We start from the raw sequence: 57068 nt of genomic DNA on the forward strand, positions 1-57068 counted from the left end.
TGACCAGAAGTTCACTGCTATTTCTTTCAACTTTAGCGGCGGGCGCCTGCAGACGAACATGAAATACCCAGAGTAAATTCCACCTTTAAACGATAACGGTTGTGCAACAGACTCCAGATAGATGGGTTCGCTCTCAGCGAGCCGAAGTTGTGATCAGCGGCTAGCATTCCTTCAATCCGTTTTACCTAACATTTCAAGGACATTTTATGAAGCGCACCTTCGCCGCATTGGTGGTCAGCTCTGCCGCCATGCTACTACTAGCCGGATGCAACCCACTGGACAGTCTGCCCATCCCCGGCAAGGAAAAGAAGACCGAGGAAACCACCGCCGCTGCCGCCCCATCCCCCACCAACCAGCCAAGCACGACAAAGAGTACCCCCACTAGAACCTCCACGCCGAAGACATCATCTTCCAAAGAACCCACGTCCCGAGCGTCCACTCCACAGCCGACGCCAACTACGGAGAAAATGGATGCCAAGCTACGGGGCGCGCTGGAAGCTCTGCTCGAGCCAGACCTCACCAATCCGAAGACCGATCGCACGTCAGGCACTTTACACTTCGATAAAACCACTGGCGAACTTACTTCGATCACCAACTACAAGGTCAATGACGTACCAAAGGACGTTCCGGCAGAACGTCTGGATGAAGTTCGCACCAAGATCAAAGGCTGGAAACCAAAGGGCGTGGACAAGGTCCGCCTACTGGAATTCGATTTCGAAAACAACTTCATTAGCGCCGAGTATTTCGGCTAACCACCCAGCTGTTTCCCAGTCCGCGACGTCTTTTGGGCGTCGCGTTTCTGGGTTAAGTAGCAAAATGTGTGTCCGGTCGGCATTGCTGCTTCACTTCTGGGGGCTCTGATCACGGCCCCTGAAGTTTCTTACTAAAACCCGGGAAGCATTCCCCGGATCTCGGGCCGAAATTAGTGAAATAGCAGGTGTGAAGCCTAAAAGATCACCGAGACCCGGGGAACGCTTCCCGGGTTTTGCGGAGTTAAGCAGCACAAGGGTGCGAACCTGCGGTTCAGACTCCTTCGGGAGATACCTCACGAGCCTGCAGTATCGGTCATTGCGGTTGAGCTGACAACATAAGCATGGAAGGCCCGGAAGGTTGCTGCGTGTGTGTGATCAGCTTTGGTTTTGGTGGCCGAAGCGCCACCTAGTGGCGCCGTTGTTTTTGCTTTTGTCCCAGGCAGACGGGGCATCGGGGTCGGTTTTTGGTCACCGGAGTTAGGTAACCGCACCTGTTAGCACAGGTGCGGTATCACTCGCGGTATTGAACAAGGATTGTGCGTTTATAAGACCTCAAGCAATATAAAACATGCATTTGCATACCTTGACCAGGACCTATCGCGGACAACAGACACACTTTCTGCTACCTAACCCGCATTTCTCATGCATCGAAACCTCAGTCGCATCAGCGATTGAACTCACCTAGCCCTGGAAACTTTTGCAACCAAACCTTAAGCGGACACTTGGACAGCCTGACCACGGGCACCGATGGTTCCACCAGCGGGTCAGGACCTGTTTACCGGAAAAATCACAGTACAGGCCAACTAGCAGTGGATCCTCAGATCGTCTGCTAGTACGTGGCTAATAACTGCTCCCAATTCACCGAGACCGATAAACCAATTGGGATTGATGGTCCAGTTCGTCGATAAGCCACAGCAGACTTCCCTGACACCGACGGTTTCTCCTCACTGGAAATTCCAGTGCGGGAGCAACCTTCGGGAATCCTGCGGCGGACTACCGCAACTCGGTGAGCTTTGGGCTGTTAGCCACCGATCTTGAAGTCGCAGACATCGCCATCCTGCATGACGTAGTCTTTGCCTTCCATGCGCATCTTGCCCTGCGCTTTCGCTTCGGCGAGCGAGCCACACGCGTCCAAGTCATCGAAGGAAACGATCTCAGCCTTGATGAACTTCTTTTCAAAGTCCGTGTGGATAACACCAGCAGCCTGTGGCGCGTGGGAACCTTGTTTGATGGTCCACGCACGGGATTCCTTCGGCCCCGCGGTCAGGTAGGTTTGCAGCCCAAGGGTGGCAAATCCAGCTTTGGCTAAAGTAGCCAGGCCCGGCTCGGTCTGCCCAACGGATTCCAGCAGCTCCAGCGCTTCTTCCTCGTCTAGTTCCAGCAAGTCCGTTTCGGTTTTCGCGTCCAGGAACACGGCTTCCGCTGGCGCAACGAGGGCACGCAGTTCGTCCTTACGCGCTTCATCCGTGAGGACTTCCTCATCAGAGTTGAACACGTAAAGGAACGGCTTCGCGGTCATCAAGTGTAGATCGCGGACAAGAGTGAGGTCAATCTCGCCGTTCTTGGCTGCAGCGAACAGGGTGCGGTCGTCTTCCAGAATCTCCTGCGCGGTCTTCGCAGCAGCGACATTGTCGGCCAGCGACTTGTCCTTCTTCGCTTCCTTCTCCAGGCGTGGCAACGCCTTCTCAATCGTCTGCAAGTCCGCGAGAATAAGCTCTGTATTAATGACGGAAATATCGGTGGAAGGATCGACGCGACCGTCCACGTGAATAACGTTGTCGTCGGAAAATGCCCGCACAACCTGGCAAATCGCATCAGCTTCACGAATGTTCGCCAGGAAAGCATTACCCATGCCTTCTCCCTCGGACGCACCCTTGACGATGCCGGCAATATCTACGAAGGAAACGGTTGCTGGAAGGATTCGTTCCGATCCGAAAATCTCAGCAAGCCGGGTCAGGCGATGATCCGGAAGCTCGACTAGGCCAACATTCGGCTCGATGGTGGCGAATGGGTAGTTCGCTGCCAGCACATCGTTACGAGTAAGGGCATTAAAAAGAGTGGACTTGCCGACGTTGGGCAAACCGACGATTCCAAGAGTAAGGCTCACGGCTACTCATCCTAGCAAGCCTTCACGTGCGCCCCGGCTACCTGCCGACCATAATCCGCTAGAGTTTCGAGTGAGAAGTGCTACGACTTAGCTAAAGGAGAGTCACGTGAGCCCGGATGAGCACCACGATGATTCAGGTTTGCCACCCGTTGAGGACACCTCCTGGACTTTTGACGAACTCTCCTCTAGCGATCACATCGATCGCTCGCTGATCATCGCTGAGGGACTCAAGGAATTCGCTAGTTGGTGCCTGCGACTGCTCATCATCGCAGCAGCCACATACGTGACGTGGTTCATTGGCAAGCAGGTGTGGCAGGGTCTTCTACCGGTCACTTTCGCCATCATCGTCTGTTCCGTCCTCTGGCCCCCGACGCGAAGGTTGCGCCAAATCGGCCTCCCAGCAGGCGTGGCGGCGTTAACGACGATACTGGCCACCCTCGCCATCTTCGGCGCGGTTATCGCGGCGATGGCCCCAAGTATCGGTCGGCAATCCCAGACGCTGTACCTGCAGACCTATGAGTTGTTGCTACGCGCCCAGCTCACGCTTCAAGGACCGCCGTTCAATTTGGAATACGACGACCTGAACGATCTGTTCAACAGCGCCGTCACCTGGCTGCAACAACGCTCCGGCCAGATTGCTACCGAGGTGTTTTCCGGCCTCGGCACTATGTCAGTCGTGCTCGTCACGCTCGGCGTGGTCCTAGTGCTTACCTTCTTCTTCTTGAAAGACGGCGATAAGTTCCTGCCCTGGCTGCGCAACATCTCCGGCGAGCGCGCTGGCCTGCACCTCACAGAGTTACTGTCACGCATGTGGCAGACCTTGTCCGGCTTCATTCGCGCTCAAGCCATTGTCTCGCTTGTCGACGCCATCTGCATCGGAGCCGGGCTGCTCATCATCGGGGTTCCTATGGCCCTGGCTCTGGCAACCCTGACCTTCTTCGCCGGCTTTATCCCTATCGTGGGCGCTTTCGTGGCTGGCGCCTTGGCCGTGCTCATTGCGCTGGTGTCCTTGGGGCTGACCAAGGCGGTCATTGTGCTGGTACTAGTCGTTGCTGTCCAGCAGCTGGAGGGCAACATCTTGTCTCCGATGCTGCAGTCCAAAGCGATGAACCTCCATCCCGTGATCGTCCTGGTGTCAGTCACGCTCGGTGGCAGTTTATTCGGCATCATCGGCGCGTTCTTGGCGGTTCCTGTGGCTGCCATGATCGCGGTTTTCTTCCGCTACTTGAATGACATTATTGCGCTGCGCGCTGGGGAAAAGACCACTTCCGAAATTGAATTTGCCACCCAAGATCACGCTATGCAGGTGAAGTGGAGCGCGGAGTTTGGCCGGTTGTTCCGCGATGGCGGGTTGCCGCGCATGCTCGTGCCACGGCAAGCCGCAGAGCCGAACAAGCCTGCGGGGGCAGAATCGGAGGAGGAATCCACAATCTTAGGGCGAGCTGGAAAAATAACGACATCTATCGCACGTATGTTCCCCAAAATAGGGCGAAAATAGTTCCGTGTCCGGGCGGTGTGCCATGGTGAACACATGACTTCCACCATGGCGCTGTTCATCTTTCTCCTTCTTGGCCTCGGGATCGGCATAGTTTTAGGCTGGGCTCTGCGCAGCTCACGACCATCGGAGCGCGACCAGCAGCTCCTGTCTGCACTCGTCCGGGACGGCAACATAGACAGCATTTCCAAATCACTTACGCCGTTAGAGAAGGCCATGGGAACGCTGAGTGGCCAGGTTCGCGACATGGAGATTGAGCGTGCGGAAACTTTTGCCCAGCTGTCTGCGCAGGTTCAGGCCATGAACCGAACGTCCCTGATGCTTTCGGACCGAACCGATAAACTGGTCACTGCATTGCGCGCCCCACAAGTCAGGGGACGGTGGGGCGAGATGCAACTGGAACGGGTGGTGGAGCTTTCCGGGATGGTTAAGCATTGCGACTTCGACACCCAGGTCAGCACTGCCGACAACGCCGTTCGCCCCGATGTGGTGATCCGGATGTCAGATGGCCGCAACATTGTGGTCGATGCGAAGGTCCCTTTCCTCGCCTACCTAGACGCGCTGGACACCACAGATCCCGAAGAGCACCAGGCCCACCTACGCAGGCATGCCAATCACCTCCGGACGCATATTACGCAGCTGTCGGGGAAAAACTACGTGCGCCATTTTCAACCCACCCCTGAGTTCATCGTGTTGTTCGTCCCCGCCGATCCTTTCCTAGACGCTGCACTCTCGATCGACAACGAGCTACTGGAGTATGCCTTTTCACGAAACGTTGTGCTTGCCACCCCCACCACCTTGGTCGCGTTGCTCAGAACCGTCGGGTTGGGGTGGCAACACAGCGCACTGAGTGATACTGCTGCGGAAATCCAGAAACTAGGCAGTGAACTCTACCGACGGTTGGGCACATCGGCAGAACATCTCCATAAGCTCGGCACTTCCCTAAACAAATCCGTCGAAGTTTTCAACCAAACCGTGGCATCTCTTGACAGTCGCGTTTTCGTCACCGCACGTAAGCTTCACGAACTCGATGCGTTGCCGAACAGCGGGGGGCAGCCTCCCACCCTGCCCTTTGTAGACATGCGAGCGCGTGAACCACGTCAAACGCAAGAGTAAAAAGTGACGTTTTCGCTAGGAGCAGCCCGCGTTGTTTTCGCTATTTGACAGTGCGAGTCGGTAGACTTAACTCCCGTGTCTCACCTTTCCACAGCTACGCCACGCGTTCGCCGCTCCGCCCAGTCGTCAGCGTCCCGTGGGTTGTCGCTATGGACGGCGCTGTCTCTCTCGATCGCATGCCTGCTCACCGGACTACTGCTCAGTTTGAGCGCGGGAGAAATCTCCTGGATACATTTGGCTTGCTTTGGAGTGGGTGCCATCGGCACTACGGCATTTGTGAAGCACAGCGCGCTGTACCTCAACGTGGCTTCTCAGCCTCTGTTGTTCGGAATCATCACTCCCCTCACTTCCTGGCTTATCGCGCGTAGTGACCTGGCCGGTGATTCAGATCAGTTCTCCAAGACGATGCTGCTGTCATCGATTTATCCTCTCGCTGAACAGTTCCCGGCGCTCCTGGCCATCACCGCCGTAACAGTGCTCATGGCACTGTGGCGGCTTCATACAGCAAAGAAGAAATACCAAGCCAGGATGGCGCAGCTGCAGCGACAGCGGAGGATCGCTGCACGCAGCGAACGCCATAATCGGGAGACCACCACGCGTGTCCGCCGGGTGGCTAGTCGCCCGCGGCGCAGCGAGTTGGCCCCTGAGGAGCGAATCCCGTTCTCCGATCTGATCAAGGACGTCGACAAGCGCTCAGAGCGCCGTCGCCCACTACGCCGGGCACCACTTACGGAAACGGCCCGCACTGACCGTCCAACGCGACGCAATAATCCAGCGGCCTCAGGTGTGCCGAAAACAGAACGGCCGGCCCCGCGACGAGGCTCTCGCCCCGAGCAGAAGCCGGCGCATCGGTCGCTCAGTGACGACCTCTACAGCTAGCTAGCGCTTCTCGCGATTAGCTGGCCGCAGATCACGTGGCAGCGAGAAAACGATTTTCTCGGCAGCGGTGACTACTTCTTCCCTATCGTGGAAACCGAACTTCTCCAGGTGCTCCAGTACGTCACGCACCAGGATTTCGGGGACGGAAGCGCCGGACGTAATGCCGACGGTGGTGACCCCGTCCAGCCACTGCTCTTCAATTTGCGAGGCATAGTCGACCAGGTAGGAGGCTTGCGCACCATTTTGCAGGGCGACTTCCACCAGTCGCTTGGAGTTGGAAGAGTTCTGGGAACCCACCACGATGACGAGCTCACACTTCGGAGCGATGGCTTTCACCGCAACTTGGCGGTTTTGGGTGGCGTAGCAAATGTCGTCGCTAGGCGGATCGATGAGGTTCGGGAATTTTTCCTTCAGCTTGGTGACGATCTCCATAGTTTCATCCACGGAAAGCGTGGTCTGGGACAGCCACACCAGTTTTTCGTCTTCTCCGAAGGAAAGCTTGTCCACGCCTTCCACCCCGTCGACTAGGTGAACAACGTCAGGAGCTTCTCCCGCGGTGCCTTCTACTTCCTCGTGCCCTTCATGCCCAATGAGCAGGATTTGGAAGCCGTCGCGCGCAAATCGCTTGACCTCGTTGTGCACCTTGGTCACTAGTGGGCAGGTCGCGTCGAGGGTATTCAGGTTGAGCTGACGGGCCTCTTCGTGGACCGCAGGGCTTACGCCGTGAGCAGAAAATACCAAGTGCGCACCCTCTGGTACTTCGGTGGTCTCATCGACGAAAACCGCGCCTCGCTCGGCCAAGGTATCCACAACATAGCGGTTGTGCACAATTTCTTTGCGGACGTATACCGGTGCGCCGTATTTATCCAGCGCACGCTCCACTGTTTCTACTGCGCGGTCCACTCCCGCGCAGTAGCCGCGAGGAGCCGCCAGCAACACTTTTTTGGTCAAGGTTTGCGTCATGCTGCCTAGCGTACCCAGCTATGGCAGAAAAGGCCTAGAATTGCACTTAATTGTGTATGTTTCGCATAACGTTTGAGGGGGATAATGAGCGCGGCAACGACGCCGGATAGCCCGTGGCCGGTGCGGGAAGTAAACGCCAAGGTGAAGGCGTGGATTGAGAAGCTGGGCCATATTTGGGTGGAGGGTCAGCTCACCCAGGTTAATGTGAAGCCGACGTGGAAGCTTTCCTATTTAACGCTTCGGGATCCGGAGGCTGAGGCGAGCGTGCAGCTGACCTGCCCCACCAGCTTGATCCAGGGCTTCCCTAGTCCGCTGAAGGATGGCGACCGTGTGGTGGTCTATGGCAAGCCCGCGTTTTATGCTGGGCGCGGTTCGTTTTCCCTGTGGGTGACGGATATCCGCGCAGTGGGCGTCGGCGAGCTGCTCGCGCGTATCGAACGGTTGCGGCAGCAGCTCGCGAGCGAGGGGCTTTTCGACGCCGATCGCAAGAAGCCGCTCCCCTTCCTCCCGAATCGGGTGGGCCTCATCACTGGCCGTGGTTCTGCCGCGGAACGCGATGTGCTGGCGGTATCGCAATCTCGTTGGCCCGAGGTGCAGTTTGAGGTCATAAACACGGCGGTGCAAGGGGCCAGTGCAGTTCCGGAGATCATTGAAGCGTTGGAGAAGCTGGATGCCAACCCTGCTGTGGATGTGATCATTATTGCCCGAGGTGGCGGTTCCGTGGAGGACCTGCTTCCGTTTTCCGAGGAAGCACTGCAGCGGGCAGTCGCTCAGGCAACCACTCCGGTGGTATCCGCTATTGGACACGAGCCGGATAACCCGGTGCTCGATAACGTGGCAGATCTGCGCGCGGCAACCCCAACGGATGCTGCGAAGAAAGTGGTTCCTGACGTGGCCGCTGAGCGCCAACTCGTTGCCGAGCTGAGGTCTCGAAGTCGCGCCGCGCTCCGTGGCTGGGTAGAGCGAGAGTCGCGAGGTTTAGCGAATATTCGCAGCCGCCCGGTGCTGGCCAACCCGCACTCCCTTATTGAAGTGCGAGCAGAAGAAATCGCGCGGGCTGTGAAGTATCTGCGACGAGAAATCACCACGGCGCTCAAGTCCGCCAAAAACGAAACTGCCGCACTGCGTGCCCAGATCAGCACGCTCGGCCCAGCGGCTACCTTGGCACGAGGCTATGCCGTAGTGCAGGTGGTGCCGCGTGATGGGTCCCCAGCCGAGGTCGTCACCACGGTGGAGCAGTCTCCCCCGGGCAGCCAACTCCGGATCCGGGTCGGTGATGGTGCCATCGTCGCCGCTGCAATGTCTGCACAGAAATCAAATTAGGAGAAAACTCGCATGAATACTGACGTTATTGGCTCTGGTGCCGCAGGTAACAACGCTTTTCCGCCCGTGGAATCGCTGAGCTATGAAGCTGCTCGTGATGAACTCATTGAGACGGTCAAGATTCTTGAACTCGGACAGATGGGGCTAGATGAGTCTCTCAAGTACTGGGAACGTGGCGAGGCGCTAGCCAAGCGCTGCGAGGAACATCTCGCGGGCGCATCACGACGCGTTGAAGCGGCGCTTGGGAACGTAGAAAACTAGTTGCTGCCTTTGCCAGGCAGTGGCTCTGCTTGCAGGGTATTCCGGGCGATAGTCTCGAATTCAGCGGGGCCTGCTGTTCCCGAAAAAATGAGCCGGACATCGCCTAGGTCAGCAGCCCAAACGTCACGCACGTTCTTTTCCTGGGAGGTATAGATTCGGAACTCCTGGCCGTCGATAAGCTGCGCCTGCTGCTCCGTACGTCCGTGCTCGTCTACGTCCTGCACCGCCTTGTCCAGCGGCTGGTCAGTCTGCATGAGCTGCAGATAAGCCCCCTCCTGGGTAACCCAACCGACCACGGTCGCCGGTTGCTTGTTCACCGTGGTGCGACGTGCGGAGTTCGTAGTCCACCCCTCCGGAGTCTCCGGCAGGCGCAACGGAAAATTCATCGCGCGTGCTTCCATACTGAAAATCTGCGTGGCATCCACCTTCTGAACCGGGCCGTTTTCCGGCGTCCCACGGTCGAAGCTACACATCCCGGTGAAGGCCACCATCGGCACCATCAATCCGACAACCACCAGCAACGACACCACGATGTCGCGAGAATCTTGAAAAATACGAGGTTTCTGATCAGCCACGGAAAACAGTATGGCAGATCGACAACCACGATGGTGAACTGTGTCCACCCACCTAACGTGATGCACGACTCCCCTCATAAGGTGGTGGAAACCAAACACAGACACCGAAAACTTTGGAAGAATAGACACATAGCCGTTTGTTATGACATCTAGCAGCACTGGTGTTTAGCAAAAGACTGCATCTACATCCAAATAAGCCACGTGGAGGCCTTGTCAGTATGAATAACCCGGAAATCCCAGATCGTAACCTAGCAATGGAGCTCGTCCGTGTCACGGAGGCTGCAGCATTGGCCTCTGGCCGCTGGGTCGGTCGCGGTATGAAAAACGAGGGCGATGGCGCGGCTGTCGACGCTATGCGCCAGCTGATTAACTCGGTGAATATGAAGGGTGTCGTCGTCATTGGTGAGGGCGAAAAGGACGAGGCCCCAATGTTGTTCAATGGCGAAGAAGTCGGTACCGGCTTCGGCGCTGAGGTGGACATCGCTGTTGACCCTGTGGACGGCACCACGCTGATGGCAGAAGGTCGCCCAAACGCTATCTCCGTTCTGGCCGCTGCTGAGCGTGGCACGATGTACGACCCATCGGCAGTCTTTTACATGAAGAAGATTGCCGTTGGCCCGGAGGCCGCCGGCAAGATTGATATCACCGCTCCTGCGCTGCACAACATCGAGGTTGTGGCTAAGGCAAAGGGCATTGCAAAGTCCGATGTCACCGTGGTGGTTCTCGACCGTCCCCGTCACGTCGACCTCATCAAGGAAATCCGCGAAGCTGGCGCGAAAGTCCGCCTGATTTCTGACGGTGACGTGGCTGGTGCCGTCGCCGCCGCCCAGAACTCTAACTCTGTGGACATCATGATGGGCACCGGCGGCACCCCAGAGGGCATCATCACCGCCTGCGCCATGAAGTGCATGGGTGGCGAGATCCAAGGCATGCTGGCACCGAAGGACGACGCAGAGCGAGAAAAGGCTATCGCTGCTGGACATGACCTTAATCGAGTCCTGTTCACCAATGACCTCGTCTCTTCCGACAACTGCTACTTCGTCGCTACCGGTGTGACCAACGGCGACATGCTGCGTGGCGTGTCCTACCGCGCTAACGGCGCAACCACCCGTTCTTTGGTCATGCGTTCCAAGTCCGGCACGATTCGCTTCATCGAATCCGTCCACCAGCTCCAGAAGCTGCAGGAATACTCCGTGGTGGATTACACTCGCTAAGCCGAGCTCTTGCTTAAACCCGTCACTTCGATGACGGGCTTTTAAGTTTCTTTGACTATCTGGGGTTAAGGGACAAAATGTGCGTCCGGTCGGGCGTTTTTGTGTTGTTACTTCACCCCTGGGGGCGCTGATCACGGCCCCTGAAGTTTCTTACTAAAACCCGGGAAGCATTCCCCGGATCTCGGGCCAAATATAGTGAAATAGCAGGTGTGCAGCCTTAAAAATCACCGAAACCCGGGGAACGCTTCCCGGGTTTTGCAGGGTTACGTAACACAATTTGCCCCTTAACCCCAGATTGTTCCGCAGTCCCGTAGGGTTCCCCAATCCTGCGACGCTTCATCGGCGCATCAGGTTTGTTGCCACCCGTTACCCCTGTTAGCCGAGGCCATTTCCACTCCAAAAACTGAGACCCCGGTCATAATTGCAAATTAATGCCCCACTCGTCCACACCGGCTGAGGTTTTGAGTCATACTAGAGGAAGTGGCTTGGATACGCACGTGTCCGGCCAGATGTTATATCCATGTGTTATATCCATCGACAAAAGGTGAAATATATGACTGAGCAGGAATTCCGCATCGAACACGACACCATGGGCGAGGTCAAGGTCCCTGTCAACGCTCTGTGGCGCGCCCAGACCCAGCGCGCAGTGGAGAACTTCCCAATCTCCGGCCGTGGCCTGGAGGCACAGCAGATCCGCGCTATGGGTCTGCTGAAGGCCGCTTGTGCGCAGGTAAACAAGGACAAGGGCCTGCTGTCTGATGAGTTCGCGGATGCCATCATCGCCGCTGGTAAGGAAATCGCAGAGGGTAAGCACAACGCTGAGTTCCCGATCGATGTCTTCCAGACCGGTTCCGGCACCTCCTCCAACATGAACACCAACGAGGTCATCGCTTCGATCGCGAAGGCAAACGGCGTGGAGATCCACCCGAACGACCACGTCAACATGGGCCAGTCTTCCAACGACACCTTCCCTACCGCCACCCACGTGGCTGCCACCGAAGCTGCCGTCAATGACCTGATCCCAGGCCTGAAGGTGCTGCACGCTTCCCTGCTGAACAAGGCGAAGGAATGGAAGGACGTCGTTAAGTCCGGCCGCACCCACCTGATGGATGCCGTTCCTGTGACCTTGGGCCAGGAGTTCGCTGGTTACGCACGTCAGATCGAGGCTGGCATCGAGCGCGTTGAGGCCACCCTCCAGCGTCTGGGCGAGCTGCCAATTGGTGGCACCGCAGTGGGCACCGGCCTGAACACCCCTGCTGACTTCGGTGCGCTGGTCACCGAAGAGCTGAAGAAGCTCACGGGTGTGCAAGAGCTGCGTGAGGCCAAGAACCACTTCGAGGCACAGGCTAACCGCGATGCGCTCGTCGAGTTCTCCGGCGCGATGCGTACCATCGCGGTATCCCTGAACAAGATCGCTAACGACATCCGCTGGATGGGTTCCGGCCCGCTGACCGGCCTGGGCGAGATTCACCTCCCAGACCTGCAGCCTGGTTCCTCCATCATGCCGGGTAAGGTCAACCCAGTTCTCTGTGAGACCGCAACCCAGGTCGCAGCTCAGGTTGTTGGTAACGACGCCGCTGTGGTCTTCGGTGGTTCCCAGGGCGCGTTCGAGCTGAACGTTTTCATTCCGCTGATGGCACGTAACGTCCTCGAGTCTGCACGCCTGCTGGCTAACACCTCTCGTGTGTTCGCAGAGCGCCTCGTCGACGGCATCGAGCCAAATGTGGAGCGCATGCGCACCCTGGCTGAGTCTTCCCCATCCATCGTTACCCCGCTGAACTCTGCGATCGGCTACGAGGCTGCTGCGAAGGTCGCCAAGACTGCGCTCAAGGAAGGCAAGACCATCCGCCAGACCGTGATCGATCTCGGTTTCGTTGACGGCGAGAAGCTGACCGAGGAAGAACTGGACAAGCGTCTGGACGTCCTCGCAATGGCAAACACGGACCGCGATAACTTCTAAGTCCCACACAACTAATGTCGGATGCGCTCAGTGCGTATCCGGCATTGTTATTTTTTGTGGTCTGCTGTGACCCCAAAGGTCATTTCAGCCAGGATCTTCGCCTCTGATTCTTTGAGGTAGCGCGTCAGCACCGTGGTTGCCTTGTCCACGTTTCCTTTCACGAGGGCAGAAAGGATCTCCCGATTACGCTCGATGAAGGGACGGTGCATTTCTTCAACGCTGGCAGCTGCCAAGAATGCTAGGCGGGCATGCGCCATGACCAAGGTGAGGTTGTCATTAAGCCGAGGAATGCCCGCGAGCGAGACCAGGTGGTGGTGAAAGCTGTTGTTATGGGTGCCAACCTGCGCCCAGTGCCCGGCGCGAGCTGCTTGTTCCGCCGCAGTGATGGCTTGGTTCATGCCGCGAAGTGCCGCTTCAGTGCGGGACACATCGAGACCGAAATACTGCAAGGCACCGAGTTCGATGAAGCGTCGATAGGCGAAGAGCTCAACGATATCGCGGGCACTAAGAGACCTGACGAATACGCCCCGGTGAGGGATTTGTTCGATGAGGCCGTCGCGCGCAAGGAGGCGGAACGCTTCCCGAAGTGTGTTGCGCGACACGCCAAGCTCGGTGGCGAGTGGGATCTCCAGGATTTTTCCACCCGGAGAGAACTCGCCAGAGAGAATCTTGTCGGTGATACGCTGCGCCAGCTGGATCGGGGTCGCTTTCATGGCTCTATGTTAAACAATTTTGCGACGTTCGTCACACGTGTTGCATTAAATTGTTCGCCCCCGTTTCTTATTGTGCCCTACGCCACACTCGAGCTATAATGGCGCCAATTTGTTCAACAAGAGGAAGGGGATCGGTAGTGATGAGCCCATCTTTAGCACAATCGGCCGCGAGTGCCACCACCCGAAGCGCCATCCTGGGCGCCATCTTCCTCATGGCCACGAGTGCCATCGGCCCGGGTTTCCTCACCCAGACCGCGGTTTTTACCGCTCAGCACGGGGCGGCTTTCGCCTTTGCCATCCTGGTGTCGATCATTATCGACGTTGCGGTGCAGATGAATGTGTGGCGCGTTATCGGCGTCAGTGGTTTGCGCGCCCAAGAGCTGGGTAACCGGGTAGTGCCCGGTTTGGGGTGGGTGCTCGCTGCGTGCATCGCCATTGGTGGCTTGGTCTTTAATATCGGCAATATTGCTGGCGCTGGTCTGGGCACCAACGCCATGTTTGGGGCTAACCCAAAGATCGGTGGCACCATCACCGCGGTCTTGGCCATCACGATCTTCCTGGTCAAACGGCTCGGCGCGGGGCTGGACAAACTGTTGGTCCTCCTCGGGCTCGTCATGATGGCACTGACGCTATACGTCGCGATTGTTTCCCATCCCCCGGTGGGCCAAGCTCTGAAGAATTCGGTGCTTCCGGAAGAGGTCAGCATGCTCACCATCACGACCCTGGTTGGCGGCACGGTGGGAGGGTACATCACTTTTGCAGGAGCGCACCGCATGCTGGATTCCGGCAATTCTGGGGTGGAACATGTGCATGATGTGGCCAAGTCGTCTATCACCGGCATCTTGCTTACCGGCGTGATGCGCGTGCTGCTGTTCCTCGCGGTGTTAGGGGTAGTTGCTGGTGGCGCGGTGCTGGATACGAAGAACAACCCTGCCGGTCAGGCATTTGAGATCGCTGCCGGGGAACTCGGGCTGCGGTTCTTCGGTGTCGTGCTTTGGGCTGCGGCACTATCGTCCATTATCGGCGCAAGCTACACATCTGCCACGTTCCTCGTTAAAGGTGGGGCCGACAGTCGCCGCACACAAAACATCATCACCATCGTGTTCATCTTGCTCAGCTGCACAGCTTTTGTCATTCTGGGCACCGCCCCGGCCACCCTCATGGTCTTCGCGGGCGCTTTCAACGGGTTGGTCCTCCCTGTCGGCTTCAGCGTGGTGTTGTTTGTGGCGTTGTTTCGCAAGCAGGATCTACTCCACGGGTACCGCTACCCCACGTGGCTCATCGTGGTGGGGCTCGCCGGATTGGCTATCGCGTGGTATTTGGCTTGGGTGTCTGCCGACAAGGCCTTTGCCCTGTTGTTTTAGCGGATTGAGGAGCGTTAACAGTGTTTGATCTCAATAGCGATCTGGGAGAAAGTTTCGGTGCTTACACCATTGGCGGTGATGCTCAAGTTCTTGACCTGGTATCGAGCGCCAATGTTGCTACCGGCTTCCACGCCGGGGATCCGTTGGTGATGGCGCAAACGGTGGCAATGGCCGTCGATAAGGGCGTGCGTGTGGGGGCGCATGTGGGTTACCGTGACCTCGCGGGGTTCGGCCGACGCGAGATGGAGTACGATCCTGGGCTGCTCGCCGCAGAGACGACGTACCAAATCGGAGCGCTCCAAGCGATCGCGCGGGCGCAAGGCACTGCGGTGACGTATGTGAAACCTCATGGCGCGTTATATAACCGCATCGCTCATGACAGCGTGCAGGCCAGCGCAGTTATTCAGGGCATTAAGGACGCAGATCCCACGCTGAAGCTGATGGGGCTGGCTGGGTCCAGTGTCCTCCGCTGGGCGCAGGAGGCTGGGCTTGGGGTCATCGCAGAGGCGTTTGCGGACCGAGCTTACACTGCGGGCGGAACGTTGGTCCCGCGCTCGACGCCCGGCGCCGTCCTTCACGACGCCCAAGCTGCCGCGAGCCAGGCCGTCAACCTGGCTCTGGGGGAACCCATCACCGCCATCGATGGCTCGAGGATCCTCGTGGCGGCAGAATCTCTGTGCGTCCATGGGGATAATCCCACGGCGCTGCTCCTGATCAAGGAAATCCGGGCGGCGCTGGCTGCCGAAGGCATTGAGGTTGGCCATGCTGATTAAACCGTGTGGCGATCAGGCCCTGATCGTCGATGTCACCGAAGACGACGCCGAGGCTACCGGGCTCAGCCTGTTGCGCACTGTCCTACGCTTGCACGACATCGTGGCATCGTGGCGCACGCCTGGGGTTGTGGACTTGGTCCCAGCCTCGCAGACACTGCTGATCATGCTCGATACCTCACGGCTGCTCCCGACGGACATGAAGCGCATGCTGCTGGAATGCGACCTCACAGCAGCCCCCGCAGCAACAGCTCGCAGCAGCCAAGACGTGACCGTGCCAGTGCGTTACGACGGCGCAGACCTGCATTCGCTAGCTGAGACTTTGGGCTGGTCCCCGGAAGAGCTGGTGCGCCGCCACACAGAGACGCATTGGACAGCCGCATTCGGCGGCTTTTCCCCTGGTTTCATGTACCTCGTACCCGATGCTGTCTGGCCTACGGTGCCACGTCTTGAGTCGCCTCGTGCGTCGATCCCTGCTGGCGCAGTGGGGCTGGCCGGTGAGTTTTCCGGTGTTTATCCCCAAGCGTCCCCTGGTGGCTGGCAGTTGATTGGCACGACGGACAATGTTATGTGGGATCCCCACAGGAAGGACAGGCCTGCAGCAATTTGCCCTGGCGATACGGTCAAATTCGTGGAGGTCACCCCGTGTTCAAAGTGATTAATCCGGGCGCCCATACAGTGTTTCAAGATGTGGGCAGGCATGGACTTGCGGGCACAGGAGTATGCCCTTCGGGCAGTTTTGATCGAATGAGTGCCGCCCGCGCCAACCACGCTATGGGCAACGACCCACGAGCCACGGTGCTTGAGTGTTTAGTCGGTGGCCTTGTGTTGGAAGCGCTGCAGGCCACTCAATTTATTGTTTGCGGGGTGCGCTGCCCCATTGTTATTTCTGGCGTGGACGGCCGGGTTCGGCAGAGCTACTCCAACACCATCATTGATCTAGAGGCCGGGGAACGGCTCGACATCGGCACTGCGGAGTCGGGCATGCGCGGCTATCTTGCCATTCGCGGAGGCTTTGCTGCCGAATCCGTCCTTGGTTCCCGCGCCACGGATATCATGTCCGGACTCGGTCCTGCACCGGTGAAGGCAGGCGACGTTCTGTTGGCAGATTCACTCATCGCGGAAGCGGCGTGGTGGCCGACGCTGCGCCAGCTCCCCACCCTGTGGCCGTTGGAAGAAGTACAGACCTTATCCGTGATCCTGGGGCCACGCGCTGATTGGTTCACCGAAGATTCGATCACCGATTTTTTCAGCCAGACCTACCAGGTGAGCCCGCAGTCCAATCGGATTGGTATCCGGTTGGAAGGCAGCACGCCATTGACCCGCGCCGTCTCCAGAGAATTGTCCAGCGAGGGCATGGTACGTGGCTCCATCCAGGTTCCTCCGAATGGAATGCCCGTTATTTTTGGGCCTGACCATCCAGTAACCGGGGGTTACCCAGTGATTGGGGTGTTGACCCGACGTTCTTCTGATTACTCCGGTCAAATCGCTCCGGGCGAGTCCGTTCGGTTTCAACGTGCCACATAGCGTGGCCCGCGTCACTAGATCGAGACACACACGTTAAGTTCACCGAATGCAAATCTTTACTCAGTGCAACTAAGCGTCTAGATTTGTAGCTATGACAACTAATCTTCGAGAACAAAAGCGCCGAGCAACCCTCGCCGCAATCGAAGAGCACGCAACTTCCCTGGTATCCGCACGCGGATACCACGACGTCACCATCGAAGATATCTGCGCAGCGGCGAACATCTCTCGTCGCACCTTCTTCAACTATGTCGACTCCAAAGAAGCCGCTGTGCTCGGCAGCTACCCCGTCCCACTCACCGATGCCGAGTCGGAAGAGTTTATCTCACAACGCCATGAGGACCTCACCCGCGCGCTGCTTGATGTCAGCTATCGAATGTTCACCACGCAGGTAACAAATTCCGTGTCGCCGGGTGAGCTACTACGGCGTCGTAAAGCAATATTGCGTACCACTCCCGAACTGTCAGTCAACAGGTTGGCCGCCTTCGGCCTGATCCATGACAGCCTCGTGCGGACCGCAGCCAGCTATCTCGAGCGCTACGACGACGCCCGCCGCCTCCCGCATCTCACGCCTGTTGCAGAGGCCCGCACCATCGTCGGCATCGTCCACGCCGCCCTCCACATTGGGACCAAAGAATGGATGGCTGAACCATCCGCTCAGCTCGTCGACCTCCACCGCCAGTGCCATGCCGCGCTAGACAATTTCCGCCAACTAGCACGCTCGAAAGGAGCACACCATGACTGAAGCACCCCGCATCAAGTTCATCATGGGCGCTCTCATGACAGCCATGCTCATGAGTTCCCTCGGCCAGATGATTTTCGCCACCGCACTGCCCACCATCATTGGTGACCTCGGCGGCGTCAACCATATGTCTTGGGTGATCACGGCGTTTTTGCTGGGGCAGACGATTGCGCTGCCGATTTTCGGTAAGTTAGGCGACCAAATCGGACGAAAAGGGCTCTACCTCTTTGTTGTGGTGTTGTTCATGGTCGGCTCCCTCATTGGTGGCCTCGCTACCTCGATGAGCGTTCTTATCTTGGCCCGCGCCCTCCAGGGTGTCGCTGGTGGTGGCCTCATGATCCTGTCCCAGGCCATCACCGCAGAGATCGTCAGTGCGCGTGATCGCGGTAAGTATATGGGCGTTATGGGCAGCGTTTTTGGGCTTTCCTCCGTACTCGGCCCCGTCCTCGGAGGTTGGTTCACTGATGGGCCGGGGTGGCGCTGGGGCCTCTGGCTCAACATCCCACTGGGCCTGTTCGCACTGCTCGGAGCGATTTTCTACCTTCGGTTGCCTAAACGCCACCCCTCGGGCCGGTTTGATTTCCTCGGCTCGCTGGTGATGATGATCGCCACCACTTGCCTCATTTTGTTTGTCACCTGGGGCGGAAACGAGTACGAGTGGGGATCACCGCTCATCCTGGGACTGATCGCGGGAACCGTCGTTTTTGGCGCCTTGTTTGTTCTCGTCGAGCTGAAGGTAGCCGAGCCGATCGTGCCGATTCAGCTGTTCCGGAACCGCAACTTCGTCCTCACCACCCTCTCGGGTCTGGGCATTGGTGTGTTCATGTTCGGGGCGCTTGGCTACCTACCGACTTACCTGCAAATGGTGCATGAACTCACCCCAACCAATGCTGGTCTGATGATGATTCCGATGATGGTTGGCCTCACGGGCACCTCCATCGCGGTGGGCAACTGGGTCTCCCGCACGGGGAAGTACAAGAATTACCCCATCATCGGGTTGCTGATTGTGGCGCTCGGCCTGTATCTGCTTTCCACGTTGCACGCAGACTCGCCCCTGGTCACCGTGGGCGGTTATTTCTTCGTTTTCGGTGTGGGGCTTGGCTGCGCTATGCAGATCCTGGTGCTGATCGTGCAGAATTCCTTCCCGATTTCCCAGGTCGGTACGGCAACAGGTGCGACGAACTTCTTCCGGCAGATCGGTGGTTCCCTTGGGGCTGCACTCGTCGGCGGTATCTTCACCGGTAAGCTCAGCGATTCCCTGCACACGGCTATCCCTACTGCTTTGCAGAGCATGGGGCCGGCCGGCGCTCCATTCGCCGAGGCGTTTGCGACGGGCACCGAGAACCAGCGCCTCACCCCCGCCGCCGTGACGCAGCTTCCCGACGCCCTGAAGGTCGCCATCCAGGTTGCCTACAACGATGCCCTGACCCCGGTATTCTTCCTCCTCATGCCACTGGCTGTGGTGGCAGCACTGATCGTGGTGTTCGTGCGCGAGGAGAAACTGAGGGAAACGGTGTAAGGCTATTCGTACCGCAGGGCTTCGATGGGGTTCATCTTGGCGGCTTTGGCCGCTGGGTAGTACCCGAAGAACAAGCCGATTCCCATGCAGAATAGCAAGGAAATGATCACGGCTGCTGGTGGCGGGAACACGAACTGACCGAGCATGGTGGCGCCGATCATGCCGAATACCGCACCAAGAACGACGCCGATGAGGCCACCGATGAGGCAGACAATCATCGCCTCAATGATGAATTGGACCTTGATATCACGGCGACGTGCCCCGAGCGCCTTGCGAACACCGATTTCTCGGGTTCGCTCGGTCACGGTGATGAGCATGACGTTCATGACGCCAATACCGCCGACTAGGAGGGAAATTCCGCCAATCGCCGCAACCGCAAGGCTGATGCTGTTGAGAACTTGGTTGATCGATTCCATGTCCTTTTTGTTGTCGACAACCTTAGCCATGTATTGATTGTTGCCTTGGTAGGCACGATCAAAGTAGGTCTGCAGCTCGTCCCTCACGGCTTCCTTGTCCACGCCTTGCGCAACCCGGAAACTTACTTCGGAGTAGGCGTTCTCAACTGACGGCACGCCATCGTCCCGAGGGAAAAGCTGTTGGATCGGGTAAGGTACGTACACCGTCGCCTGCTTTGAACTACCCACCAAAAGGCCACCCTTTTGTTCTCCGGAGACACCGATCACAATGAAGGACGCGGTTCCGGCGTCGTTCCGGAACCGAACTTCAGATCCAAGTGCTCGGTCAACGTCATCTTTAAAAAGGTCAGAGAGCAGCTTCGGGGAAATGATCGCAACGTGTCGCCCCTCGGTCACGTCTTGCTCAGTGAGCCCTCGCCCCGAGGTGATCTGGATGCCAGAAAGTCGCAGGTAGTCCTCATTCACAGGGCTCACGGCAGCTTTCACAGTAGGCGGAGCCAAGGTGTCCATGGAGGTTTCCACATCCCCGAGCCCACCGGCGTAGCCACTGTAGCTCACTCCGGTAATTTTGTCCCCGAAGCGTTCTTTGACCCCCGACACCTGCGAAGCAGTGATGAGTGCATCTGCATCCTTTACTTCTGCACCGCCGAAGAAATAGTCACTTTGCGAGTCTTCAGCCGCTTTGCGGTTTTGTACTTGAACCTGCAGGTTATTGAGGCCCAGCGAATCGAGACTGCCGAGAGTTTGGGTTTTTAGGGCATGTCCAAGCGTCAGAATGGTAATCACGGACATAATGCCGATGATGATACCGAGCAGGGTCAGCATCGACCTCATTTTTCCGGTCTTCATACTGCCCAGTGCGAGCTCAAGCGCTTCTCTCAGTCGCATCACAAGCCTCCTTCCGTGATGAGTCCGTCTCGCATGGTGACAACGCGAGTTGTTTCAGCCGCGAGCTCCGGGTTGTGGGTAATCAACGCGATTGTGGCGCCTTGTTCATTGTTGAGTCGGTGGAACAAGTCCATGACCATTCGTCCAGTCTCGGTGTCCAGGGCGCCGGTGGGCTCGTCGGCAAGGATGAGGTCTGGTTTGTTGGCCAGGGCGCGTGCAATAGCCACGCGCTGCTTCTGGCCGCCTGATAGTTCGTTGGGCTGGTGGTGCAAGCGCTCCCCCATCCCCACCAGGTTCAACAGTTCGATGGCCCGCTCTTTGCGTTCCTTCGCGGGAACTCCGGCGTACATCATCGGCATCTCTACATTGCGGATGGCGTCGATGCGAGCAATCAGATTGAAGTTCTGAAACACGAATCCGATTCGGGTACTGCGGTAGGAAGCAAGTTCATCGTCTGAGCTATCGAGGACGTCCACGCCGTCGAGCAGGTACGTTCCCTGCGTGGGGCGGTCAAGGAGCCCCATGATATTCATCAGGGTTGACTTGCCGGAACCTGAGGCACCGATGACCGAGACAAACTCACCTCGATCAATCGTCATATCTATCCCTTTGAGCACGGTCAATTCGCTCGGCTGGCCTTGGTTAAAGGTTCGTGTAATTCCAGCGAGCTCGATAAGAGCTGTCATGTTAGTGCTCCACTCGCACGCGCTTGTCGACGTCCTCGATGTACTTGCTAGGGTCCGAAGCGATCTTGGTGCCCGGGCTCAGCTCAGGGGAGGCGATAGCAGCATCAAAGTCAGTTTGCGCTTTCACCTGCACTGGAATCTTCTTGACGATGTACTTGCCATTGTCCTCGATCAACGCGATAACCGCGTGATTGTCTCCGTCTTTCAGCACTGCCTCGCGAGGCACAGACAGCGCTCCCTTTTGCTTATTAACCACAATCTCCAACTTGGAGGTGGACCCGATGCGCAGTCCTTCCGTGTTACCCTTCACGGCGATCTCAACCGGGAATTCCACCTTCTTGGAGGCGCCATCCGGATTGGTCTTTGCCGCAGAGGCAACATTGATCACGTTGCCGGTGAACTTTTTGTCTTTCGTCACCGCCGTGGTGAACGTGACCTCGTCGCCGGGCTTAACCTTTCCGATTTCCGATTCCTTCACCAGCGTGGTGATTTTGAGCGCGGAGTCATCAGCAACGGTCATAAGGACCCCTTCGGAAGGGGCACCAACCTTTGCGTTCAGCTCAGTGATAATCCCGCCATGAGGGCTATGCACTTCCGCCTTGGCCACATCGATGGTCAGATGACGCTGCGTCACTTCCGATGCCAGGCTTCCGCTGTTGACGGCAGCCTGCGCTTGTTCCACGGCTGCACGCTGCGCATCAATCTGGTGCAGTGCTGCCAACCGAGCGCTTTCCACACCTACCACTGCTTCACGGTGTGCAGCGCTAGCGTCACGGACCTGAGCTGCGAGCGTAGCAAGTTCACGGTCGATTGCTACCAGGGTTTGCTGGTAGTCCTTTTCCTTCACAGCCAAGTCACGGTCAGCACGGTTCAAGCGATCCTGGGTTTGTACTGAATCAGCCATCATGTCCGGGCTACCGGCTTCCGTGGTGATGACGTTGAAGATGGTGCCGGCATTGACACGCAGCAAGTTAAGGGCCGCATCTCGTTGCTCATCGCGAGCAGCTGTCAACGCCTTTTGTTGTTCGGTGACGGTCGGATCCGTGCCCGCTTTGGTGTCTTTCTTTTTGTTTTCAAATGCCCGTTGCGCAGTTTCCAGTGCGGACGCAGCTTGCCTTTCAGCGGCAGCAGCCGCATTCATCTCCGGGTTCAGTCCGTGGTCATATTTTTCGTGCAGCTGCTGGTACTGCTGCTGTGCCGTCAGAAGTTGGTTGTTGTTCGCGGTGTCCTGCGAAGCGCGATTTGCTCGCTCTGCCTCAAGCTGTCGCTCGATAGCAGTAGTGTCCATCACTGCTAGAAGCTGGTCATCCGCCACCCGATCGCCCAGCTTGACCTGCAAGTCTTTCACGGGACCAGTGAGCGTGGAGGTAATGGAAGTGGTGCGAGTTGCTTCCAACCCACCTTCCGCATGCACTTTTTCCACGACGTCTTGTTCTTGGATCTCACGCACGTCGGATGCCATGATGACAGGCGTGCGTTCCTTAGGACTCAGAAACGCGTAGGAGCCACCACCAATTGCTGCAATACCGAGGAGTGATGCTGCAGTAATTGCAGCCGTGCGTTTCTGAATTTTCATGCTTTGTGTAGCTTCCTGTGGGATCTTGTGAGGTTTTCGCTTCAAACGTACAAAACTTCAATTAATGGCTGCAAGTACCGTTAGAGCAGGGGCCTAATCCAGGGTCAGGGAAAACCCTGACCCACCCCGACAACCCCTGAGCTTCAAATCCCAGCTATTGAGTTTCCAGCAGACTGGTTACCAACTCTGCTATTCGGGAACGCTCGGAGCGTTGCAGAGTAACATGCGCAAACAGGTCATTTCCCTTTAGCTTTTCAATGACCGCCTGCACGCCATCGTGACGCCCTACCCTGAGATTGTCACGCTGCGCAACATCATGGGTAAGGACAACCCGGGAATTCTTCCCCAAGCGCGACAACACAGTAAGCAACACGTTGCGTTCCAGGGACTGCGCTTCGTCCACGATCACAAAGGAGTCGTGCAACGAACGACCACGAATGTGCGTGAGAGGCAACACCTCGATGAGCTCGCGTGCCATGACTTCCTCCATGACATTGTCACTGACCAAGCCCTCCAAGGTGTCATATACCGCTTGCGCCCAGGGATTCATCTTTTCAGATTCCGAGCCTGGCAAATAATCTAGGTCTTGCCCGCCCACGGCGTAAAGCGGACGGAACACTACGATCCGTTTGTGTTCACCACGTTCCAATACTGCCTCCAGGCCTGCACACAGGGCCAGGGCTGATTTGCCAGTCCCGGCGCGCCCGCCGATGGAAACAATACCGACTTCTGGATCCAACAGGAGCTCTAGCGCGATGCGTTGCTCAGCAGATCGTCCTTGCACTCCAAAGGCATTGCGATCCCCCCGCACCAAGGAAACCACGCCGTCGGCCCGCACGCGTGCCAGAGCTGACTGGGATGGCGACGTGAGCGTGAGCCCGCAGTGCACTGGGAGATCTTCGATAGCCACTCCCCGACGAGTGAGTTCACCTGACAGGTCCACTTCTCCATCGCGATACAACTCATCGATGCTGGTGGAATCAATCTCGAGCTGTTCCATACCGGTGTACCCGGTCAGCACCACGTCTTGCGCATGGTATTCGTCCGCCGGCAGTCCCACTGACCCGGCCTTCACCCGTAACGGAATATCTTTCGTGACTAGGACGGTCTCCCGGCCTTCCCGTTGAAAGTTCAGAGCGCAGGCCAGAATGCGGTGATCGCTAATGGAGTCCTGAAAAGCGACGGGGAGCACTGTCATATCAGAATGATTCAGCTCGATCTGGACGGTACCGCCATCAGTGTTAACCGGCACTGGTTTATCCAGGCGACCATACGTCTGGCGCAGGTCCTCGAGGTAACGCAGTGCTTCCCGCGCAAACCACCCAAGTTCCGGGTGGAACCGTTTGCCTTCCAATTCGCTGACTACAACCAGTGGCAGGACGATGTGGTGTTCGGCAAATTTTCTTAATGCCCACGGGTCGGACAGCAAAACAGACGTATCAATCACGTACGTCCGGGTGGGTGTGGGCTGGTGTCCATCGAGGGCTGGATCGATGGCGGATACGGCAACGTTGTTCCGCATAACTGTGAGGGCTCCCTTCACCTCCCGCCGGGTACCCGAGCGGGCTGTGACATGCGATGATGGCACCCCTGCCGGTGTGATGCCGGTACCAGCGACCGGAAGGCGGTGGCCGGCCAGTTTCCCTCCTGACCAGTCCCCCTCAGGCTAACGAGCCAAGGTGTAACTTACATGGTTGTGAGATGAATCCTCGGTAAACGTTCGCATCAACCGCCACTTGCTTATCGACGCCGTCTCACAGGTCGCTTTTTCGCCATCGGTTTCCGTTTCGGTTTGCCAGCCTGCTGGCTTTGCCGTGACGACGTCGCCTTTCGCCCTTTCGTGATCCCCACGAAGTCCTGAACCATGTCGCAGTCATCGGCCTTGCGCCACACCAGCGAAACCTGGGTCGGGGTGCCATCACTAAACTCACGATGTTCCGTCTGTTTTGAACTTATACTGCGCAGCAGGGGACGTGGCGCAATGACCACTCCCACATTGGCAGCCACCACCTGCACCGCATCGCGTACAGCCTGAATATCAACCTGATCCCCTGGCTCATAGTTGACAATTTCATCCGAGATGTCAGCCCGCGAAATCCGCTCCAGCAGCGTGAGCTCGCTGTCTTTCGGCACAGTAATTCCCGGGGTTTCCTCATAAAGGTCCACTTTATGAAAGTCATCGGTGAGCCGGGGTTCCGGGAGGCGGATGAGGGCGAGGGTGGCACGGCCGTCGATAAGCGCAGCAAAAGCGTCATCTGACTCGATCGTGATTAAGTCAGGGTAATCGGTGCGCTCGTTGAAGCGGTCAAACCACTTACCTGGCGCAGTGCCCTTGACAAAGGCAATAGCCAGTGGCTGTGCGTTAATCATGCGCTAAATGCTACCGTGACTCATGTGAATGAGATGAACCGTGCCCCGTCCTCCCGTGCAATGAAACCCGCAACAGCTGCCAAGAAACTTGGAATTTTCCTCCCGGCCACCCCTGAGGAGTTCCAAAACAACGCGCTGACTCACGAAGAATATGTCGAGTTACAAAGCAATCCCCCGGAATGGCTTGCCGAATTGCGCCGCAACGGCCCTCATCCACGCCCAGAAGTCGCCCGCAAGCTCGGAATCACCATTACCGCGCTGAAAAAGAATGGCATGGATAAGCCACTTACCACTGCTGAGATCAAGGCCCTACTCGCCGACCAGCCAGAATGGCTCCGGGCAGCGCGCACCTCGCTGGCCGAGCAGCGCTCCGCGGAGTAGGGAACGCACCACCCAGGAGTTCGCATTGCGACATTCCCGGGAAGCGTTTCCCGGGTATGGGCACTTTTTCGTGCTGCATTTGTGCTATTTTGCTGTTTTTCGCCCGAGATCCGGGAAATGCTTCCCGGGTTTTCCACCACCACCCCCCCTTCAACAACAGCCCCAATGAAAGAGCTCCCCGCCAGTTGAACAGTCCAACTAACGGGGAGCTTCTATTTTGCCAAAGACCTGCGAAGTCAGTTAACCGGCTAGGCGAGCTTCCACTCTTCAAGGCCTTCGTACAGTGGGTAATCTGCCGCAAGCTTGTCTACCCGGGCGCGCAGCGCAGCGACATCCGCAGACTGGCCGGCAGCCAGCGCCGTACCGATGATGTCTGCCACCTCAGTGAAAGCAGCCGTGTCAAAGCCACGGGTTGCCAGTGCTGGGGTGCCAATACGCAGGCCAGAAGTGACCATCGGTGGGCGTGGGTCGTTTGGCACGGCATTGCGGTTGACGGTGATGCCGACCTCATGCAGGAGGTCCTCTGCTTGTTGCCCGTCCATCTGAGAGTTACGCAGATCAGCGAGTACCAGGTGCACGTCGGTGCCACCGGTAAGAACGGACACGCCTGCAGCCTTGCAGTCCTCGGCCATCAGACGCTCCGCGAGGATCGCAGCTCCCTCCAGGGTTCGCTGCTGACGTTCCTTAAACATTTCAGAACCGGCGATCTTCATCGCGGTCGCCTTCGCTGCAATCGCGTGCATCAAAGGACCGCCTTGCTGGCCTGGGAATACGGACGAGTTGATCTTCTTAGCGAACTCCTCCTTGGCCAGGATCATGCCGGAGCGTGGACCACCCAGCGTCTTGTGCACAGTGGTAGAAACGACGTGCGAGTGTGGCACTGGAGATGGGTGGAGACCAGCAGCAACGAGGCCAGCGAAGTGGGCCATATCTACCCACAATTTCGCACCAACTTCGTCAGCGATGGAGCGGAAGGCAGCAAAGTCCAGGTGGCGTGGGTATGCGGACCAGCCGGCGATGATGACCTGTGGTTTCTCTGCAAGCGCCGTCTCACGGACGCGGTCCATATCGATCCGCATGGTGTCGTCTTCAACGCCGTAGGCTGCAACTTCGTAAAGCTTGCCGGAGAAGTTGAGCTTCATTCCATGGGTGAGGTGTCCACCGTGTGCCAGGGAAAGACCCATGATCTTGTCGCCTGGGTTAGCCAGCGACATGAGCACCGCGGCGTTCGCCTGGGCGCCTGCGTGTGGTTGGACGTTGACGAACTCTGCGCCGAACACTTCCTTCGCGCGGTCACGTGCGAGGTCTTCGATAACGTCAACGTGCTCGCAGCCACCGTAGTAGCGGCGACCTGGGTAGCCTTCTGCGTACTTGTTGGTGAGCACGGAGCCTTGTGCCTGCAGTACTGCTCGTGGCACGAAGTTCTCGGAGGCAATCATTTCCAGGGTGCCACGCTGACGGCCGAGTTCAGCGGCGATGGCTGCCGCTACCTCTGGGTCGAGCTGATCGAGTGGCTGGGTCATTACATTGTCTGAAACTTCGGTCATAGCTACGCCGGATAACCTTTCACACGGGGTCGTTCATCGGATGGCACAAGTTTACGTCACAATGTGTAAGGCCGAAAATGACTTAGCTCGCCACCCTACATTGAGCGTGTCAGATTTCACAGCTTGCGGGCGCTGGGTGCACAATGGAACACATGGTTAGGTCGCAGGGCACGATGGATAACAGCCCATATCTTGAGTTCGATCGCACAGAGTGGCGCAACTTGAGAAACAATATGCCCCAGGTCCTCACCGCGGAGGAAGTAGTGAAGCTGCGCGGTTTGGGTGAAAGCGTCGATCTGAAGGAAGTGGAAGAGGTATATCTTCCCCTGTCGCGCCTTATCTATTTGCAGGTTAAAGCCCGTAAGGGGTTGATGGCGGCCACCGAAACCTTCCTTAAGTCTCCGGCGGAAAACGTTCCGTTCATTATTGGCATTGCTGGTTCGGTGGCAGTGGGAAAGTCGACGACCGCGCGCCTGCTGCAGGTGCTCCTCCAGCGTTGGGAATCCAGCCCGACGGTCGATCTGGTCACCACGGATGGGTTTTTGTTCCCCAGTGATGAGCTGAACCGCCGCCGCATCATGAACCGCAAAGGGTTCCCAGAAAGCTACGACCAGCGCGCGTTGATGCGCTTTGTCACCGACGTCAAGTCAGGAAAGCGCGAGGTCAAGGCGCCGGTGTATTCGCACACCTTGTACGACCGTGTCCCTGACGAGTACATCGTGGTAGACAAACCCGACATTCTGATCCTCGAGGGCCTCAACGTGTTGCAGACTGGACCCACCCTGATGGTGTCGGATTTGTTTGATTTTAGCGTGTATGTCCATGCCCGCACCGAGCATATTGAGCAGTGGTATATCGATAGGTTCTTGGCGCTGCGGAAGACGTCGTTTAGCAAGCCCGGCGCGCACTTCTCGCACTACGCGCAGCTTGACGACGACATCGCGAGCGCCGAAGCCAGGGAGATTTGGCAATCTGTGAACTTGCCGAACTTGGTGGAGAATATTCTGCCGACTCGGGTTCGCGCCTCGTTGCAGCTCTTCAAGGACGCCCACCACGAGGTGGAACGGGTGCGGATGCGGAAAATTTAGCCTTCAAGCCACTGGTCGATGGCATCGAGTTCGCTGAAGTCCACTCGGTCAACGTCGGTATTGTAGTCCTGCAGCATCGCTTCCTCGTTTGGGGAGCGGTGTTTCTTTGCTTGGAGCATTTTGTGTAATCCCCACATTGCTGCTTTGTGCACACGGGTGAGTGATGAGTACGCCAGGCGGCCGGGCAGGTAGAACCGCGTTACTTGCGTGGCTTTCTCCCCCAGGGCGTCCGCCATTGGGTCTTTGGTGCGTACTTCTTCGGTGAGAGTCATGCCCACCACAGCGAGAGCAACCTTAGCTCCCGAAAGGTCCTGGTGCTGCAACCATTTCACGCCCTCGCAGGTCCCGGCGTAGTTTGGCGAGAACACCACCATGATCTCCCCTGGGGTCACATCCGATAGTGGTTCCGCCACGACGCCATGCCGCCGGGCGAATTCCTCGGCGTACTGCTGCGTGGAACCGTAGTGGGAATTGTAGGCGACAATCAGGGACATGATGGCCTTTCTTTTCCTGTCATTTGCCGAATCGGCGGGTTCTGGAGGAGTAGTCGCGCAGCGCGCGCAGAAAGTCGATGCGCCTAAAAGCCGGCCAGTAGGTGTCCGTAAACCAGATTTCGGAGTAGGCGGCCTGCCACAGGAGGAATCCGGATAGGCGCTGCTCGCCCGAGGTACGGATCACAAGATCTGGGTCTGGTTGCCCCGAGGTGTACAGGTGCTGGGAGATGGAATCGACGCACACTTGCTCGGCAATGTCTTCCGGCGCTACGCCCTGGGCGATCTGTTCCCGAATGAATTCTTGGACCGCGTCGACAATCTCTTGGCGCCCGCCGTACCCGACTGCCACATTAACTGCCACACCACTGTTGTTCTCTGTTCCTTCGGCGGCTGCTCGAAGGCGCTGCGCTACCTGCTCTGGCAGCAAGTCAAGGTGCCCCACGAGCCGAACTCGGCAATCGAGTTCGGGGGTGGCAAGCTCTTCGACCACATCGCTGATGATGTCAAACAGCAATTGCAGTTCGCTGCTTTCGCGCCCCAGGTTTTCGGTTGATAACAGGTACACCGTCACCAGTTCGACCTCGGTGTCCCGGCACCACCCCACCATTTCGCCAATTTTCTTAGCACCGACGCGATGCCCGTGACTGACATCGGTGAACCCCGCTTCACGAGCCCAGCGACGGTTACCGTCGCACATAATGGCCACGTGGCGGGGTTGTTTACGCCCGCGCAGCTCCCGACGTAGGTGGTACTCGTACATCGGGTACAGCAAACTTGGCAGTATCTTCACACGTCCTAGTGTAGCTATTGCCCTGTGCGTCGGGCACGAACCGCAGCGGCCAACACGGCCAATACATCGATCGTGTCATCAATACCGATACATTTGTCAGTCACGGACTGCCCGTAGACCAGACCTTCGCCACCATTACGGCGCAGCTTTTCCGGATCTAGCTTCTGTGCACCGGCCACGAGGAACGATTCAATCATGATGCCGGAGATGGCGTCGTTGCCAGACGCGATCTGCGCTGCAATTTCTTGGATGACCTCGAGCTGGCGGGCATCGTCCTTGTTGGAGTTGGCGTGGGAGGCATCGATCATGAGCCGTGCCCCCTGATTGCGGGTCAGGGCGTCGGCAATGTGCTCGGCGCTGTAGTTTGGCCCGCTGCTGCCACCGCGGAGAATAATGTGGCAGTTTTCGTTGCCCGCAGTTTCGACGACGGCAGGCTGGCCATCATCGGAGGTGCCGAAGAAGAAGTGCGGGTGGGATGCTGCCTCGACTGCATCGACGGCTACTTGCACGCTGCCGTCCGTGCCGTTTTTGAATCCGATCGGCATGGACAGGCCCGAAGCCAACTGGCGGTGCACCTGGGATTCGGTGGTGCGTGCGCCGATCGCGCCCCAGGCGACAGCGTCAGCGTAGTACTGCGGGCTATTGGGCTCGAGGAATTCGCAACCGACGGGCAGCCCAGTGGCCAGCACCTCCAGCAGGACGTTGCGGGCAACTTCCAAGCCATGGGCAATATCGAAAGAGCCATCGAGGTGTGGGTCATTGATGAGGCCCTTCCAGCCGACGGTGGTGCGGGGCTTTTCGAAGTACACCCGCATCACAACCTTCAGGTCGTCGTTAAGGCGCTCAGCGAGCGGTGCCAAGCGGCAGGCGTAATCGAGCGCGGCCTTCGGGTCATGCACAGAGCACGGGCCGACGACGACGACCAGTCGATCGTCCTCCCCGGAGAAAATGTCAGCGATTTCCTGCCTATCGTGCTCCACTTTCGTCGCTATTTCCGGAGCCAGCGGCAATAAGTCAAGCAGCTGCGCGGGCGTGGGCAGGTCATGGAACGCAACAACACGCCTGTTGCTGGTCGATGCCGCGTTGGTCAAAGATACTGGTGCACTCATGGGTGGGCCTTTCGTAACTAACTTAGGTAACAAAAAAGCAGCCCCGGCGCTTTTCGTCATAAAAAGCGGGACTGCTTCAGGCTTACGGTGATTTCCTTGGGTTCACATAGCGATCACGACATCACAGGTCGTGCGGGAAACCTCCGCAAGCCTTGTCAAAATAAAATCGCCACATGAACATGGTTAGCACCGTACCACACTTTGGGAGGAGTATCCCAAATTTGGGGGTTAGAGGAGATGCTTCTTATCGTTGCCCAAGAGACCTTCCGCTGCCATAGCCTCGTCAATCTTGCTTTCGTCAAAGACATCCAGGCCCCGAGCCTCCGCGAAGGCCTGTCGACGCACCAGGCGTCGTTGCCGTCGCGCGAATGCCCAACCCAGGTAAATGACCGCTACCAGCAGCAACACGATGATGAGCAGGCCAATAGGGGACGCTTTGCCGAACTCCGGCCCAAGCGGGGTGGTCTGCTGCTGCGCCATAATGAGAAGGTCCACAGTGATTACTCCTTAAACAATGCCTGCGAACAGGTCATCTTCTGGAATTGAGGTTTTGACTCGCGTCTGCGCCAATTCAAATTCTTCCGTCGGCCACAGCTTACGCTGCACCTCGATCGGAGTGCCAAAAAATGTGCCGGCAGGATCAATCTGGGTGGCGTGGGCGAGCAGTGCCTGATCCCGTTGCTCGAAGTACTCCTCGCAACGGACCTGCGTCGTCACGCGCAGCATTATATCTCCCTGGTGGGCTTTCAGCCTTTCCAAAAACTTGCCGTAGGGACTCGGCTTGCCCTCTAATATCAGCAAATCATGGAACATTAGCATGCGCTGACGGATGAAACCGTGGGTGTAGTAAAGCTTCAGCGGCTCCCACGGCTCCCCCACCTCTGGATGGAACGAGGGATCGCCCGCTTTCTCCCACGCAGCCATCGACACCTCGTGTACCTTCAGGTGATCGGGGTGAGGATATCCGCCGTTTTCATCGTAAGTAATGATGACGTGAGGTTTGAACTCCCGAATGACGCTCACCACGTCTTTAGTGACGTGATCCGTATTCGCCAGCGCGAAGCTACCTTCCGGCAGCGGTGGCAACGGGTCTCCTTCAGGCAGACCAGAATCAACATAACCGAGCCAGCGGTGCTGGGTGCCTAAAGCTCGCATGGCGGCGGCCATCTCTTCTTTCCGCACCACTGACAGGTTTTCCAGGACTCCTGGTTTTTCCATCGCGGGATTCAAGATGCTGCCCCGCTCCCCGCCGGTGCAAGTGAGCACCATGACGTCGTGCCCCTCAGCTACATAGCGCGCCATCGTGGCAGCGCCTTTGCTTGCCTCGTCATCGGGGTGAGCGTGAATTGCCAGCAGCCTCAGTCCACTCATGTTTGATCTTCCTCAGTTGGTTTGTGGTCTTGTCCTCGTTTAATCGTAGTCCCCTAGATTCGAAAAGGGTGCAGCTGCCCGGGTAGTCTAGTGATGTGACTTCATCTGCTACTCCTACCGCGTCCTACGGCCCTAAAGAAACTGAAAAGCGTGGGGTTGTCGGCCCTATCATCGCCATCGGCGCAGTCCTGTTCGTTATTGCCCTTGGCGTGGTGGTGTTCCAGTATTTCCAGAAGATCAACGCGGTGACAGTGTCCGCGACCACCGCTGGCTTCGAGCAAGTGGATGACAAAACCCTACGCGTCAACGTGGATGTCTCCCGTGATGACGTGTCTGTGCCTTCCTACTGCATTGTTACCTCGATGAATTACGACAAGGCCGAGGTCGGTCGTCGCGAGTTCATTATCAGCCCTGGCGGCGAAAAAACGCAGCGTATGCAGGTGGATATTCCATCTCGCGACATCCCAGTGGCCGCCAAAGTGTACGGCTGCTCCGATAAGCTACCTGCTCACCTGGCGCAATAGTCCGCTGTGCTAGAATTCGGGCACTAATATCTGTTAAGCCACTGGAAAGGGCTATCTCACTATGGCTGAAAACAAGCAGTACATCACTCCGGAGACGAAGGCGAAGCTTGAGGAAGAGCTCAATGCACTGATCGCTCACCGCCCAGTGGTTGCCGCTGAAATTAACGAGCGTCGTGAGGAAGGCGACCTTAAGGAAAACGCTGGCTACGACGCAGCCCGCGAAATGCAGGACCAGGAAGAAGCCCGCATTAAGCAGATCTCCGAGATCCTGGCAAATTCCACCACCGAGCGCGCAGGCATCGAAGAAGGCGTCGCCCACGTCGGTTCGGTTGTGCACGTTTACTACAACGGCGACCAGAACGAAAAGGAAACCTTCCTGATCGGTACTCGCGCCGCTGCCTCTGAGAACCCTGACTTAGAGACCTACTCCGAGCAGTCTCCGCTTGGCGCCACCATTCTGGGGGCCCATGAGGGCGAGACCCGCGAGTACCAGGCTCCGAACGGCGCTACCATTTCCGTCACGCTGGTTTCCGCTGAGCCTTACAATTCCGAAAAGGCTGCCCGACTCCGCGAAGTTAAGGCCGACAGCTAGGGTGAAGCGTTTTCTCAGTGCCATCGCGGTTTGTTCCGCGGTGGCGCTTTCTGCTTGTACACCTGCTTTGCAGCAGGATTCCGCAATTAAGGTCAATACGCCAAGTGGCGCGATTTCCCGGAACGTCATCCCCGGTTACATCGACTGTTTCGGCATCCCCTCTAAGCAGCCCTCTTCCCTGTCCTTAGATTGTGTAAACAGTATCCCCCGGTTAGAAGACATTTCCTGGGAGTATTGGTCTGAAAGCCGCGCAGTTGGGACGGGCACGCTTATCGACGCCTTCACCACGACCCCAAACGTCTCCGTGGAGCTATCCTCCCCCATCGAAGGCGTCTTCACTGATCTGACGGTGGCAGGGCAGCCAGTATTGCCCTAATTGATAGCGATTTGTTCGTTCCGAGAAATCCCTTCGCTTTCCCGCGCTAAACCTGCTGTTCATCAGCAACGGAAGGCGTAGGTTTTTGTTTCACGAACCTCATCGCTATCGCGAACCCAAAAGACGCCCTCCCGATGGGGAAGGGCGTCGTGAAGCTGCAGGGTGCTAGTCGCGCAGGATGCTGAGCAGGCGGAGGATTTCGGTGTACAGCCACACCAGGGTAACTGCCAGGCCGAGGGCCACGCCCCACGCCATCTTCGCTGGTGCACCAGCGCGGACGAGCTGGTCGGCGGAGTCGAAGTCCTGGAGGAAGCTCAGGGATGCCAGGATGATGCAGACGATGGAAAATCCGATGGCCATGGGGCCGTCACCACGCAGCGGGTTGAAGCCGAACACGAGAGCGCTGATCAGGTTGCCCACGGCAAGGAACAGCACGCCAACGATCGCGGCAGTGATGAAACGGGTGAACTTCGGGGTCACCCGGATAACGCCGGCCTTGTAGACCCAGAGCATACCGACGAACACACCAATGGTGGCGATCACAGCCTGGCCGATGATGCCACTATTAAATCCCGCGAAAGCAAAGGAGACACCACCGACGAACAGGCCCTCAAACACCGCATAAACGATCGTGACCGGCGCGGAACCATACTTCTTGCCAAAGGTGGCGATGAGAACGGTGATCAGACCACCGATCGCGCCGACGATCAATGCCAAACCGCCGATAGCTGGGTTGACCAGCAAGCTAGCGGCATACACCAATGCGCCAAGGCCCATAATGATGCCGAGGACAATGCCGGTCTTGGAGACCACATCGTCAACCGTCATTGCTCGTTCAGCAGTAGCTGGGGCGCCGTATCCACCGTACGGTGCACCATAGCCGGGCTGGCCAAAGCCAGCCTGATCATACCCAGCCTGAGCGTACCCACGGCCAGCTGAGTTCTTGGTCTTGGTCAGGGAACTAAAAACTGGATTACTGCTACGCACTCTCCCAGCCCTTTCACATCTTTTCTAGCTTCGTTGCCCCGTGTTGTTGGAGCACTCGAAATGTTCAACGCACACCTTGCATGAAAAGTTCCCATCGCCACGGGAAATTTAGCCACTGGGTACGCTGAAGTTAAGACAGCTTTTCCGTTTTCGAGGACACCATGCATATCTATCAGGTCAATCAGTCAGACCGCTTTGAAGTAATCATCGTCGGTGACGAGTTTTGCGCTGAAACCGTGAGCCTGATCCAGTCCGATCAGTTCTGGGTAGCTCTGATCCCAGAACCTGACCATCCGGAGGATTCACACGCGGTCAGCGTCAGGTTCCGCGGTCAATGCATCGGTTACTTGTCCGCCTACCGCGCGCATCAGTATCTCCCCGAGATTCTTGCCATTATCGCTAGTGGGCGCGTCCCGTTCGTCAGAGCTGCAATGACTAAGCTGTCCCCCACTTCCCAGGACATCTACCTGGCTCTCCCCCAACCTGGCTTACTGCTTCGTGGCGATATTCCCCCAGCTCACCCAGGCTTTCGCCCACCACCAATGTTCGGGCGCCCCCTCATGGCATAACTGGTGCCCCCAGTCGGACTCGAACCGACACTGAATGGATTTTAAGTCCACTGCCTCTGCCAATTGGGCTATAGGGGCTTGCTGTGCACCTCCCGGTTACCCGGGGCTACTCAATTAGCGTAGTGCACGAGAGAACCATCATGAAAACAGGGTCACACTAACCCTGCGACGATGCCGTCGAGGATGTCTTTTTCGGAGATGATGAGGGTCCGTACCGGGGTTGCGGCCTCGATCATGTCCATGATCCCTTCCACGACCACTGAACCACTGCCGATAACGTCAGCGCGGCCAGGGTGCATCACTGGGTGCGCTGCGCGTTCGGCGGAGGTGTTGCCGATTAGTGAGGAGGTCAGCACGCGGGACGCGTCGAAGCGCAGTTTAGAGCCATGGATGAGGGCAGGATCGTATTCTTCCAGGCCTTGCGCCAGGGCTGAGATGGTGGTGAAGGTGCCTGCGACGCCGACGAAGGTGTCAGCTTGGGCAATGGGAACGTGAGTGGGGACGTCGGCAAGCTGCCTTGCCACGTAGTCCCGGGCCTGCACCACTTCCTCGTCGGTGGCGGGGTCGGAGGTCATGATGCGTTCGGTGAGGCGGACGCAGCCCATCTGCGCGGAGTGTGCGCCGAGGATTGTGCCATCGCGCTTACCGACGACAAATTCCGTGCTTCCTCCTCCCAAGTCAACGACGCATACCGTCCTCGCTTCTGGACCGAGATCCGCGACGGCCCCCTGAAACGACAGCCTCGCTTCCTCTTCCCCACTGATCTCTTCAGCGATGCTGCCGGGAATAACCTGTCCTAGAAGCTCAGCGGTCATGTCAAGGAATTCTTGGCGGTTCTCGGCGTCCCGGGTGGCAGAGGTGGCGACCATACGCAGGGCCGTAACCTGCTCGTGTTTCATGATCTCCACAAACTCGCTGAGCGCGATCCGCGCCCGAACGATCGAGTCCTCAGCGATTTTTCCGGTCGCGTCAACGCCCTGGCCGAGGCGCACAATTTTCATGCCCCGGTAGACGTCCGTAAAGGTTTTTCCGTCGAAGTCCGAGATCAGCAGTCGGATAGAGTTAGTGCCGCAGTCCACGGCCGCAATGCGCGTCATTTATTTGACCTCAGCGTGCGTAAAATCGAACAGGTCCAGGGAGATCCCCAGGTCCTCGAGGGTTGGCCAGTTGGCGGGGATCGCCGTTCCACGTAGCTGGGCGTGCTCGGCAGCGAGCGCAACCGCTTCCGTCCCAAACCGAACCCGTCCTGGCCCTTCTGCCAGCGCGTACGCCATGAGCACATGAAGGCACTTGACCCGGTCTGGCATACCGCCGCCAGAGAAATCGGTGCCCAGATCCTCGATAGCGTTTCGCTCAGCAAGAAAGTGTTCATGAGCTTTCCGGTAGTCTTCCTGCAGCTCCTCACTCTCAGCCAGCCGCGCCTGCATCCACTTCATCACGTGCGCTACTTCCAGGCGCGAGGCTTCCGCGGTAAGGCGTGGCTCCGTCAGGTAGTAGAGGGTTGGGAACGGGGTGCCGTCGTCAAGGCGAGGTGCAGTTTTCACCACGCCCGGGACGCCATCTGGTGTGGTGTAAGAAATCTCAAGAACACCGCGGGGCTCCCGGCCCAGCTGCTCAGCAACCGCTGCAAGTTCAACTTCAGAAACAGTCATGCACACATTGTGTCATGGCAGGGGCTCTTGTGGCGGAACAGGTGGCTCCGGAGGTTCAATCGGCAGCTTCAACTCCGTAGTAGGTTCTATCGAATCATCGGGGGCAGACTGCGGAGGAACCGCAACCGATCCCCACAACGTGTCATACCACGGGCTAACCTTTTCTGGGGTTTTGTGATCTGTAGAAGTAAGCGCATCGTCTTTGGTCATCGACGGATCCATGATACGAAAAGCCACTTCACCAGGGGCAATAACCCCAAGACGATTCCTGGCTTGCTCATCCAGGTACGCCTTACTCTTGTAGCGTTCCAGCTCACCCAACAGCTCTTCCTTGTGGCGCTGTTTCTGGGCAATCGCCGCGTTCACCGCCCGAATTTCATTGCGCTGCTCGAAATAGTTGCGAAGTGGCACAGTGATGGTGACAAGGAAAACGATCAAGACAAAGGCCACGACCATCAGTTCTAGCGTTCCCACTTTAAACCGACCACGCTTCTTTTTCACAGCCTGATTTTTCACATCTGACCTGCGATGTTGCACAGGGATGCGTTTGCTGGAGCGTTTCGATGTCAAAGCCATTGTGTTGCCCACTTTACTTCTCTCATCTTTAGCCTGACACCTGGCGCGCCGTGAATAGCCCAGATGAGAAGCGAAATCGAGCGTACGGATGGGATGATCCGCGCCTGAAAAACCCCATCGGTACGCTAAATCTCCGCTGTCTCAAAACAAACCAAAACCCGGCCGCCAGGGGCCGGGTTTGTGGGTGCTTCTAGTTCTTACTTGAAGCGAGGGAATGCGGAGCGACCTGCGTAGACAGCAGCATCACCCAGGAGCTGCTCGATGCGCAGGAGCTGGTTGTACTTGGCAACGCGCTCGGAACGTGCTGGTGCACCGGTCTTGATCTGGCCACAGTTGAGGGCAACTGCGAGGTCCGCGATGGTGGTGTCCTCAGTCTCGCCGGAGCGGTGGGACATCATGGTGCGGTAGCCGTTACGGTGTGCCAGCTCGACAGCGTCGAAGGTTTCGGTCAGGGTACCGATCTGGTTGACCTTCACCAGCAGCGCGTTGGCGGCCTTCATTTCGATGCCCTTGGCCAGGCGCTCTGGGTTGGTGACGAAGAAGTCGTCGCCCACGATCTGCACCTTGTCACCGATGGTCTCGGTGAGGGTGACGTAGCCCTCCCAGTCGTCTTCTTGCAGTGGGTCCTCGATGGAGACGATTGGGTACTCGGAGATGAGCTCCTCGTAGACCTTAGCCATCTCTTCAGCGGTGTGCTCGCCACCTTCGAAGTGGTACTTGCCGTCCTTGAAGAACTCGGAGGATGCTACGTCGAGAGCCAGTGCGACATCGTCGCCCAGCTTGTAGCCAGCCTTCTCGATCGCCTCAACGATCAGGTCCAGAGCAGCCTTGGTGGACTCGACGGAAGGCGCGAAGCCACCCTCGTCACCAAGGCCGGTGGACAGGCCCTTGCTCTTGATGACGGACTTGAGGGTGTGGTACACCTCAGCGCCCATGCGCAGTGCCTCAGCGAAGGTCTCGGCGCCGACTGGGGCGATCATGAACTCCTGGACGTCGACGCCGGAGTCAGCGTGTGCGCCACCGTTGAGGATGTTCATCATTGGAACCGGCAGGACGTGAGCGTTTGGCCCACCGATGTAGCGGAACAGTGGCAGGCCGGCGGATTCCGCAGCTGCCTTGGCCACTGCCATGGAAACGCCGAGGATGGCGTTTGCGCCGAGGCGGGACTTGTTTGGGGTGCCGTCCAGGTCGATCATTGCCTGGTCGATGGCGCGCTGATCGTCGGCTTCGAAACCAGCGAGCTCGTCTGCGATTTCTTCGTTGACAGCTTCAACAGCCTTCAGGACACCCTTGCCCTGGTAGCGGTCCCCACCATCACGCAGTTCGTGAGCCTCGTGTGCACCGGTGGATGCGCCAGATGGAACGCCAGCTTCGCCGCTAGACATGTCATCAAGGACGACGCCTGCTTCGACGGTTGGGTTGCCACGGGAATCCATGATTTCACGAGCGAAAACGTGCATGATCTCAGCCACTGTTGGCCTCCTAATTGATGAAGGAATGTGTTTCTTAGCGCGAGCTTGTCACACTTACCGTCAATTGTGGCACGAATTTTCGGGCTCGGCCACGTTGATTCCCCCTAAGCGGAGGAATGGGCTTAATACGCTGGTTGATTGACGGCGTACGCTGCTGCTGCGTCGCGGACATCAGCTAGGTATTTGTCGGATTGGTTGTAGGCGTAGACGGCTTTCGCCCAGCCTTCTGGCGTGGATAGGTCACCGCCGTTGGTGCATAGCAAGTTCGCCGCGGACAGGGCTGCGTCGTCGATTTGGTGCGGGTCGTTGAATCCGTCGCCATTAGCGTCGCGACCGTAGCGTTTCCATGATTCTGGAATGAATTGGAACGGGCCGACAGCTCGGTCATGCTCGGTATCGCCGTCAATAAGCCCGCCGTCTGTGTCGGGAATGTTGGCGAAGCCGGGAGATCCGTCGAGCTTGATGCCGAAGATTGGTGGGCTAACCACGCCATCTGGTCCGATGGAAGCTCCCTCGAAGAGTTTGCCGGTGTAGGTGCCGTGGCGAGTTTCTACCTGGGCGATGCCAGCGAGGGTGTTCCAGCGCAGGTGACAGTCGGGCCAGCTCTGCTGAGCGATCAGTTCAGCGTTGCCATAAGCCTGGATCGCCGCTGGTGAGACATCAATTTGTTTGGAGAGGGGTTCGGCCCAAAATGCGAGTTTTTCGGAGGTTCTTCCCGGAGCGTTGACGTCGATATGGGGTACCTCTACGGCGCCGGCGGGAGGCACGTCGTCAGGCACGGCAATGCGTGGGCGGAGCGGGTTAGGGGTATGCAATGCGGATAGCACCCAGCCGACCATGGAGATCACGAGCACAACAGCAAGCACGACTATCACGCCGCACCCGAACGCCTTTTTCGCTACAGAACCCATAGCTGCCGATCTTACAGCGCAGGCTTGCCGACGCTCACCGCTGCCCGATTCCCTTTTCCCGACGCTTACCTTCCTCCCAGAAACGTTCCTGCTCAGCTATGGTGATCACGTCGTCGCCGCCGTCGAAAAGGTAAGGGGCGCGACTGTGCATCTTGGATACGAATGCGGCTGCCACATCGTCAAGATCGAAGCTGCCGCGTCGACGAGCGAGCTCGGCGTGAAACAAGACTTGCAGCAGAAGATCGGACAGCTCGTTCAAAAGCTCGGTTTCTGTAGCGCCGTCCTGAGTCCGTGACCACTTTGCCACCGCGTCCGCAAACTCGGCTGCTTCCTCGCGTAAATAGGGCAAGAGTGTTTCGTGAGTCATGGAGCGCTCCCACTCTCCGACCCGCAGAGCTTGGGCCATGAGCCACTGCGCATTGCGCAGCGAGTCCACCCGAACCGGGGTATCGCCCTCTCCAGGAAACTGGGCAAAACTGCGATTATCCACGACTTTTCTCCTCTCGATCTGCAAATAGCCTAGCCTTCGAACAGTGTTCAAGAATAAAAGTGCCCATTTCCAAAAAACATCTGCTTAATTACAAGTAGATATTCTTCATCTCTCTTGACTAGGCTAAGCCAGTGACCAACACCCTGAAAGCACAAGTATCAGTGAATAACACTGTAGAAACGAAGCACACCGTCCGCATGTGGACCCTGGTGTCTCTCATCATCGGTTCCACCGTCGGCGCCGGTATTTTCGCACTCCCCCAGCAGGCTGCATCTGTGGCCGGACCGGGGGCGATGCTCATAGGTTGGGGCATTGCCGGCGTCGGCATGCTCTCCATCGCATTCGTTTTCCACGCCCTTGCAATCCGCAAGCCAAACCTCGACTCGGGTGTGTACTCCTACGTCCGTGCCGGACTCGGAGACTTCGTCGGATTCGCCTCTGCCTGGGGATACTGGCTCGGATCCGTGATCGCACAGGTGGGCTACGCCACCCTGTTCTTCTCTACCCTCGGACACTACATCCCACTGTTCGACCCAGAAAACCAGCTCGCCAGCGCGATCGCTGTTTCCGTCCTGACCTGGGTGATTTTCTTCATGCTCACCCGAGGAATCCGGCAGGCGGCAGCGATGAATGTGGTAACGACCGTCGCAAAGCTGTTGCCCATCTTCGCCTTCCTCATCCTGGTCGCCTTCGTCGGGTTTAGCTGGGATAAATTCACCTTCGACATGTGGGGCAGCCACGGCGAAACCGGCTCCCTCCTCGACCAGGTCAAAGGCATGATGCTGTTCACCGTTTGGGCCTTCATCGGCGTGGAAGGCGCATCCGTGTACTCCAAGCAGGCCCGCACCCGCAAAGACGTGGGCCGCGCCACCATGATCGGCTTCATCGCCGTGCTCGCGCTCCTCGTATCCGTCACCACCCTCTCCTACGGCGTGCTCACCCAACAGCAACTCGCAGCACTCGGTGACAACTCCCTGGCAGCGGTGCTCGAAGCAGCCGTCGGCCCGTGGGGAGGCCTGCTAGTTTCCCTCGGACTCTGCGTCTCCGTGCTCGGCGCCTACGTGTCCTGGCAGATGCTCTGCGCAGAACCCATCTCGCTGATGGCCATCGACGGCCTCCTGCCCGCCCGCTTCGGAAAATTCAACAAGGCAGGTGCACCATTTAGCGCGCAGCTCATCTCCACCACAGTGATCCAAATCTGCGTCATCATCTTCTTCCTCAACGAAACCACCTACACCTCCATGGTGCAGCTGGCCACGATGATGTACATGCTGCCGTACGTCTTCTCCTCCCTCTATCTACTGCTGCTCACCACCCGAGGAAAAGGGATCACCCACCCGCACGCCGGAACCCGCTTCGACGACTCCGGGCCCTCCGTCACCGGCCGCGAAAACCGACGCCACCTGATGATCGCCGTCATCGCCTTCATCTACTCGCTCTGGCTGTTCTACGCCGCAGACATCACCTACCTGCTCTTCGGCACTCTGCTCGTCCTCCCCGGCCTTGTACCGTACATCTGGCAGCGCGTAAAAACCGGCGAAAAATGGTTCAACACCTTCGAATGGGTCATCGTCGCCGCCGTCATCATCGGCGCAGGATTCGCAGTGTACGGGCTATCAACCGGGGCGTTGAGCCTTTAGAGATCCCTTGCCGGATTTGGTAACAGAGAACCCGATGTCGAATCTGGTAACGCAAACTGACGAAACCGGCACGAAAAAGTCACTTTGCATTACCAAATCCGACACGGCCCTATCTGATGGAGATCACCCGCTCGGTTTTCGCTTTCCCGCCTGTGATGTCGATGGCGGGTACGTCGAACATTTTGGAGATGAAGTTGGCCATCCATTGCAGGAGTTCGACGTCGCGGAGGTCTGGTGAGGAGATGTTGCGGCCGGCCTTTGGGAATGAGATTTGGATTGCTTTCGCTGCTGCGCGGTAGGTTGCGCCTGGGTAGAGGCGCTTGAGTCGGATTTGTTTGGAATCGGGCAGTTCCGCTGGGTGGACTTTGATGCGGGTGCCTTGGACGGCGATGTCGGTTAGTCCGGCCTTGCGCATCAGGTGTCGGAGGCGTGCGACGGAGAGCAGCCGTGATACTTCCACTGGGATCGGGCCGTAGCGGTCTTCCATCTCTTCCACGGCAAGAACTAGGTCAGACTCGGAAGTGGATGCGGCGAGTTTGCGGTAAACCTCTAGGCGTAGACGTTCGGAGTTGATGTAGCTTTCTGGGATATGGGCGTCCACGGGCAGGTCGACGCGGATTTCGCGCGGTTCTTTGTCGGTGGCGTCGAGCACCTTGCCGTCGGCCATGGCGCGGAATGCTTCCACGGCCTCCCCCACGAGGCGAACGTAAAGGTCAAAACCAACTCCGGCGATGTGCCCGGATTGTTCGGCGCCGAGGACGTTGCCGGCGCCACGCATTTCCAGGTCTTTCATGGCGACGGCCATGCCGGCACCCAGGTCGTTGTTCTGTGCAATGGTGGCGAGACGGTCGTACGAGGTTTCCGTGAGTGTGGCGCCTTTGGGGTATAGGAAGTAGGCGTAGCCCCGTTCGCGGGAACGCCCAACACGGCCGCGGAGCTGGTGCAACTGAGACAGCCCCATGTGGTGGGCGTTTTCCACGATCAAGGTGTTGGCGTTGGCGATGTCTAGGCCGGTTTCCACGATGGTGGTGCAGACGAGGACGTCGTATTCGCGATCCCAGAACCCTTGCACGGTCTGTTCCAGGAGTTCTTCTGACATCTGACCATGCGCGACAACCACGCGGGCCTCGGGAACCAGGTCGCGGATTTCCCGGGCTTTCTTCTCAATAGATGAGACCTTGTTGTGGACGTAGAACACTTGGCCGTCGCGAAGCAGCTCGCGCCTAATCGCGGCCGCAACCTGCTTCTCCTCCTGCGCGCCGACATATGTCAGCACCGGGTGCCGGTCCTCGGGCGGGGTAAGGATAGTCGACATCTCGCGAATGCCCGCCATGGACATCTCCAGGGTGCGCGGGATCGGCGTAGCGGACATAGTGAGCACGTCCACGGCGGTGCGCAGCGCCTTGATGTGCTCCTTGTGTTCGACACCGAAGCGTTGCTCTTCGTCCACGATGACCAGTCCAAGGTTCTTCCAGTGCACACCGGTCTGCAACAGGCGGTGCGTGCCGATAACAATGTCAACATCCCCAGAGGCAAGACCGCGAATCGTTTCCTTCGACTCGAGGCCGGGGGTAAAACGAGACAGCCCGCGGATTGTTACCGGGAAACCGTCCATACGCTGCTCGAACGTGGCCAGGTGCTGCTGGGCGAGCAGGGTCGTCGGCACCAGCACCGCCACTTGTTTGCCGTCCTGCACCGCTTTGAACGCGGCACGCACCGCCACTTCCGTCTTGCCGTATCCCACGTCTCCGACGATGACACGGTCCATCGGGACAGGCTTCTCCATGTCCGCCTTCACGGCATCGATGGCGAGCATTTGGTCCTCCGTCTCCACGAACGGGAAGTTATCTTCCATCTCGTGTTGCCACGGGGAGTCAGGAGCAAACGGGTGCCCCGGCGCGGATTGGCGCTTGGCGTACAGTTCCACCAGTTCACCAGCAATTTCGCGGACGGCGGCACGGGCCTTCTTCTTGGTGTTCTTCCAGTCCGACCCGCCCATCTTCGATAGAGTCGGCTTCTCCCCACCGACATAGCGGCTGAGCATATCCAGCGCATCCATTGGGACGTACAACTGGTCTGCGGGGCCGCCGCGTCGGGAAGCGGCATACTCCAGCACCAGGTATTCCCTGCGGGAGCCGGCCATTTCCCGCTCAGTCATTTTGAGGAAGCGGCCGATGCCGTGCGTTTCGTGCACCACGAGATCCCCAGGTTTAAGAGCGAGCGGGTCGACGCGGTGGCGTTTGCGGGCTGGGCGTCGTTTAGCGCCGGCAATGTCCCCGACCCGGTTACCAGTCAGGTCAGTTTCGGACACCACCACCAGCTGCGGACCCGGGAATACCAAGCCGCTGTGTGCGAGGGCTTGGTAGAGAGTCACTTCGCCCGGGGAGGGCTGCCAGCCGGGCGTGGCCACCCGCGCAGCGATCCCTTTTTCTTTAAAGCGCTCGATCATGCGCTTGATAGCGCCCTGAGCTGGGGCAACGAAGGCTGCCCGGCCACCGGAGTTGGTGTGCGCGAGCAGCATCGCCATGAGGGTATCGACCTCTTTGAGGTCGCCACGGGGCGCCGGTGCAGGATCAAAGTCCAGTGGCAGTGTCTCTTCCTCGGGGGCGAACATCATGCCCGGGGGCGCGAAAGTCCACACGATATCGCCAGTGAGGAGCGAATCGAAGCTGCGGTAGGAACTCGCCTCCAGGTCCAAGGTGGCGGCGGCAAGCGGCCCATCGGCACCCATCGCGGCGGCCTCCCACCCGGCAGCCAGAAACTCTGCATCGGTTGCCTGCAAGTCAGTAACGCGGGTGCGGATTTTCTCAGGATTCATCAGCACCACATGGGTGCCCTGCGGCATCAGCTCCGGCAGGGTGCGCAGCGGAGTATCGACGAGCGCGGGTATCAACGCCTCCATGCCGTCGGCAGGCTGCTTTTCACTGATTTTCGTTAAAAGCTCCACCAGGGCGGCGTTGCCGGTGTGCTGTGTGGCGAGCTCGCCAGCACGCTTTGCGACGCCGTCGTCAATCAGCAATTCCCGCGCCGGATACAGGTCAACCTGCTGCAGTTCCAGCTCAGGGATCGCACGCTGATCCGCCACGGCGAAGGGGCGGATGTCGGTGACCTCGTCGCCCCAGAATTCCAAACGAACGGGCTGTTCCGCGGTGGTTGGAAAAACGTCAATGATCCCGCCGCGGGTAGCGAAGTCACCCTTGCGCGCCACCATGTCCACATGGTTGTACGCGCGAAACACCAGCTCACGGGTGAGCTCATCGAAGTCGTATTCGTTACCCTGCTCAATCGTCAGTGCCGCTCGCCCATTCGCCGTTTCCAGAATCGGCTGACAGTAGCCCCGCGCAGCAGTGACTACAATCTTCAACTTGTCCAGGTTGTGCAGCACTTCTGCACGCTTACCGACGGTATCCAGTCCCGGACTCATCCGTTCATGAGGAAGTGTCTCCCAGCTGGGAAACCAAGCAACGGCGTCGCCAAGCATGGCCTTCAGCTCGGCAGTGAGGTCCTCCGCCTCCCGACCCGTTGCCACCACAGCAAGCACCGGCGCGCGCTGTGCCAAAGCCCCCAGCACCCAAGGTCGGGCCTGGTCAATCGCGGTGAGGTGGAGACACGACTGGCCAACATTAGCGAGGAGCCCTTTCAGCTTAGGATCCTGACCGGCAACTTTCAGCAGTCCTGCCAGCATCGGGGCGGTGGTCGAGCTCACTGTTCTCCTAGATTAATCGTCGGGTCTTTTTCTAACCGTGCCAAACCATTCCAGCACAGATTAACAATATGGGCCGCCACCACTTCCTTCGACGGCTCCCGCACATCCAGCCACCACTGCGCCGTACCAGAAATCATCCCCACCAGCGCCTGCCCATACAGCACCGCCATCTCGGGATCATTCCCCGTCTTCTCAAACGCATGCGCCAAAATATGCGACACCTCCGCGACAGTGTCATTCAGCAATGTCGAATAGGTGCGGTTCTCCCCCGGCGTCATGTCACGCACCAGGATCTGGAAACCGTCAGTACGCTCCTCAATGAACGTCAGCAACGCCAACGTCGCATTCTCAATCCGCTGTCTCGCCTTCGCAGGACCAAGCGCATCCGTGATCGTAGATTCAAGAGCCTGCATCTCACGGTCTACAACCACCGCGTACAACCCCTCTTTGCCACCAAAATGCTCATACACCACAGGCTTAGAAACCCCCGCCCTAGCAGCGATTTCCTCCACACTAGACGCACCAAACCCCTTTTCCGCGAACACCGCACGACCAATATCGATAAGCTGCTCACGACGCTGTTTACCCGTCATCCGCTTCGAAGCCATGCAATAAACCTTAACATCAGGGCAGGTCACACCCCATTATTTGTTTTCCCACCACATGATGTAAAATCTGTAACGCAGCTTTGGCTGTGGTTCCCCATGGTGTAATTGGCAACACTCCGGTTTTTGGTACCGTCATTCTAGGTTCGAGTCCTGGTGGGGAAGCTGTACAAAAACACCCGCTGAACTGGCTTTTTATGTCAATTCAGCGGGTTTTCCATACCTTGACCATCCTGCCGTGACCTGCCGTTTCCTGCCTCTTCCGGTAGGAAAAATAGTCAAAAAATAGTCACAAAACCACTCGAACGCTGCAGCTCAGAAAATAAAAACCGGCCCCCAGCTATCCGGATTTCCCGAACAACTAGGGGCCACTTTCACCCGTGCACTTGATAATGTGACGCCTTTAACAGCCCTTGAACACGGGCCGGGAGATAGATCTAGTTCGGTGGAACTGAAACGTCTTGTGCGGTTGCTTGCTTCCAGATTTCGTTCGAGACCGATCGGGGTAAAAGATTAGTCCCGCCATCGCCACCGAGGAGGGACTTTTCGTTGTAGGTGGTCATCAGTTATTCCTTTCACTACCGGAAATTGATCATTAGTTCGAGCCAACTCCTAGAATCGAGCGGGCTAGTTCGTCTCGGGACATCCCCGAGGTGTCCTTGCCCACCCCAGTGACTTTCGGCAACGCAGGGGTTTTGTTTGCCCATGCCAGCAGCTGATCAGCAGCTGCTTCAAGGTCTTCCTTGGATCCTGCGTCAGGCAGAAGCGACACCGGCACCCCCTTCGACTGCGCTACATCTGCGCGGAGGGCCTTCGACTGGGCCGCCGACGCTTCTGTTTCGAGCGTCTTGATTCGTTCAAGCGCTTTGTCTAGCTCAGTTTTCGAAGCGTCCTCGATCTCCTTAAGCTTGGCTGCTTGAGGTTCCAGTTCCTTGACCTTCGTGCGGTACTTCGCGTTCTCACGGCGGAGCTTCTCGACGTACTCACGATCGAACGTGTCTTGCTGTTCTGGGGTGTGCTGCTTGTCGTTGACTCCGTCGTCCTGTTCCGAAGTATTCTCAGCGACGTGATCGTTCGTTGTTGACTCGTTGGTGTCCACTGTTGTTTCCTCCTGGGATTTTTTGATGTGGGCATGACAAAACCCCACGTCCCAACCAGGGGACATGGGGTCTTGATCGTGCGCTGTCGGGACTTGAACTCGGCGACCTACCGGCTAGGCAGCGCGGTTAAGAGTATCTAAAAACTCTTCAATTAATGGAGAGGTAAAGCCGCCGGTCAAAGTAGTAGTGAAATCGGCGCCGAAGACTTCCCACTGTAATGCTGACTCAATCAGCTCAAAGAAAGCCCCGTCCCACTCTCCTTCTTCGGCACTGCGCTGTGCTGCAGTCAAATCAGCATTAGAAGGAAACAATGCTCTGAGACGATTGAACGTTTCACGGTATGCAAGCTCAGACTCGTCCAAGTTTCACCTCCGATTCAATTGGTCTACTGGGTAGCTTTCTACGAATATCAGCCTACCACCAGGTAGAACCGCCCATTTGGCATAGACTACGACTCCATCAATTTCTTTCCACACGCTTCGAGAATATTCTTTGCTGAGTACAGTATCCGGTTTTTCGATTGTGTCTCGAACCGCGTTAACAACCTTTTGGTCTGTCCATTCACGTGGAAACGTTGATGCGCCTGACCGCTGCGTATCCCATCGATGCCCATCCGCGAGACTCTCGTCGTGAGGCCAGCCGCTTCCATCCTTCTTTGGCTTGTCCCGCCACCCGTGCAGCACATGGCCCGGCATATTATCCAGAGGAGGCAGCTTCTCACCGGGAAACACCGTCGATAAGCCATCGCCCTTGTAACGAGGCAACCGCACGTATTTCAACCGTGGCCACATCGTGTCCTGCCCGGCCTGTTGCCTCGACGCATCGACCCACTGGCGCCAGTCCTTCACATCTGCAGGCCTGCCCAACTCACGGTCGAACACCTTGACTTGAGCCATCAAATCCTGATTGATCTGAGGCAATGGAGCTCTACCGGTGACCTCGATAGCTAAGCAACGACAGTTGTCGTGATAGCGCCCAACTTCACCGAACACGGTCTCATGATCATACACAGCACCTCGGGAACCCAACATGAGGCAAAACGCACACGCACCAGGCTCCGGCACACGCGCATACGCGGTTCCGGCTTTTAGGGTGCCCATCATCACGGTACGACGGGCTGGATCTGCAACAACCCTGTTCGTCACCCCCGCAGCTTTAAGAAAGCATTGGCCCGATCTGCCGAAGACTCATGGTCGCGCGCCCAATCTGGTCCCTCAGCCCAATTTCGCAATCAAAACCGCGTTACCATCCATTTCATGGATAATGAGTGCTTTAATGCCCGCAGGTTTGTTGGTGCCAATGGGTTGCAGAGCATTGGTGACCAGGTTGTGGCGGCGAAAACGGTACTTCCGTACATTTTGCATACCGCTGGTGCTCCGACGTTTTTCTCAGCGATGTTGGTGCCGATTCGCGAGTCGGGATCAATGTTGCCGCAGGCTGCGCTGACGCCGTGGGTGGTGCGTCATGAGCGCCGAAAGATGATTTGGGTCTGGGGATCGGTTATCCAGGGGACCGCGGCGGCGGGGATCGCGGTCGCTGCGCTTTTCACCCGTGGTGTGTTGCTCGGAACGTTGACGGTGGTGCTGCTGGGCGTGTTGGCCGGTGGCCGAGCATTGTGTTCGATTGCGTCTAAGGATGTGCAGGGTCGCACGATTTCGAAGGGAAGCCGAGGCAAAGTCACTGGCACCGCGACAATGGCCGGTGGTGTTTCGGTGGTGGTAATCGGGGCGGCGTTGTTGGCGCTGGGCAGTACCCCACCGATGTTTTTGCTGGTTAGTTTGATTGGGGCGTCGGCGTGTGCGTGGCTGCTGGCTGGGGTTATTTTTCGGTCGATCAAGGAACCAGTTCCTGAAATCCCAGAACGGGCTCCTAACAATTGGCTGCGCGATTCATTGGAGACGCTTCGCGAGGATCGTAGCTTTCGCAGGTTTGTTGTTGTGCGTTCATTGTTGTTGGTGTCGGCATTGTCTCCTACTTTTTTGGTGATGTTGGCTCCAAGCAGTTTGGGGGCGTTTTTGCTCGCTAGCGGTGTTGCGTCGATCGTGGGAGGTCGGATCGCTGGTGTGTGGTCGGATCGGTCAAGTAAGGATGTCATGCGTTTTGGTGCTGTCTCAGCATCGGTGCTGTTGTTGGGTGTGCTGGCGGCTGACCGGTGGGCTGGTGAAGCGGTGAATGTGTGGTTTATTCCGCTCTCGTTTTTGATGTTGCATCTGATCCACACCGCGGTGCGGGTGGCACGTAAAACCTATGTGGTGGATATGGCCAAGGGTGAGAAGCGGACGCGGTATGTCGCGATTGCTAACTCGGCAATGGGCGTCATCTTGTTATTCGCCGGTGTGGTCTCTGGCGGGCTGTCGATGCTTGGCCCCCAGGCGGCGTTACTGTTTTTATCAGCCCTAGGAGTTGTTGGTTTTGTCGCAGCCCGAGGGCTTGATGATGTAAGTACCGGCCCGCGCGGGGCGTAAATTCCCACGCCAGTTTTTCCTGTGCGGTAGATTCATTGGGGTATAAATCCTCGAATCCACATGATCGGAGACCCATGAGCAACCCTGTTGCTGTAGTCATCCTCGCTGCTGGTGCTGGTACTCGTATGAAGTCCGCTAAGCCGAAGATGCTGCACGAAGTTGCTGGACGTTCCATGCTTTCCCACGCTCTGCATGCGGCGGCAGAACTAATGCCTGAGCATTTGATCGCTGTTGTAGGCCATTGCCGTGATCAAGTTATCCCAGCTATCGAAGCCGAGACCGCAGCTCTGCCCGTTGCCGAAGTGAAGACGGCAGTGCAGGAGGAGCAAAACGGCACTGGCCACGCGGTTGCGTGTGGGTTGGAGGCGCTTCCGCAGGATTTTCACGGGACGGTTGTAGTCACCACCTCCGACGTGCCGATGCTCAGTGGCGACGTTCTACAAGGCTTGATCGCCGAGCATGGCTCTGACGCTGCTGTCACAGTTCTTACCGCGAACATCGACAATCCGACGGGCTACGGTCGCATCGTCCGCGATGAGGCTGGTATCACCGCGATTGTGGAGGAGAAGGACGCTGACGAGGCCACCCGCGCGATCACCGAGATCAATTCCGGTGTGTACGCCTTCGATGCCGCGTTGCTGCGCGAGGCCATCACTAAGTTGGACACCAACAATGCTCAAGGCGAGTTCTACCTCACCGATGTCGTGGGCATTGCGCGTCGGCAAGGTAAGGTTGTGCGCGGGCACATGCTTGACGACGCCATGCTGATCGCCGGCGTGAACGACCGCGTGCAGCTCGCTGCAATGAATGCAGAAATGAACGCACGCCTGCGAGAAAAGGCGATGCGTGGTGGCGCCACCCTTATTGATCCCGCGTCCACCTTCATCGATGTCCAGGTGAAAATCGGACAGGATGTTGTTATTCACCCGGGCACCCAGCTGCGTGGCACAACCGTCATCGGCGATGGCGTGGAAGTCGGTCCGGACACCACGCTGGTGAATGTCACTGTGGGTGATGGTGCCTCCGTGGTCCGCACCCACGCGTTCGACTCCGAGATCGGCCCGGAAGCGACCGTCGGACCGTTTACCTACCTGCGCCCTGGCACGAAGTTGGGTGCCAAGGGCAAGCTGGGTGGCTTTGTGGAAACCAAGAATGCCCAGATCGGCGAAGGGTCGAAGGTTCCGCACCTGACCTATGTGGGGGACGCAACGATCGGCAAGCATTCCAACATCGGTGCCTCTTCTGTGTTCGTCAACTACGACGGCGTGAACAAGCACAAGACCGTGGTGGGCTCGCATGTCCGCACTGGTTCCGACACGATGTTTATCGCTCCAGTGACCGTCGGTGACGGTGCCTACTCCGGAGCGGGTACAGTAATTAAGGACGATGTCCCGCCAGGAGCTCTCGTCGTTTCCGGTGGACGCCAGCGCAATATCGAAGGCTGGGTCCAGCGGAAGCGCCCAGGCACCGCAGCAGCCGAAGCGGCTGAGGCGGCTTTGCGGGATGCCGAAAACGCCAAAAACTCCGAGCAGGAAGGCTAAGCTGCGTCATTATGACTGCACATTGGACCGAAAGCCAGAAGAACCTGATGCTGTTTTCCGGGCGTGCGCACCCGGAACTCGGCGAGGCTGTGGCTGAAGAACTGGGTGTTGAGCTCACCCCGATGACCGCGCGCGATTTCGCTAACGGCGAGATCTTTGTTCGTTTCGAGGAGTCGGTACGTGGTTCCGATGCCTTCGTCATCCAGTCCCACACTCAGCCGCTGAACAAGTGGCTGATGGAACAGCTGATCATGATCGATGCGCTCAAGCGTGGCTCCGCTAAGCGCATCACCGCGATCCTGCCGTTCTACCCATACGCTCGCCAGGATAAGAAGCACCGTGGCCGTGAGCCTATTTCCGCTCGCCTGGTTGCTGACCTGCTCAAGGCTGCTGGTGCAGACCGCATCGTGTCCGTGGACCTGCACACTGACCAGATCCAGGGCTTCTTCGATGGCCCAGTCGACCACATGCATGCCATGCCTATCCTCACGGATTACATCAAGGCAAACTACTCGCTGGAAAACATCTGCGTGGTCTCCCCTGATGCCGGTCGCGTGAAGGTCGCAGAGAAGTGGGCGAACACCCTCGGCGATGCCCCGCTCGCATTCGTGCACAAGACCCGTTCCACCGAGGTAGCCAACCAGGTGGTAGCGAACCGCGTTGTCGGTGACGTCGCTGGCAAGACGTGTGTGTTGCTCGATGACATGATCGATACCGGTGGAACTATTGCAGGCGCCGTCGGCGTGCTGCGTGAAGCTGGCGCTTCCGACGTGATCATTGCCTGCACCCACGGCGTGTTCTCCGAGCCAGCTCGTGAGCGTCTGTCCCAGTGCGGTGCGAAGGAAGTCATCACCACAGATACCCTGCCTCAGTCCACCGAGGGTTGGGACAACCTCACCGTGCTGTCCATCGCTCCGCTGCTGGCCCGCACGATCAAGGAAATCTTCGAAAACGGTTCCGTGACTACCCTTTTCGAAGGCCAAGCCTAAAAGCTGCCTTCATCTCCCTATCGGGTTGGGTGTTTTACCATGGGGTAACTCAACTCGATAGGGAGATTTCTCATTTCTATGATTTCCATCCTCGATCTCGTCCATGTCCGCCCCGGCATGACCATCCAGTCTGCCATCGCTAACTCGGTTCGCATCGCCCAGGAGGCCGAGCAGTACGGTTTTCACCGCGTCTGGTACGCCGAGCACCACAACATGCCGACCATCGCCTCCTCCGCCACCTCGGTCCTGATTGGCCATGTTGCGAACCACACTTCCACGATCCGTTTGGGTTCCGGTGGCGTGATGCTCCCCAACCACTCCCCACTGGTGATTGCCGAGCAGTTCGGCACCCTAGCCACCATTCACGGCCCCCGCATCGACCTCGGGCTCGGGCGTGCGCCGGGCACGGATCAGGTGACGCTGCGCGCTTTACGACGCTCCCCTGCTGCCGCGGAACATTTTCCCGCTGATGTAGCTGAACTGCAGTCCTTGCTCGGAGAAGGCCGGTCTACCACCGATGTGAATGCGTATCCGGGCCGCGGTACGAACGTGCCACTGTATATCTTGGGCTCGTCATTGTTCGGCGCCGAACTTGCCGCAAAACTGGGGCTACCCTATGCCTTTGCCTCGCATTTCGCACCGACGCATCTGAAACAAGCTGCCCATGTGTACCGGGACAACTACCAGCCCTCCGAGGCTCATCCTGAGCCACACTTCATCGCAGCACTGAACGCGATCGTCTCCGACGACCCCAACCAGGCCGTTGCTGAAGCTGAGGAGTCCTTCCGACTGCGGGTAGAAGCCCTGATTGGGAGGAATCGTAAGTTCAGCGAATCCGATAAGCAGCTGTTGTTGGCATCACCTGCCGCCGAACAGGTGCGGCAAATGTTGCGATACACCGCCGTCGGTAAGCCTGCCGAGGTAGCGCAGTACTTCCGTGAGTTCGCCGGCGAGGTGCATGCAGACGAACTCATCACTACCCTCGCTGCACCAAGTGTCGAGGGTCAGCTGCGGACGCTGCGGTTGTTAGGCACCGAATACCGCACGTAGGACCACGAAGCCTACGGCGCCGACGACCGCGGACACTGGTATAGTAATGACCCATGCCATCGCGATTCGGCGCATCAAGCCCCAGTTGGCGGAGCGATTGACCATGCCGACACCCAGAATCGCGCCGATGAGGATGTGGGTGGAGGACACGGGCAGGCCCAACAGCGACGCGCCCATCACCACGCCGGCAGCCGAGAGCTCCGCAGAGAAGCCCGACGCCGGGTGCATTTGCGTCAGCCCGGTGCCCACGGTCTGAATCACATGGCGCCCGATGAACCACAGGCCCACCACCAGGGAAATACCCGCGGTGATCATCAGTGGCATCGGAACTTCTGCCTTCGCCTGGATCGCATCATGCTTGAGCACATCCAGGACCGCAGCGAACGGTCCTACGGCGTTGGCGATGTCGTTGGAGCCGTGGGAGAACGCGAACGTCGCCGCGGTGAACACCTGCATCCAAGAAAACAGGACGAAGGTTGATCGCTCCAAGTCCTTGCCCACCATGGTGCGCGCAAAGATGTAAACAGCCATCCACACCACAGCAGCGACCATCAAGATGATGCTCAGGTTCCCCATTGTGGTCAAGTGCAGGCCAATGTTTTTCAGCCCCTTGAACAGCATCATCGACGTAATAACCACTGAACCGAACAGTGCCAGAAGCGGCACGTAGCGGATGAGAGCGCGGTGGGTACCGACCCCCTTTACCTGGGAGTTAATCCGGTGCAGCTGTCGGAAATAATCACTCTCCAGGTCAGAAACCGCGTAGGTGCCGTTCGAGGTGGTCACCGCATCTCGCGCCATCGCATCATTGACCCGGATAAGCTCATCACCACTGAGACGACTGAGCTTGATTTTTTGTTGTTCTGCAAGCTGAGTACGCTCCTGGCGGATCTGTTCAATTTTGGCGTTTGCTTTGTCGTTGTACACCAGGATCGTCTTTTTCACCGTTAAGTACAGCGCGTAGGCCACTAGTCCGCCGAGCGCGGGTGATAGGAACCAGCTGATCACGATATTGCCGATCTCACCCCACTGGACGATCGCCCATGGGCTCATGTCGCCCGTCGCATCGGAGACGAAGCCGAGAGTCACCGCGGCCCCCACGATGCCGCCCACGATGGAGTGCGTCGTCGACACCGGCCACCCCAGCTTCGTTGCTACCAGGAGCCACAACGCTGCCCCCAACAGCGCAGCCAACATGATGTAGGCGAAATCCATCGGCTGAAGACTGACACCCTCAAACTTGACGATGCCGGACTTCACCGTGTCCGTCACATCGCCACCAGCCAGGACCGCACCACCGACTTCAAAGACCGCTGCGATGAGCAAGGCCTGTTTCATCGTCAGCGTGCCGGCCCCCACGGAGGTGCCAAAGGAATTGGCCACGTCATTGCCGCCAATGTTGAAGGCCATGAAGCAGCCGAAGGCGATGGTAGTTATCAGAAGTACAACGTGGTTTCCCACTCCGATTTGTCCAGTAGCCCACAGGAAGAGACTCACTACGGTAGCGATGAGCAGACCACCGAAGATTAGGTTGAACCACTTATCGGTGCCGGCATCATCTCGCACGGGGGCAACGCCGAAATTCTCTAAGGAATCATGGGAAGAAGTCATCGATGCAAGGGCCTATCTAGACAAATTTTCGGTTATCCTCATTGTGCGTCCAAAGAACGCCTTCTCGCAAAAGACGACGACACGATCTGATACCCCGCAGCTGCTTTGGAAATACCTCACAGACATGGTAAGTTATCACCGTCTCGGCGAGGGCACCTAATCTGGGCCGTTATCGACGCGATAGTTTTTGAGAACACGCCTGCGAAAACTCGACGACGACACATTCCGCGAGTTGGCCGCAGGCGTTTTGCTTGTCATGCGGCCTTCACACAATGAACTTTAAGGAGGCTGAATATGTCCAACCAGGCTATCTCCCTGGACGCAACCCCACGTAAGGAATTCGGCAAGGGCTTCGCACGTCGTGCACGCAAGGCCGGCCTGATCCCTACCGTCATCTACGCTAACGGCTTCGAGCCAGTTCACATCAACGTGAACCGCATCGAGTTCACCAAGATCGTCCGTAACCACGGCGTGAACGCTGTTGTGTCCGTGAACATCGAGGGCGAGAAGCAGCTCGCCATGATCAAGCACGTTGACCAGAACGTTCTGACCTGGGAGATCGATCACGCTGACCTGCTCGCCATCAAGAAGGGCGAGACCGTTGAGGTTGAGGTTCCAGTTGTTGCAGAAGGCACCCCTGGCCCAGGCACCATGGTCATGCAGGAGACCGACACCATCCGCATCCTCGCAGACGTCATGTCCATCCCTGAAGAGATCACCATCTCCATCGAGGGCAAGACCGTGGGCGAGCAGATCACCGCTGCCGACATCGAGCTGCCTGCAGGCGCTGAGCTTGTCGACGAGCCAGAGCTGCTCATGATCAACTTCGTTGCCCCAGAAGACAATGAAGCTGAAGCCGATGAGGCTGCTGCTGAGGCCGGCGTTGTTGAAGACGCCCCAGAAGCTCCAGAAGCTGAGGAAACCGAAGAATAATTCTTCACAGCGTAAATGCCGGGAGGGTGACCACCTTCCCGGTATTTTTGTTTTTGTTACCCGATAGGGTTTTGTTCTGAGGATCTAATCCCTACGCCTTCCCTAACCATTCACTGCGGTGAACGCGTTAAATAAGCGTAGTTTTTCCTCACGCGACCCTAATCCCTATCCAGTTAAGGATCCGGCCTCACGCACAGCGCGCCAGGCTTGTGACAACTGGGCGTTCAGAGCAACGGCGGCTACGAACTTGTCTGGGCGTAGGATCACAGATCCCACACCAGTCTGGTCGAACCATTCTTTGAGCTCTCCCGTGATGTCGCAGACCACCACTGTTCCTTCCGCGCAATGGGTTTTTGCCCAGTCGTATTGGGAAGGGGACACCACGCAAACCGGTTGTAGCAACGTACAGTCAGCATCGCGGAGGAATCGCTGGGGATCCATCCCCCAAGTGAGCACAGCGAAACGCTCTCCTAGCACGGTATCGAGGAGCCGCGGTTCTGGTGCCGCGACTTGGGGTTGAATGAACATTCGACCCACTGCGCTCTCTTTAGGTTGCGCATTCTTGAAGGGGATGAGCAGCGCGTCTTTCACAGAAAGTTTCGCACGGGCAGTACCTGGGGTCAGCGAAAGATGGTCGGCCACCACTCCCCTCTGGTACCGTGGCATCGGCTTGAATTTCATGTCCGCGAAGTACTCGCGGGTCGCCGAGGATTTGTTCACCACCCAAGAAACTGCGTCTCGGGCGCCAGCCAGCACGGGGTTCGTTGGCTTGATGATATTCCCCAGGGTGAGCGAAAGATCGATCATTGCCTTCGCATGGTCGCGACGCTCTAGGTCGTAGGTGTCCGACAATTCTTGCCGGGCCAGGCCTCGGACCACGAGGGATAGCTTCCACGCCAGGTTGGTGGCGTCACGGACACCGGAGTTGAACCCCTGCCCCATCCACACAGGCATGAGATGGGCTGCGTCGCCCGCAATCAGGACGCGCCCTTTACGGAACGTCGAAGCGATGCGCCCGTGGTGGGTGAACACGCGACGCCGAATGACGTCCAGTGAAGTATTGGGGGGAAGATGATCTCCTAGCAGCTTGGTGACAAAATCATCGTCTTCAACGATCTCACTCGGCTCATCATCGAAGAGCATGAATTCAAATCGGCGCACACCGCGTGGCAGTCCAATGGGCACATATGGCCGCTTCGGATCAGCCCCCAGATAGACGTTTGGCATACCGAGCGGATCATTGTCCACATCGATGACCACCCACCGAGTGGAGGGAGACACCCCGT

General features: G+C 57.8%; 55 protein-coding genes, 2 tRNA genes and 1 pseudogene (2 of these 58 cut by a window edge). 28 read left to right on the plus strand and 30 right to left on the minus strand.

Translation table 11 applies throughout. The features are described 5' to 3' along the window. Both HW450_RS02785 and HW450_RS02790 read left to right on the plus strand, forming a co-directional pair. On the plus strand, positions 1 to 76 hold the 3' end of the coding sequence (locus HW450_RS02785; protein ID WP_182386503.1) for a hypothetical protein. 224 nt of this gene lie to the left of the window's left edge; 76 of the gene's 300 nt are visible here — the last part of the coding sequence; the start codon falls outside the window, past its left edge; its stop codon occupies positions 74 to 76. Positions 77 to 206: 130 nt separating this feature from the next. Further along, positions 207 to 752 carry a hypothetical protein gene (locus tag HW450_RS02790; protein ID WP_182386504.1) on the plus strand — a complete coding sequence of 182 codons (546 nt, stop codon included), beginning with the start codon at positions 207 to 209 and terminating at the stop codon, positions 750 to 752. A gap of 1021 nt (positions 753 to 1773) precedes the next feature. Here HW450_RS02790 and ychF read toward each other — a convergent pair. Then, on the minus strand, positions 1774 to 2859 hold the full coding sequence (ychF, locus tag HW450_RS02795) for a redox-regulated ATPase YchF (RefSeq protein WP_182386505.1): 1086 nt from the start codon (positions 2857 to 2859) through the stop codon (positions 1774 to 1776). Positions 2860 to 2965: 106 nt separating this feature from the next. Between ychF and HW450_RS02800 the strand changes: the two genes are divergently transcribed. The 3 genes from HW450_RS02800 to HW450_RS02810 all read left to right on the plus strand — a co-directional run bounded on the left by HW450_RS02800 (position 2966) and on the right by HW450_RS02810 (position 6349). After that, positions 2966 to 4357, plus strand: coding sequence for an AI-2E family transporter (locus tag HW450_RS02800; protein WP_182386506.1), 1392 nt, complete (start codon positions 2966 to 2968; stop codon positions 4355 to 4357). Positions 4358 to 4390: 33 nt separating this feature from the next. Beyond that, positions 4391 to 5470, plus strand: coding sequence for a DNA recombination protein RmuC (locus HW450_RS02805; RefSeq protein ID WP_182386507.1), 1080 nt, complete (start codon positions 4391 to 4393; stop codon positions 5468 to 5470). Between the two features lie 75 nt (positions 5471 to 5545). Further along, a complete protein-coding gene (locus tag HW450_RS02810) occupies positions 5546 to 6349 on the plus strand; it encodes a DUF6542 domain-containing protein (protein ID WP_182386508.1) in 804 nt (267 codons plus the stop codon). Here the strand turns inward: HW450_RS02810 and HW450_RS02815 are convergent, their stop codons facing one another. Then, on the minus strand, positions 6350 to 7312 hold the full coding sequence (locus HW450_RS02815; RefSeq protein ID WP_182386509.1) for a 4-hydroxy-3-methylbut-2-enyl diphosphate reductase: 963 nt from the start codon (positions 7310 to 7312) through the stop codon (positions 6350 to 6352). An 84-nt stretch (positions 7313 to 7396) separates the two neighbouring features. Here HW450_RS02815 and xseA point away from each other — a divergent pair, with 84 nt between their 5' ends. Next, entirely contained in the window at positions 7397 to 8635 is a 1239-nt protein-coding gene (xseA, locus tag HW450_RS02820; protein ID WP_182386510.1) for an exodeoxyribonuclease VII large subunit, read from the plus strand. 12 nt (positions 8636 to 8647) lie between these two features. Continuing rightward, positions 8648 to 8896, plus strand: coding sequence for an exodeoxyribonuclease VII small subunit (locus HW450_RS02825; protein ID WP_182386511.1), 249 nt, complete (start codon positions 8648 to 8650; stop codon positions 8894 to 8896). Here the strand turns inward: HW450_RS02825 and HW450_RS02830 are convergent. Further along, the gene (locus HW450_RS02830) at positions 8893 to 9471 is read right to left on the minus strand and encodes a DUF4245 domain-containing protein (RefSeq protein ID WP_182386512.1); all 579 of its coding nucleotides are present in this window, start codon (positions 9469 to 9471) and stop codon (positions 8893 to 8895) included. The genes HW450_RS02825 and HW450_RS02830 overlap by 4 nt on opposite strands. Positions 9472 to 9689: 218 nt before the next feature. Between HW450_RS02830 and glpX the strand changes: the two genes are divergently transcribed. Beyond that, the gene (gene glpX / locus HW450_RS02835) at positions 9690 to 10685 is read left to right on the plus strand and encodes a class II fructose-bisphosphatase (RefSeq protein WP_182386513.1); all 996 of its coding nucleotides are present in this window, start codon (positions 9690 to 9692) and stop codon (positions 10683 to 10685) included. 553 nt (positions 10686 to 11238) lie between these two features. After that, on the plus strand, positions 11239 to 12645 hold the full coding sequence (locus tag HW450_RS02840; RefSeq protein WP_182386514.1) for a class II fumarate hydratase: 1407 nt from the start codon (positions 11239 to 11241) through the stop codon (positions 12643 to 12645). A 47-nt stretch (positions 12646 to 12692) separates the two neighbouring features. On the opposite strand, the gene HW450_RS02845 is transcribed toward HW450_RS02840, so the two are convergent. After that, positions 12693 to 13358 (minus strand): GntR family transcriptional regulator, encoded by a 666-nt coding sequence (locus HW450_RS02845; RefSeq protein WP_182386515.1) that lies wholly within the window; start codon positions 13356 to 13358, stop codon positions 12693 to 12695. A 140-nt stretch (positions 13359 to 13498) separates the two neighbouring features. On the opposite strand from HW450_RS02845, the gene HW450_RS02850 reads away from it, so the two are divergent. From HW450_RS02850 to HW450_RS02875, 6 genes are all read left to right on the plus strand, one after another. After that, complete coding sequence (locus HW450_RS02850; protein ID WP_232843308.1) at positions 13499 to 14722, plus strand: NRAMP family divalent metal transporter; 1224 nt, start codon at positions 13499 to 13501, stop codon at positions 14720 to 14722. A 20-nt stretch (positions 14723 to 14742) separates the two neighbouring features. After that, on the plus strand, positions 14743 to 15495 hold the full coding sequence (locus HW450_RS02855; protein ID WP_182386516.1) for a LamB/YcsF family protein: 753 nt from the start codon (positions 14743 to 14745) through the stop codon (positions 15493 to 15495). Further along, on the plus strand, positions 15485 to 16150 hold the full coding sequence (locus HW450_RS02860) for a 5-oxoprolinase subunit B family protein (protein WP_182386517.1): 666 nt from the start codon (positions 15485 to 15487) through the stop codon (positions 16148 to 16150). Before HW450_RS02855 ends, HW450_RS02860 begins: the two co-directional genes overlap by 11 nt. Positions 16151 to 16182: 32 nt before the next feature. Continuing rightward, a complete protein-coding gene (locus tag HW450_RS02865; protein ID WP_232843361.1) occupies positions 16183 to 17019 on the plus strand; it encodes a 5-oxoprolinase subunit C family protein in 837 nt (278 codons plus the stop codon). A gap of 91 nt (positions 17020 to 17110) precedes the next feature. Beyond that, the gene (locus tag HW450_RS02870) at positions 17111 to 17761 is read left to right on the plus strand and encodes a TetR/AcrR family transcriptional regulator (RefSeq protein WP_182386519.1); all 651 of its coding nucleotides are present in this window, start codon (positions 17111 to 17113) and stop codon (positions 17759 to 17761) included. Then, entirely contained in the window at positions 17754 to 19277 is a 1524-nt protein-coding gene (locus HW450_RS02875; RefSeq protein WP_232843309.1) for an MDR family MFS transporter, read from the plus strand. Before HW450_RS02870 ends, HW450_RS02875 begins: the two co-directional genes overlap by 8 nt. 2 nt (positions 19278 to 19279) lie before the next feature. Here the strand turns inward: HW450_RS02875 and HW450_RS02880 are convergent, their stop codons facing one another. The 5 genes from HW450_RS02880 to HW450_RS02900 form a co-directional block, all read right to left on the minus strand. Then, positions 19280 to 20581 (minus strand): ABC transporter permease, encoded by a 1302-nt coding sequence (locus HW450_RS02880; RefSeq protein ID WP_182386520.1) that lies wholly within the window; start codon positions 20579 to 20581, stop codon positions 19280 to 19282. Then, complete coding sequence (locus HW450_RS02885; protein ID WP_182386521.1) at positions 20581 to 21267, minus strand: ABC transporter ATP-binding protein; 687 nt, start codon at positions 21265 to 21267, stop codon at positions 20581 to 20583. Before HW450_RS02885 ends, HW450_RS02880 begins: the two co-directional genes overlap by 1 nt. 1 nt (position 21268) lies before the next feature. Continuing rightward, positions 21269 to 22843, minus strand: coding sequence for an HlyD family efflux transporter periplasmic adaptor subunit (locus tag HW450_RS02890; RefSeq protein WP_182386522.1), 1575 nt, complete (start codon positions 22841 to 22843; stop codon positions 21269 to 21271). A 154-nt stretch (positions 22844 to 22997) separates the two neighbouring features. After that, positions 22998 to 24365, minus strand: coding sequence for a PhoH family protein (locus tag HW450_RS02895; RefSeq protein ID WP_182386523.1), 1368 nt, complete (start codon positions 24363 to 24365; stop codon positions 22998 to 23000). A gap of 218 nt (positions 24366 to 24583) precedes the next feature. Further along, the gene (locus tag HW450_RS02900) at positions 24584 to 25213 is read right to left on the minus strand and encodes a LysR family transcriptional regulator substrate-binding protein (RefSeq protein WP_182386524.1); all 630 of its coding nucleotides are present in this window, start codon (positions 25211 to 25213) and stop codon (positions 24584 to 24586) included. A 60-nt stretch (positions 25214 to 25273) separates the two neighbouring features. Between HW450_RS02900 and HW450_RS02905 the strand changes: the two genes are divergently transcribed. Then, positions 25274 to 25594 (plus strand): DUF5997 family protein, encoded by a 321-nt coding sequence (locus HW450_RS02905; RefSeq protein ID WP_182387304.1) that lies wholly within the window; start codon positions 25274 to 25276, stop codon positions 25592 to 25594. 248 nt (positions 25595 to 25842) lie between these two features. Here HW450_RS02905 and glyA read toward each other — a convergent pair whose 3' ends face one another. After that, complete coding sequence (gene glyA / locus HW450_RS02910) at positions 25843 to 27141, minus strand: serine hydroxymethyltransferase (RefSeq protein ID WP_182386525.1); 1299 nt, start codon at positions 27139 to 27141, stop codon at positions 25843 to 25845. Positions 27142 to 27284: 143 nt separating this feature from the next. On the opposite strand from glyA, the gene coaA reads away from it, so the two are divergent. After that, a complete protein-coding gene (gene coaA / locus HW450_RS02915) occupies positions 27285 to 28229 on the plus strand; it encodes a type I pantothenate kinase (RefSeq protein ID WP_407926266.1) in 945 nt (314 codons plus the stop codon). On the opposite strand, the gene HW450_RS02920 is transcribed toward coaA, so the two are convergent. The 5 genes from HW450_RS02920 to mca all read right to left on the minus strand — a co-directional run bounded on the left by HW450_RS02920 (position 28226) and on the right by mca (position 31993). Continuing rightward, entirely contained in the window at positions 28226 to 28723 is a 498-nt protein-coding gene (locus HW450_RS02920) for a flavodoxin domain-containing protein (RefSeq protein ID WP_182386527.1), read from the minus strand. The genes coaA and HW450_RS02920 overlap by 4 nt on opposite strands. Positions 28724 to 28742: 19 nt before the next feature. Next, complete coding sequence (locus HW450_RS02925) at positions 28743 to 29483, minus strand: isoprenyl transferase (protein ID WP_232843362.1); 741 nt, start codon at positions 29481 to 29483, stop codon at positions 28743 to 28745. 44 nt (positions 29484 to 29527) lie between these two features. Next, entirely contained in the window at positions 29528 to 30622 is a 1095-nt protein-coding gene (locus HW450_RS02930) for a 3-deoxy-7-phosphoheptulonate synthase (protein ID WP_182386529.1), read from the minus strand. Between the two features lie 228 nt (positions 30623 to 30850). Further along, entirely contained in the window at positions 30851 to 31102 is a 252-nt protein-coding gene (locus HW450_RS02935) for a hypothetical protein (protein WP_182387306.1), read from the minus strand. A 27-nt stretch (positions 31103 to 31129) separates the two neighbouring features. After that, entirely contained in the window at positions 31130 to 31993 is an 864-nt protein-coding gene (gene mca / locus HW450_RS02940; protein WP_182386530.1) for a mycothiol conjugate amidase Mca, read from the minus strand. Positions 31994 to 32088: 95 nt separating this feature from the next. On the opposite strand from mca, the gene HW450_RS02945 reads away from it, so the two are divergent. From HW450_RS02945 to HW450_RS02955, 3 genes are all read left to right on the plus strand, one after another. After that, the gene (locus HW450_RS02945; RefSeq protein WP_182386531.1) at positions 32089 to 32517 is read left to right on the plus strand and encodes a DUF4307 domain-containing protein; all 429 of its coding nucleotides are present in this window, start codon (positions 32089 to 32091) and stop codon (positions 32515 to 32517) included. A 61-nt stretch (positions 32518 to 32578) separates the two neighbouring features. After that, positions 32579 to 33109, plus strand: a complete 531-nt coding sequence (greA, locus tag HW450_RS02950; protein WP_182386532.1) for a transcription elongation factor GreA — start codon at positions 32579 to 32581, stop codon at positions 33107 to 33109. A 1-nt stretch (position 33110) separates the two neighbouring features. Then, entirely contained in the window at positions 33111 to 33485 is a 375-nt protein-coding gene (locus HW450_RS02955; protein WP_182386533.1) for a hypothetical protein, read from the plus strand. A 165-nt stretch (positions 33486 to 33650) separates the two neighbouring features. Here the strand turns inward: HW450_RS02955 and HW450_RS02960 are convergent, their stop codons facing one another. Beyond that, on the minus strand, positions 33651 to 34472 hold the full coding sequence (locus HW450_RS02960; RefSeq protein WP_182386534.1) for a Bax inhibitor-1/YccA family protein: 822 nt from the start codon (positions 34470 to 34472) through the stop codon (positions 33651 to 33653). A 161-nt stretch (positions 34473 to 34633) separates the two neighbouring features. On the opposite strand from HW450_RS02960, the gene HW450_RS02965 reads away from it, so the two are divergent. Further along, complete coding sequence (locus HW450_RS02965; RefSeq protein ID WP_182386535.1) at positions 34634 to 35041, plus strand: hypothetical protein; 408 nt, start codon at positions 34634 to 34636, stop codon at positions 35039 to 35041. 1 nt (position 35042) lies between these two features. On the opposite strand, the gene HW450_RS02970 is transcribed toward HW450_RS02965, so the two are convergent. The 7 genes from HW450_RS02970 to HW450_RS03000 all read right to left on the minus strand — a co-directional run bounded on the left by HW450_RS02970 (position 35043) and on the right by HW450_RS03000 (position 40142). Further along, positions 35043 to 35119, minus strand: a tRNA-Leu gene (locus HW450_RS02970). A gap of 74 nt (positions 35120 to 35193) precedes the next feature. After that, positions 35194 to 36138, minus strand: a complete 945-nt coding sequence (locus HW450_RS02975; protein WP_182386536.1) for a Ppx/GppA phosphatase family protein — start codon at positions 36136 to 36138, stop codon at positions 35194 to 35196. Then, positions 36139 to 36693 carry a DUF501 domain-containing protein gene (locus HW450_RS02980; RefSeq protein WP_182386537.1) on the minus strand — a complete coding sequence of 185 codons (555 nt, stop codon included), beginning with the start codon at positions 36691 to 36693 and terminating at the stop codon, positions 36139 to 36141. It abuts the gene before it with no gap. A gap of 12 nt (positions 36694 to 36705) precedes the next feature. Next, entirely contained in the window at positions 36706 to 37194 is a 489-nt protein-coding gene (locus HW450_RS02985) for an FtsB family cell division protein (RefSeq protein WP_182386538.1), read from the minus strand. Positions 37195 to 37466: 272 nt separating this feature from the next. Then, entirely contained in the window at positions 37467 to 38741 is a 1275-nt protein-coding gene (eno, locus tag HW450_RS02990; protein ID WP_182386539.1) for a phosphopyruvate hydratase, read from the minus strand. A gap of 122 nt (positions 38742 to 38863) precedes the next feature. Continuing rightward, complete coding sequence (locus HW450_RS02995; RefSeq protein WP_182386540.1) at positions 38864 to 39652, minus strand: lytic transglycosylase domain-containing protein; 789 nt, start codon at positions 39650 to 39652, stop codon at positions 38864 to 38866. A gap of 34 nt (positions 39653 to 39686) precedes the next feature. After that, the gene (locus tag HW450_RS03000; protein ID WP_232843310.1) at positions 39687 to 40142 is read right to left on the minus strand and encodes a MazG nucleotide pyrophosphohydrolase domain-containing protein; all 456 of its coding nucleotides are present in this window, start codon (positions 40140 to 40142) and stop codon (positions 39687 to 39689) included. Positions 40143 to 40303: 161 nt separating this feature from the next. On the opposite strand from HW450_RS03000, the gene HW450_RS03005 reads away from it, so the two are divergent. Then, a complete protein-coding gene (locus HW450_RS03005) occupies positions 40304 to 41782 on the plus strand; it encodes an amino acid permease (protein WP_407926267.1) in 1479 nt (492 codons plus the stop codon). Positions 41783 to 41891: 109 nt separating this feature from the next. On the opposite strand, the gene mfd is transcribed toward HW450_RS03005, so the two are convergent. Both mfd and HW450_RS03015 read right to left on the minus strand, forming a co-directional pair. Further along, positions 41892 to 45467, minus strand: coding sequence for a transcription-repair coupling factor (gene mfd, locus HW450_RS03010; protein WP_182387311.1), 3576 nt, complete (start codon positions 45465 to 45467; stop codon positions 41892 to 41894). A 17-nt stretch (positions 45468 to 45484) separates the two neighbouring features. After that, complete coding sequence (locus tag HW450_RS03015; protein ID WP_182386541.1) at positions 45485 to 46096, minus strand: TetR/AcrR family transcriptional regulator; 612 nt, start codon at positions 46094 to 46096, stop codon at positions 45485 to 45487. A gap of 90 nt (positions 46097 to 46186) precedes the next feature. Between HW450_RS03015 and HW450_RS03020 the strand changes: the two genes are divergently transcribed. Further along, positions 46187 to 46258 (plus strand) — tRNA-Gln (locus HW450_RS03020). A 430-nt stretch (positions 46259 to 46688) separates the two neighbouring features. Here the strand turns inward: HW450_RS03020 and HW450_RS03025 are convergent. From HW450_RS03025 to HW450_RS03035, 3 genes and pseudogenes are all read right to left on the minus strand, one after another. Further along, the gene (locus HW450_RS03025) at positions 46689 to 47192 is read right to left on the minus strand and encodes a hypothetical protein (protein WP_182386542.1); all 504 of its coding nucleotides are present in this window, start codon (positions 47190 to 47192) and stop codon (positions 46689 to 46691) included. A gap of 114 nt (positions 47193 to 47306) precedes the next feature. Then, positions 47307 to 47555, minus strand: a complete 249-nt coding sequence (locus HW450_RS03030) for a hypothetical protein (protein WP_182386543.1) — start codon at positions 47553 to 47555, stop codon at positions 47307 to 47309. Positions 47556 to 47558: 3 nt separating this feature from the next. After that, positions 47559 to 48341, minus strand: a pseudogene (locus HW450_RS03035) (VG15 protein); the annotation flags it as partial. 108 nt (positions 48342 to 48449) lie between these two features. Between HW450_RS03035 and HW450_RS03040 the strand changes: the two are divergent. From HW450_RS03040 to HW450_RS03055, 4 genes are all read left to right on the plus strand, one after another. Then, positions 48450 to 49658 (plus strand): MFS transporter, encoded by a 1209-nt coding sequence (locus HW450_RS03040; RefSeq protein WP_182386545.1) that lies wholly within the window; start codon positions 48450 to 48452, stop codon positions 49656 to 49658. A gap of 74 nt (positions 49659 to 49732) precedes the next feature. Further along, positions 49733 to 51199 carry a bifunctional UDP-N-acetylglucosamine diphosphorylase/glucosamine-1-phosphate N-acetyltransferase GlmU gene (gene glmU, locus HW450_RS03045; protein WP_182386546.1) on the plus strand — a complete coding sequence of 489 codons (1467 nt, stop codon included), beginning with the start codon at positions 49733 to 49735 and terminating at the stop codon, positions 51197 to 51199. Positions 51200 to 51210: 11 nt separating this feature from the next. Beyond that, positions 51211 to 52188 carry a ribose-phosphate diphosphokinase gene (locus HW450_RS03050; protein ID WP_182386547.1) on the plus strand — a complete coding sequence of 326 codons (978 nt, stop codon included), beginning with the start codon at positions 51211 to 51213 and terminating at the stop codon, positions 52186 to 52188. A gap of 78 nt (positions 52189 to 52266) precedes the next feature. Next, the gene (locus tag HW450_RS03055; RefSeq protein WP_182386548.1) at positions 52267 to 53238 is read left to right on the plus strand and encodes an LLM class flavin-dependent oxidoreductase; all 972 of its coding nucleotides are present in this window, start codon (positions 52267 to 52269) and stop codon (positions 53236 to 53238) included. Here HW450_RS03055 and HW450_RS03060 read toward each other — a convergent pair. Next, positions 53215 to 54849 carry an inorganic phosphate transporter gene (locus tag HW450_RS03060; RefSeq protein ID WP_182386549.1) on the minus strand — a complete coding sequence of 545 codons (1635 nt, stop codon included), beginning with the start codon at positions 54847 to 54849 and terminating at the stop codon, positions 53215 to 53217. The genes HW450_RS03055 and HW450_RS03060 overlap by 24 nt on opposite strands. A 294-nt stretch (positions 54850 to 55143) precedes the next feature. Here HW450_RS03060 and HW450_RS03065 point away from each other — a divergent pair, with 294 nt between their 5' ends. After that, a complete protein-coding gene (locus HW450_RS03065) occupies positions 55144 to 55782 on the plus strand; it encodes a 50S ribosomal protein L25/general stress protein Ctc (protein ID WP_182386550.1) in 639 nt (212 codons plus the stop codon). Between the two features lie 165 nt (positions 55783 to 55947). On the opposite strand, the gene HW450_RS03070 is transcribed toward HW450_RS03065, so the two are convergent. Further along, positions 55948 to 57068 carry the 3' portion of an FAD-dependent monooxygenase gene (locus tag HW450_RS03070; protein WP_182387313.1) on the minus strand. Its footprint extends 16 nt past the window's final position, so only the last 1121 of its 1137 coding nucleotides appear in the window; the start codon falls outside the window, past its right edge; its stop codon occupies positions 55948 to 55950.

Source organism: Corynebacterium hindlerae, from assembly GCF_014117265.1.
GTDB lineage: Bacteria > Actinomycetota > Actinomycetes > Mycobacteriales > Mycobacteriaceae > Corynebacterium > Corynebacterium hindlerae.

What these genes read in the sequence shown, in the direction of transcription:
- HW450_RS02790 (WP_182386504.1), top strand. Translation starts at nt 207, where the DNA reads ATGAAGCGCACCTTCGCCGCATTGGTGGTCAGCTCTGCCGCCATGCTA.
- HW450_RS02805 (WP_182386507.1), top strand. Translation starts at nt 4,391, where the DNA reads ATGACTTCCACCATGGCGCTGTTCATCTTTCTCCTTCTTGGCCTCGGG.
- HW450_RS02815 (WP_182386509.1), bottom strand. Translation starts at nt 7,312, where the DNA reads ATGACGCAAACCTTGACCAAAAAAGTGTTGCTGGCGGCTCCTCGCGGC.
- xseA (WP_182386510.1), top strand. Translation starts at nt 7,397, where the DNA reads ATGAGCGCGGCAACGACGCCGGATAGCCCGTGGCCGGTGCGGGAAGTA.
- HW450_RS02825 (WP_182386511.1), top strand. Translation starts at nt 8,648, where the DNA reads ATGAATACTGACGTTATTGGCTCTGGTGCCGCAGGTAACAACGCTTTT.
- glpX (WP_182386513.1), top strand. Translation starts at nt 9,690, where the DNA reads ATGAATAACCCGGAAATCCCAGATCGTAACCTAGCAATGGAGCTCGTC.
- HW450_RS02840 (WP_182386514.1), top strand. Translation starts at nt 11,239, where the DNA reads ATGACTGAGCAGGAATTCCGCATCGAACACGACACCATGGGCGAGGTC.
- HW450_RS02845 (WP_182386515.1), bottom strand. Translation starts at nt 13,358, where the DNA reads ATGAAAGCGACCCCGATCCAGCTGGCGCAGCGTATCACCGACAAGATT.
- HW450_RS02850 (WP_232843308.1), top strand. Translation starts at nt 13,499, where the DNA reads ATGAGCCCATCTTTAGCACAATCGGCCGCGAGTGCCACCACCCGAAGC.
- HW450_RS02860 (WP_182386517.1), top strand. Translation starts at nt 15,485, where the DNA reads ATGCTGATTAAACCGTGTGGCGATCAGGCCCTGATCGTCGATGTCACC.
- HW450_RS02870 (WP_182386519.1), top strand. Translation starts at nt 17,111, where the DNA reads ATGACAACTAATCTTCGAGAACAAAAGCGCCGAGCAACCCTCGCCGCA.
- HW450_RS02875 (WP_232843309.1), top strand. Translation starts at nt 17,754, where the DNA reads ATGACTGAAGCACCCCGCATCAAGTTCATCATGGGCGCTCTCATGACA.
- HW450_RS02880 (WP_182386520.1), bottom strand. Translation starts at nt 20,581, where the DNA reads ATGCGACTGAGAGAAGCGCTTGAGCTCGCACTGGGCAGTATGAAGACC.
- HW450_RS02885 (WP_182386521.1), bottom strand. Translation starts at nt 21,267, where the DNA reads ATGACAGCTCTTATCGAGCTCGCTGGAATTACACGAACCTTTAACCAA.
- HW450_RS02890 (WP_182386522.1), bottom strand. Translation starts at nt 22,843, where the DNA reads ATGAAAATTCAGAAACGCACGGCTGCAATTACTGCAGCATCACTCCTC.
- HW450_RS02895 (WP_182386523.1), bottom strand. Translation starts at nt 24,365, where the DNA reads ATGCGGAACAACGTTGCCGTATCCGCCATCGATCCAGCCCTCGATGGA.
- HW450_RS02900 (WP_182386524.1), bottom strand. Translation starts at nt 25,213, where the DNA reads ATGATTAACGCACAGCCACTGGCTATTGCCTTTGTCAAGGGCACTGCG.
- HW450_RS02905 (WP_182387304.1), top strand. Translation starts at nt 25,274, where the DNA reads ATGAAACCCGCAACAGCTGCCAAGAAACTTGGAATTTTCCTCCCGGCC.
- glyA (WP_182386525.1), bottom strand. Translation starts at nt 27,141, where the DNA reads ATGACCGAAGTTTCAGACAATGTAATGACCCAGCCACTCGATCAGCTC.
- coaA (WP_407926266.1), top strand. Translation starts at nt 27,285, where the DNA reads ATGGAACACATGGTTAGGTCGCAGGGCACGATGGATAACAGCCCATAT.
- HW450_RS02920 (WP_182386527.1), bottom strand. Translation starts at nt 28,723, where the DNA reads ATGTCCCTGATTGTCGCCTACAATTCCCACTACGGTTCCACGCAGCAG.
- HW450_RS02925 (WP_232843362.1), bottom strand. Translation starts at nt 29,483, where the DNA reads ATGTACGAGTACCACCTACGTCGGGAGCTGCGCGGGCGTAAACAACCC.
- HW450_RS02930 (WP_182386529.1), bottom strand. Translation starts at nt 30,622, where the DNA reads ATGAGTGCACCAGTATCTTTGACCAACGCGGCATCGACCAGCAACAGG.
- HW450_RS02935 (WP_182387306.1), bottom strand. Translation starts at nt 31,102, where the DNA reads ATGGCGCAGCAGCAGACCACCCCGCTTGGGCCGGAGTTCGGCAAAGCG.
- mca (WP_182386530.1), bottom strand. Translation starts at nt 31,993, where the DNA reads ATGAGTGGACTGAGGCTGCTGGCAATTCACGCTCACCCCGATGACGAG.
- greA (WP_182386532.1), top strand. Translation starts at nt 32,579, where the DNA reads ATGGCTGAAAACAAGCAGTACATCACTCCGGAGACGAAGGCGAAGCTT.
- HW450_RS02965 (WP_182386535.1), top strand. Translation starts at nt 34,634, where the DNA reads ATGCATATCTATCAGGTCAATCAGTCAGACCGCTTTGAAGTAATCATC.
- HW450_RS02975 (WP_182386536.1), bottom strand. Translation starts at nt 36,138, where the DNA reads ATGACGCGCATTGCGGCCGTGGACTGCGGCACTAACTCTATCCGACTG.
- HW450_RS02980 (WP_182386537.1), bottom strand. Translation starts at nt 36,693, where the DNA reads ATGACTGTTTCTGAAGTTGAACTTGCAGCGGTTGCTGAGCAGCTGGGC.
- HW450_RS02995 (WP_182386540.1), bottom strand. Translation starts at nt 39,652, where the DNA reads ATGGGTTCTGTAGCGAAAAAGGCGTTCGGGTGCGGCGTGATAGTCGTG.
- mfd (WP_182387311.1), bottom strand. Translation starts at nt 45,467, where the DNA reads ATGCTGGCAGGACTGCTGAAAGTTGCCGGTCAGGATCCTAAGCTGAAA.
- HW450_RS03015 (WP_182386541.1), bottom strand. Translation starts at nt 46,096, where the DNA reads ATGGCTTCGAAGCGGATGACGGGTAAACAGCGTCGTGAGCAGCTTATC.
- HW450_RS03040 (WP_182386545.1), top strand. Translation starts at nt 48,450, where the DNA reads ATGGATAATGAGTGCTTTAATGCCCGCAGGTTTGTTGGTGCCAATGGG.
- glmU (WP_182386546.1), top strand. Translation starts at nt 49,733, where the DNA reads ATGAGCAACCCTGTTGCTGTAGTCATCCTCGCTGCTGGTGCTGGTACT.
- HW450_RS03050 (WP_182386547.1), top strand. Translation starts at nt 51,211, where the DNA reads ATGACTGCACATTGGACCGAAAGCCAGAAGAACCTGATGCTGTTTTCC.
- HW450_RS03055 (WP_182386548.1), top strand. Translation starts at nt 52,267, where the DNA reads ATGATTTCCATCCTCGATCTCGTCCATGTCCGCCCCGGCATGACCATC.
- HW450_RS03060 (WP_182386549.1), bottom strand. Translation starts at nt 54,849, where the DNA reads ATGACTTCTTCCCATGATTCCTTAGAGAATTTCGGCGTTGCCCCCGTG.
- HW450_RS03065 (WP_182386550.1), top strand. Translation starts at nt 55,144, where the DNA reads ATGTCCAACCAGGCTATCTCCCTGGACGCAACCCCACGTAAGGAATTC.